Origin of the sequence: Mycobacterium alsense, from assembly GCF_002086635.1 — a bacterium.
Taxonomy (GTDB): Bacteria; Actinomycetota; Actinomycetes; order Mycobacteriales; family Mycobacteriaceae; genus Mycobacterium; species Mycobacterium alsense.
Genome location: NZ_MVHD01000039.1, coordinates 1 through 54,261 on the forward strand (window position 1 = coordinate 1; position 54,261 = coordinate 54,261).

The 54,261-nt window shown below is 68.0% G+C and carries 44 protein-coding genes, 2 tRNA genes and 1 pseudogene; 30 read left to right on the forward strand and 17 right to left on the reverse strand.

Annotation, left to right across the window (positions count from 1 at the left end):
- The first annotated feature begins 121 nt into the window (after positions 1-121).
- The gene (locus tag BST11_RS19195) at positions 122-421 is read left to right on the forward strand and encodes a PE family protein (protein WP_067317771.1); all 300 of its coding nucleotides are present in this window, start codon (positions 122-124) and stop codon (positions 419-421) included.
- A gap of 4 nt (positions 422-425) precedes the next feature.
- Complete coding sequence (locus tag BST11_RS19200) at positions 426-1,586, forward strand: PPE family protein (RefSeq protein WP_083139473.1); 1,161 nt, start codon at positions 426-428, stop codon at positions 1,584-1,586.
- Positions 1,587-1,609: 23 nt separating this feature from the next.
- Here the strand turns inward: BST11_RS19200 and BST11_RS19205 are convergent.
- From BST11_RS19205 to dnaA, 9 genes are all read right to left on the reverse strand, one after another.
- Positions 1,610-1,682, reverse strand: a tRNA-Ala gene (locus tag BST11_RS19205).
- 151 nt (positions 1,683-1,833) lie between these two features.
- Positions 1,834-1,907: transfer RNA gene (locus BST11_RS19210), tRNA-Ile, on the reverse strand.
- A 71-nt stretch (positions 1,908-1,978) separates the two neighbouring features.
- On the reverse strand, positions 1,979-2,827 hold the full coding sequence (locus tag BST11_RS19215; RefSeq protein WP_083139474.1) for a DUF3566 domain-containing protein: 849 nt from the start codon (positions 2,825-2,827) through the stop codon (positions 1,979-1,981).
- 126 nt (positions 2,828-2,953) lie between these two features.
- Positions 2,954-6,730, reverse strand: a complete 3,777-nt coding sequence (gene gyrA, locus BST11_RS19220) for an intein-containing DNA gyrase subunit A (protein ID WP_083139475.1) — start codon at positions 6,728-6,730, stop codon at positions 2,954-2,956.
- 17 nt (positions 6,731-6,747) lie between these two features.
- Positions 6,748-8,781: a DNA topoisomerase (ATP-hydrolyzing) subunit B gene (gyrB, locus tag BST11_RS19225; protein ID WP_083139476.1), complete on the reverse strand. Its 2,034-nt coding sequence runs from the start codon at positions 8,779-8,781 to the stop codon at positions 6,748-6,750.
- 254 nt (positions 8,782-9,035) lie between these two features.
- Positions 9,036-9,599 carry a DUF721 family protein gene (locus BST11_RS19230; protein ID WP_083139477.1) on the reverse strand — a complete coding sequence of 188 codons (564 nt, stop codon included), beginning with the start codon at positions 9,597-9,599 and terminating at the stop codon, positions 9,036-9,038.
- Complete coding sequence (gene recF / locus BST11_RS19235) at positions 9,596-10,750, reverse strand: DNA replication/repair protein RecF (protein WP_083139478.1); 1,155 nt, start codon at positions 10,748-10,750, stop codon at positions 9,596-9,598. The genes BST11_RS19230 and recF overlap by 4 nt, the downstream gene beginning before the upstream one ends.
- Positions 10,751-11,950 carry a DNA polymerase III subunit beta gene (dnaN, locus tag BST11_RS19240; protein ID WP_083139479.1) on the reverse strand — a complete coding sequence of 400 codons (1,200 nt, stop codon included), beginning with the start codon at positions 11,948-11,950 and terminating at the stop codon, positions 10,751-10,753.
- A 478-nt stretch (positions 11,951-12,428) separates the two neighbouring features.
- A complete protein-coding gene (gene dnaA / locus BST11_RS19245) occupies positions 12,429-13,982 on the reverse strand; it encodes a chromosomal replication initiator protein DnaA (protein ID WP_083139480.1) in 1,554 nt (517 codons plus the stop codon).
- Between the two features lie 590 nt (positions 13,983-14,572).
- On the opposite strand from dnaA, the gene rpmH reads away from it, so the two are divergent.
- The 9 genes from rpmH to BST11_RS19290 all read left to right on the forward strand — a co-directional run bounded on the left by rpmH (position 14,573) and on the right by BST11_RS19290 (position 20,992).
- A complete protein-coding gene (gene rpmH, locus BST11_RS19250; RefSeq protein WP_003919815.1) occupies positions 14,573-14,716 on the forward strand; it encodes a 50S ribosomal protein L34 in 144 nt (47 codons plus the stop codon).
- Between the two features lie 20 nt (positions 14,717-14,736).
- Positions 14,737-15,093 carry a ribonuclease P protein component gene (gene rnpA / locus BST11_RS19255; RefSeq protein WP_083139481.1) on the forward strand — a complete coding sequence of 119 codons (357 nt, stop codon included), beginning with the start codon at positions 14,737-14,739 and terminating at the stop codon, positions 15,091-15,093.
- Positions 15,090-15,440: a membrane protein insertion efficiency factor YidD gene (gene yidD, locus BST11_RS19260; protein ID WP_083139482.1), complete on the forward strand. Its 351-nt coding sequence runs from the start codon at positions 15,090-15,092 to the stop codon at positions 15,438-15,440. The genes rnpA and yidD overlap by 4 nt, the downstream gene beginning before the upstream one ends.
- Complete coding sequence (gene yidC, locus BST11_RS19265; RefSeq protein WP_142276441.1) at positions 15,421-16,527, forward strand: membrane protein insertase YidC; 1,107 nt, start codon at positions 15,421-15,423, stop codon at positions 16,525-16,527. The genes yidD and yidC overlap by 20 nt, the downstream gene beginning before the upstream one ends.
- A 73-nt stretch (positions 16,528-16,600) precedes the next feature.
- Positions 16,601-17,182 (forward strand): Jag family protein, encoded by a 582-nt coding sequence (locus BST11_RS19270; RefSeq protein WP_083139484.1) that lies wholly within the window; start codon positions 16,601-16,603, stop codon positions 17,180-17,182.
- A gap of 67 nt (positions 17,183-17,249) precedes the next feature.
- Positions 17,250-17,948 (forward strand): 16S rRNA (guanine(527)-N(7))-methyltransferase RsmG, encoded by a 699-nt coding sequence (rsmG, locus tag BST11_RS19275; RefSeq protein ID WP_083139510.1) that lies wholly within the window; start codon positions 17,250-17,252, stop codon positions 17,946-17,948.
- Positions 17,843-18,919: a ParA family protein gene (locus BST11_RS19280; RefSeq protein WP_244897710.1), complete on the forward strand. Its 1,077-nt coding sequence runs from the start codon at positions 17,843-17,845 to the stop codon at positions 18,917-18,919. Before rsmG ends, BST11_RS19280 begins: the two co-directional genes overlap by 106 nt.
- Before the next feature lie 29 nt (positions 18,920-18,948).
- Positions 18,949-19,941, forward strand: coding sequence for a ParB/RepB/Spo0J family partition protein (locus tag BST11_RS19285; RefSeq protein ID WP_083139485.1), 993 nt, complete (start codon positions 18,949-18,951; stop codon positions 19,939-19,941).
- A 274-nt stretch (positions 19,942-20,215) separates the two neighbouring features.
- A complete protein-coding gene (locus tag BST11_RS19290; RefSeq protein WP_083139486.1) occupies positions 20,216-20,992 on the forward strand; it encodes an acetyltransferase in 777 nt (258 codons plus the stop codon).
- Here the strand turns inward: BST11_RS19290 and BST11_RS19295 are convergent.
- From BST11_RS19295 to BST11_RS19330, 8 genes are all read right to left on the reverse strand, one after another.
- Positions 20,989-22,209, reverse strand: coding sequence for an N-acetylmuramoyl-L-alanine amidase (locus BST11_RS19295; protein ID WP_067317747.1), 1,221 nt, complete (start codon positions 22,207-22,209; stop codon positions 20,989-20,991). The genes BST11_RS19290 and BST11_RS19295 overlap by 4 nt on opposite strands.
- 124 nt (positions 22,210-22,333) lie before the next feature.
- The gene (trxA, locus tag BST11_RS19300; RefSeq protein ID WP_083139487.1) at positions 22,334-22,687 is read right to left on the reverse strand and encodes a thioredoxin; all 354 of its coding nucleotides are present in this window, start codon (positions 22,685-22,687) and stop codon (positions 22,334-22,336) included.
- Positions 22,684-23,715 carry a thioredoxin-disulfide reductase gene (gene trxB, locus BST11_RS19305; RefSeq protein WP_083139488.1) on the reverse strand — a complete coding sequence of 344 codons (1,032 nt, stop codon included), beginning with the start codon at positions 23,713-23,715 and terminating at the stop codon, positions 22,684-22,686. The genes trxA and trxB overlap by 4 nt, the downstream gene beginning before the upstream one ends.
- Before the next feature lie 218 nt (positions 23,716-23,933).
- Positions 23,934-24,680 carry an anti-sigma factor gene (locus tag BST11_RS19310; RefSeq protein ID WP_083139489.1) on the reverse strand — a complete coding sequence of 249 codons (747 nt, stop codon included), beginning with the start codon at positions 24,678-24,680 and terminating at the stop codon, positions 23,934-23,936.
- Positions 24,673-25,266 carry an RNA polymerase sigma factor SigM gene (gene sigM / locus BST11_RS19315; RefSeq protein WP_083139490.1) on the reverse strand — a complete coding sequence of 198 codons (594 nt, stop codon included), beginning with the start codon at positions 25,264-25,266 and terminating at the stop codon, positions 24,673-24,675. Before sigM ends, BST11_RS19310 begins: the two co-directional genes overlap by 8 nt.
- A gap of 70 nt (positions 25,267-25,336) precedes the next feature.
- Positions 25,337-28,960: a murein biosynthesis integral membrane protein MurJ gene (gene murJ, locus BST11_RS19320; RefSeq protein WP_083139491.1), complete on the reverse strand. Its 3,624-nt coding sequence runs from the start codon at positions 28,958-28,960 to the stop codon at positions 25,337-25,339.
- Positions 28,957-31,350, reverse strand: a complete 2,394-nt coding sequence (locus BST11_RS19325) for a DUF6049 family protein (RefSeq protein ID WP_083139492.1) — start codon at positions 31,348-31,350, stop codon at positions 28,957-28,959. Before BST11_RS19325 ends, murJ begins: the two co-directional genes overlap by 4 nt.
- A complete protein-coding gene (locus tag BST11_RS19330) occupies positions 31,347-32,081 on the reverse strand; it encodes an NUDIX hydrolase (RefSeq protein ID WP_083139493.1) in 735 nt (244 codons plus the stop codon). Before BST11_RS19330 ends, BST11_RS19325 begins: the two co-directional genes overlap by 4 nt.
- Positions 32,082-32,195: 114 nt before the next feature.
- Here BST11_RS19330 and BST11_RS19335 point away from each other — a divergent pair, with 114 nt between their 5' ends.
- From BST11_RS19335 to BST11_RS19420, 19 genes and pseudogenes are all read left to right on the forward strand, one after another.
- Complete coding sequence (locus tag BST11_RS19335; protein WP_083139494.1) at positions 32,196-33,635, forward strand: CCA tRNA nucleotidyltransferase; 1,440 nt, start codon at positions 32,196-32,198, stop codon at positions 33,633-33,635.
- A gap of 24 nt (positions 33,636-33,659) precedes the next feature.
- On the forward strand, positions 33,660-34,169 hold the full coding sequence (locus tag BST11_RS19340) for a pullulanase (RefSeq protein WP_083139495.1): 510 nt from the start codon (positions 33,660-33,662) through the stop codon (positions 34,167-34,169).
- Between the two features lie 69 nt (positions 34,170-34,238).
- Positions 34,239-34,568 (forward strand): DUF2563 family protein, encoded by a 330-nt coding sequence (locus BST11_RS19345; RefSeq protein WP_067317868.1) that lies wholly within the window; start codon positions 34,239-34,241, stop codon positions 34,566-34,568.
- Complete coding sequence (locus tag BST11_RS19350) at positions 34,535-36,397, forward strand: putative alpha/beta hydrolase (RefSeq protein WP_083139496.1); 1,863 nt, start codon at positions 34,535-34,537, stop codon at positions 36,395-36,397. Before BST11_RS19345 ends, BST11_RS19350 begins: the two co-directional genes overlap by 34 nt.
- 57 nt (positions 36,398-36,454) lie before the next feature.
- Positions 36,455-36,985 carry a hypothetical protein gene (locus BST11_RS27210; RefSeq protein ID WP_142276442.1) on the forward strand — a complete coding sequence of 177 codons (531 nt, stop codon included), beginning with the start codon at positions 36,455-36,457 and terminating at the stop codon, positions 36,983-36,985.
- Between the two features lie 97 nt (positions 36,986-37,082).
- A complete protein-coding gene (locus BST11_RS27635) occupies positions 37,083-39,200 on the forward strand; it encodes a DUF5632 domain-containing protein (protein WP_158086804.1) in 2,118 nt (705 codons plus the stop codon).
- 128 nt (positions 39,201-39,328) lie between these two features.
- The gene (locus BST11_RS19360; RefSeq protein WP_083139498.1) at positions 39,329-40,252 is read left to right on the forward strand and encodes a hypothetical protein; all 924 of its coding nucleotides are present in this window, start codon (positions 39,329-39,331) and stop codon (positions 40,250-40,252) included.
- A 288-nt stretch (positions 40,253-40,540) separates the two neighbouring features.
- Positions 40,541-40,936, forward strand: a complete 396-nt coding sequence (locus BST11_RS19365; protein ID WP_372509594.1) for a DUF2710 family protein — start codon at positions 40,541-40,543, stop codon at positions 40,934-40,936.
- 10 nt (positions 40,937-40,946) lie between these two features.
- Positions 40,947-41,810, forward strand: coding sequence for a transglycosylase (locus BST11_RS19370; RefSeq protein WP_083139501.1), 864 nt, complete (start codon positions 40,947-40,949; stop codon positions 41,808-41,810).
- Positions 41,811-41,813: 3 nt separating this feature from the next.
- On the forward strand, positions 41,814-43,298 hold the full coding sequence (gene eccB, locus BST11_RS19375; RefSeq protein ID WP_083139502.1) for a type VII secretion protein EccB: 1,485 nt from the start codon (positions 41,814-41,816) through the stop codon (positions 43,296-43,298).
- Between the two features lie 3 nt (positions 43,299-43,301).
- The gene (eccCa, locus tag BST11_RS19380) at positions 43,302-47,522 is read left to right on the forward strand and encodes a type VII secretion protein EccCa (protein ID WP_083139504.1); all 4,221 of its coding nucleotides are present in this window, start codon (positions 43,302-43,304) and stop codon (positions 47,520-47,522) included.
- A gap of 312 nt (positions 47,523-47,834) precedes the next feature.
- Positions 47,835-48,134, forward strand: a complete 300-nt coding sequence (locus BST11_RS19385; RefSeq protein ID WP_083139505.1) for a PE domain-containing protein — start codon at positions 47,835-47,837, stop codon at positions 48,132-48,134.
- A 7-nt stretch (positions 48,135-48,141) separates the two neighbouring features.
- Positions 48,142-49,338, forward strand: coding sequence for a PPE family protein (locus BST11_RS19390; protein ID WP_083139507.1), 1,197 nt, complete (start codon positions 48,142-48,144; stop codon positions 49,336-49,338).
- 129 nt (positions 49,339-49,467) lie between these two features.
- Complete coding sequence (locus BST11_RS19395; protein WP_082958222.1) at positions 49,468-49,791, forward strand: WXG100 family type VII secretion target; 324 nt, start codon at positions 49,468-49,470, stop codon at positions 49,789-49,791.
- Between the two features lie 35 nt (positions 49,792-49,826).
- Complete coding sequence (locus tag BST11_RS19400; RefSeq protein ID WP_067317710.1) at positions 49,827-50,114, forward strand: WXG100 family type VII secretion target; 288 nt, start codon at positions 49,827-49,829, stop codon at positions 50,112-50,114.
- A gap of 93 nt (positions 50,115-50,207) precedes the next feature.
- Entirely contained in the window at positions 50,208-51,038 is an 831-nt protein-coding gene (locus tag BST11_RS19405; RefSeq protein ID WP_083139508.1) for an ESX secretion-associated protein EspG, read from the forward strand.
- 146 nt (positions 51,039-51,184) lie between these two features.
- Positions 51,185-52,213, forward strand: a complete 1,029-nt coding sequence (locus BST11_RS19410; protein WP_120313489.1) for a MinD/ParA family ATP-binding protein — start codon at positions 51,185-51,187, stop codon at positions 52,211-52,213.
- Positions 52,210-53,748, forward strand: coding sequence for a type VII secretion integral membrane protein EccD (gene eccD, locus BST11_RS19415; protein WP_142276444.1), 1,539 nt, complete (start codon positions 52,210-52,212; stop codon positions 53,746-53,748). The genes BST11_RS19410 and eccD overlap by 4 nt, the downstream gene beginning before the upstream one ends.
- Positions 53,745-54,261, forward strand: a pseudogene (locus tag BST11_RS19420) (type VII secretion-associated serine protease); the annotation flags it as partial. The gene eccD and the pseudogene BST11_RS19420, both read left to right, overlap by 4 nt.

Below are 54,261 nucleotides of genomic sequence, written 5' to 3' on the forward strand. Positions count from 1 at the left end.
CCCGCTACCCGACGACCTCCGCACCGCTCTGCTCAAAATCCGCGCCTGTGATGCGCACTAATTTGAGCCAAGTCGGGTTATATCGTCCGGTGGCGACGCCCAAAATTTGAAAGGGACCCCGATGTCTTTCGTAAACGCGTATCCGGAGAAGCTCGCGGCAGCCGCCGCGAATCTTCAGTCGATCGCCGACACATTGAACGCCGGCATCGCGGCCGCGGCCGCGCCGACCCAAAGTGTGGTTCCCGCCGCGGCGGACGAGGTGTCCGCGCTGACCGCGGCCCAGTTCGCCGTGCACGCCCAGCGGTACCAGGCGCTGGGCGCTCAGGCGGCGGTGATCCAGCAATTGTTGGTGGCCACGCTGTCGGCGGGTGCGGCTTCCTACGCGGCGACCGAAGCCGCCAACGCGGCGTCGGCGGGCTGAGCGAATGGACTATGGGCTGTTGCCCCCGGAAATCAACTCCGGGCGCATGTACACCGGTCCGGGCGCGGGCTCGTTGGTCGCCGCCGCGGCGGGCTGGGGCGAGCTCGCCGCCGACCTGCACTCGGCGGCGGCGGGCTTTCAGTCGGTGATCTCCGCACTCACGAGTGGCCCGTGGTTGGGTCCGGCGTCGGCATCGCTGGTGGCGGCCGCGACGCCGTATGTGGCGTGGTTGCAAAGCAGCGCAACGGATTCCGAGCTTGCCGCCTCCCAGGCGGCCGCCGCAGCGGCCGCGCACGAGACGGCGTTCGCGATGACGGTTCCCCCTCCGGTCATCGCGGCCAACCGCGCGCTGTTGGCGGAGTTGCTCGCGACGAATTTCCTGGGACAAAACGCGCCCGCGATCGCGGCCACGGAAGGCGAGTACTTCGAGTTTTGGGCCCAGGACGCGGCGGCGATGTACGCCTACTCGAGTTCGTCCGCGGCAGCGTCGCAGTTGACCGAGTTCTCCGAACCGCCGCCGGTGGCCGATCCATCCGGGCTGGCACGGCAGGCCGCCGCGGTCTCGGCAGCCGTGGGTAATTCCTCGGCGATCGATGTGCAAAGCGCGTTGCCGAATCTGAACTCGATCACCGAGGCTTTGAAGATTATGGCGGCGCCGTTCTCCAGCAAAACGATCGACGACTTCATCACGAGCAACACCTCGGTCGACGACTTCATCACCCTGTACACCAAGTACATCAGCGGCTTCATGCCCACGGCCACGTCAACGGCGCAGAGCACCAACGCGATCGTGGCCCTGACATCGTTCATGAAGGGTCTGGCCCCGGCGGCCGCGTCGGCGGCCAAGGCAGCCCCGGCGGCCGCGGCGGGCGCCACCAATGCCGCCGCGAACGCCGGCGCCAACGCCGCGGGCGTCGCGGGAGGTCTCGGGAGGGCGCTTCCGCTGGGCGCGTTGTCGGTGCCGCCGAGCTGGGCGCCGGTGAGCGCGGTGACCAACCCGGGCGTCGCGGCGCTCAACGCCGGCGTTGCCCCCGCCGCGGCCGAAGGAATGAATGCCCTGCCGATGGCTCCGTTCGGGGCGATGGGTGGAAACCGTTACGGGCGAATGCTTCCGACCTACGGCTTCAAGCCGGCGGTGATGGCGAAACCACCGGCGGCCGGGTAGTGCGGACAATCAGCGGAAGTCTGTGGAGCCTAGGGGAATCGAACCCCTGACACCTGCCTTGCAAAGGCAGTGCTCTACCAACTGAGCTAAGGCCCCTCGTCGTGGCTCGGTGGGTGATCGGCTGGATCGCCCACCGCCACGTGCCAGACCTCGACCGCGCGTCGTGACCGGGCCACCGCCGCCGCCACGGCGACCAGGGCCAGTGGCAGTGCAAGCCTCACGCAGCGTCTGGACGGGCACATGGTTGTGGGCCTAGGAGGACTCGAACCTCCGACCTCTTCGTTATCAGCGAAGCGCTCTAACCGCCTGAGCTATAGGCCCATTGCTCGCGTATGGCCGAGCGACGAGATTACCGCAATCGCCACCCCACCCCCAAAAGCGCATGATCCAGGCTAGTCGCGGTCGGCCAGCGTGACTTCGATGCCGCCGATCAGATCGGTGGTCAGGTTGTAGACGAACGCGGCGATGGTGGCCATCGCCGTCAGCAGGACGATGTTGACCAGCCCGATCAGCACGGCGCCGCCGAAGATGGTGCTGCTGGACACCAGCTCGCCGCTGCTGCCGCTGGTGTTGTTCAGCAGGTCGCCGACGTTGCTGTTCAGCTTGGCCCACACGCCCATGCCGCCGAGCACGAGGTAGAGGAACGCCACCGCGATCATCCACACGAAGAACAGCGCCACCGACAGCAGCAGGGAAACTTTGAGCGTGCTCCAGGGGTCGATCCGGCGGATCTGCATGCTGGCCCGAACGGGGCCGCGGGTCCGCCTGGAAACCTGGACGCGGCTTTCGCGGCCCTCGCCGGACTCCCGGCTTTCCCGGCTTTCCCGGCCCTCGGCGGTCGCGGTCCGGTTTGGGCCCTCGGCGCCGCGGGCCGGGACGGGCTTGCGCTGCGCGGGCCGCGGAATCGGCCCGGACAGATCGGGCAGCTCGCTGGCGTAGGCCTCCGCGGGCGCGCCCGCCGAGTCGCGCGACGGCGCGGCGCCGCCGGAGATGAAGCGGTTCAGCCGGGCATCGGCCCCGGTGGGCGGGCCCGACGGTCGCGGCTCGGGGCGCGGTTCGGGTTCGCGCTGGCCCGCGTGGGACGCTCGGGTGGCGCCGCGCTGGCGGGACGGCGCGTCGACGGCATCCTGAACGCGGTTCGTCTGCGTCGGGGCGCGGTGTGCCCCGGCACGCTCGGCCAAGCCATCCCCATTGATGCCGTCGCCCTGTTTGGGGGCGCCCTGCTCGTTCGGTGACGTCACCCCGACTCCTTAGGTCTCCTGCGTTGGCCGCCTGCGCGGTGGCAGTCCGCGCTTGGTCCGCACGGCCATCGCGCCGAGTCTAGTTGCCCGGGCGTCCCGCCGGGCCGCCGCGTGCCCGCATCCCCGCTAGCCTTCCGAATCCGCTTCGCCGTCTGCGTCCCCGACCACCTCGTCGGCCGCCTCCTCGGCGTTGCGCGCGATGGCCAACAGCGTGTTGTCCTCGCCCAGGTTCATCAAGCGCACACCCTTGGTCTGCCGGCCCGCCTTGCGGACCTGGCGCGCCGCGGTGCGGATCACGCCGCCGCCGGAGGTGATCGCGTAGAGCTCGCTCTCGTCGTCGACGATTAGCGCACCCACCAACTTGCCGCGCCGACGGTCGTATTGGACGGTCAACACGCCCTTGCCCCCGCGCCCCTGCACCGGGTACTCCTCGATCGCCGTGCGCTTGGCGTAACCCCCCGACGTGGCGACCAGCAGGTAGGTGCCTTCGCGAACCACGTTGAGCGACAACAGGTAATCGTCGGTGTTGAAGCGCATGCCCTGCACCCCCGAAGTGGCCCGGCCCATCGGGCGCAGCGCCTCGTCGGTCGCCGAGAACCGGATGGACTGTCCGTTGGCCGAGACCAGCAGCAGGTCGTCGTCGGACGAGCACAACACCGCGCCGACCAGCTCGTCGCCGTCCCTGAGGTTGATCGCCACGATCCCGCCCGAGCGGTTGGAGTCGAAGTCGGTCAGCTTGGTCTTCTTCACCAGGCCCTTGCGGGTGGCCAGCACCAGGTACGGGGCGTCCTCGTAGCTGCGGATCTGGATGACCTGCGCGATGCGCTCCTCGGGCTGGAACGCCAGCAGGTTGGCGACGTGCTGCCCGCGCGCCGTGCGCGACGCCTCCGGCAGCTCGTAGGCCTTGGCCCGGTAGACCCGGCCCTGCGTGGTGAAGAACAGGATCCAGTCGTGGGTCGAGGACACGAAGAAATGCTTGACGATGTCGTCCTGCTTGAGCCCGGCGCCCTGCACGCCCTTTCCGCCGCGCTTCTGGCTGCGGTACAGATCGGTCTTGGTGCGCTTGGCGTATCCGGTCTCGGTGATGGTGACGACGACGTCCTCGCGGGCGATCAGGTCCTCGTCGCTGACCTCGCCGTCGGCGGCGACGATGCGGGTGCGACGGTCGTCGCCGTGCTTCTCGACGATCTCGCTCAGTTCGTCGCGCACGATGCCGCGTTGGCGCTCCGGTTTGGCCAGGATGTCTTCCAGGTCGGCGATCTCGGCCTCGATCTTGGCCAGGTCGTCGATGATGCGCTGGCGCTCCAGGGCCGCCAGGCGCCGCAGCTGCATGTCCAGGATCGCCTGCGCCTGGATCTCGTCGATGTCGAGCAGCTCCATCAGGCCGGCGCGGGCGATGTCGACGGTCTCCGACGCGCGGATCAACGCGATCACCTCGTCCAGCGCGTCGAGCGCCTTGACCAGGCCGCGCAGGATGTGGGCCCGCTCGTTGGCCTTGCGTAGCCGGTAGGTGGTGCGGCGGACGATGACGTCGAGTTGGTGGTCGACGTAGTGACGGATCATCTGATCGAGCCGCAGGGTGCGCGGCACCCCGTCGACGATCGCGAGCATGTTCGCGCCGAAGCTGGTCTGCAGCTGGGTGTGCTTATAGAGGTTGTTGAGCACCACCTTGGCCACCGCGTCGCGCTTGAGCTCGACGACGATGCGCAGGCCCACCCGGTCGCTGGACTGGTCTTCGATGTTGGCGATCCCGGCCAGCTTGCCGTCGCGGACCTGTTCGGCGATCGAGGTGATGAAGTTGTCGTGGTTGACCTGATACGGCAACTCGGTGATCACCAAAGACGTTCGGCCCCTGGCCTCTTCGACCTCGACCACGCCGCGCATCCGGATGGAGCCGCGGCCGGTCTTGTAGGCGTCGCCGATGCCCTGCGAGCCGACGATCAGCCCGTGGGTGGGAAAGTCCGGGCCCTTGACCCGCTCCATCACCGCGGCCAGGGTGGCTTCCTCGTCGGCCTCGTGGTTTTGCAGGCACCAGAACACCGCCTCGGCCAACTCGCGCAGGTTGTGCGGCGGGATGTTGGTCGCCATGCCGACCGCGATCCCGCCCGACCCGTTGGCCAGCAGGTTGGGGAACCGGCTGGGCAGCACCGTGGGTTCCTGCACCCGGCCGTCGTAGTTGGGAATGAAATCGACTGTCTCCTCGTCGATTTCGCGCAGCATCTCCATCGCTAGCGGGGTCAGCCGCGCCTCTGTGTTGTGGCTGACGAAGCCGTTGGTCAGGAAGGCGTGGTCGTCGGTGTCGACGCGCAGGCTGTAGACGGGTTGCACGCCGGCATTGGTGATCGAAGCCACGCGCGCGTAGTAGAAGCGGCCGTCGGTCAGCTCGGTGGCGATGGCGCGGACGTCCGGATCGGCGATATGGGAGAGGATTTCTTCACCGCCGGTCCGCCAACGTTGGATGCGGTCAACGTTGTGGCGATTGAGCCAGTCCTTGTCGACCCAACGACTGCCACAGTGTTTACGGATGAACCGCGCGAGGCCGGGAACGTGGTCGGTGTCCATGCCGGCGCACGGGGGGAATGCTTCCAGGATGTCGCGCAGCTTCTCCTGCTTGGCCCCTCCGAATCCGATTTGCGTGGCGAAGAGTTCGGCTTGGGCGCGGTTTGTGATCACGACCTTGTATTCGCCGACGGCGTGGCGGTAGCGACGTGAGATGACGCCGAACTCGAGCAGCATCTGCTGCACGTCGGCGGCCAGTTGCTTGCTGCGGGTTGAGTAAGAAATCTGAATGGTGTTGCGCGGCAGCGCCGAGCATGAGCCGTCGCCCTCAAATAGCGCCTGCAGGAACACCCTTTTAACCGCGGCGGGGGAGTGCCACAGCCACTCGGGCACAGCCTTGTTGGCGGACCGCTGTCCCACCATCTCCCAGAGGCGGCTCTGTTTCAGCGCAGTCATGTCGTAGACGTGGAGTTTTTGCATCAGAAAGCCCGATGCGTTCGTTGTCTGGTAAATGCAGCGTTTGCCGCCGATGACGGCGTCGTACGCACCGGCGACCATCGCGAAGTAGTCGCGATCACAATTGGCGAACCCAGCGTGAGTCTCCGAAACGTAGCCCTCACTAATGACGGCGCCCAACAGCAGTGCTTCCATCACGTCATGCCAGGCGGCCGGCCCCAACTCCATTGGGAGGGTGCGCTGCAAGACAACGCAATCATCTGGGTGGATCTCTTCGATCAACTTCCACAGCAGCGTCGGCACACCGCCGACATCGACCAGGCACAGCAGCGGGTGGTTCGCCGTGCCGGTGACCTCGTAGCCTTCGCCCGTGCGCACCGTGTACGTCTGGTGGTCGCCCGAATGGAATAGACGGTCGGCCAGCACCGGGTTTCCGTGCCGATCCGAAACCTTCAACTCGATCGCGTTGTCCGAGTTGGGCGCTGCTCCGGCAACGACGTCGCCAATCCGCACCGACTGCCCGAACGGCAAGCGCACCAAGGCATCTCCAGAGGCACAATAGCGCATCGCCGCCGGAGGATCGTTGCCCGGCGAGCCGAAGTTGCCCTGCCCGTCGACGAGCGGATAGCGCAGCGACCACGGCTGCGCCATGCGCACCAGGGTGTCGTAGATCGACGCGTCGCCGTGCGGGTGGTAGTTGCCCATCGTCTCGGCCACCGACCGCGCCGACTTGGCATGGCTGCGGTCGGGGCGGAAGCCGGAGTCGTACATCGCGTACAGCACGCGGCGGTGCACCGGCTTGAGGCCGTCGCGCACCTCCGGCAGCGCGCGGCCCACGATCACGCTCATCGCGTAGTCGATGTAGCTGCGCTGCATCTCCTGCTGGATGTCAACCGGTTCGATGCGGTCGCCGGCCTCGTCGCCGGGTGGCAGCGTGGTGTCAGTCATCTATGTCCCTGTAGGTCTTAGACGTCCAGGAAGCGAACGTCTTTGGCGTTGCGGGTGATGAAGCTGCGGCGCGCATCGACGTCCTCGCCCATCAGGATCGAGAACAGCTCGTCGGCGGCGGCGGCGTCGTCGAGGGTGACCTGGCGCAGCACCCGCACCGATGGGTCCATGGTGGTTTCCCACAACTCCTTGGCGTCCATCTCGCCCAAACCCTTGTAGCGCTGGATGCCGTCTTCCTTGTTGATCTTCTTCCCGGCCTTCAGGCCCGCCTCCAACAGGCCGTCGCGCTCCCGGTCGGAGTAGGCGAACTCGGGATCGCTGCGCTGCCACTTCAGCTTGTACAGCGGCGGCTGGGCCAGGAAGACGTGCCCGTTTTCGATCAGTGGCCGCATGAACCGGAACAACAGCGTCAGCAGCAGCGTCGAGATGTGTTGGCCGTCGACGTCGGCGTCGGCCATCAGCACGATCTTGTGGTAGCGCAGCTTGGTGATGTCGAACTCGTCGTGAATCCCGGTGCCCAGCGCGGTGATGATCGCCTGGACCTCGGTGTTCTTCAGGACCCGGTCGATGCGCGCCTTCTCGACGTTGATGATCTTGCCGCGCAGCGGCAGAATTGCCTGGAACATCGAGTCGCGGCCGCTCTTGGCCGAGCCGCCGGCCGAATCGCCTTCCACCACATACAGTTCGGACCTGCGTGGATCGGTGGAGCGGCAGTCGGCGAGTTTGCCCGGTAGCCCGCCGAGGTCGGTGGCGCTCTTGCGGCGCACCAGCTCTCGCGCCTTGCGCGCCGCGATCCGGGCCTGTGCGGACGAGACCGCCTTGTTTACGACGGTTTTCGCCTCCGAGGGGTTCGACTCGAACCAGTGCGTCAGCTGCTCGTTGCAGACCTTCTGCACGAACGATTTGACCTCGGTGTTGCCCAGCTTGGTCTTGGTCTGACCCTCGAACTGCGGTTCGCTGACCTTCACCGAGATGACCGCGGCCAGGCCCTCCCGGATGTCGTCGCCGGTGAGGTTGGGGTCCTTGTCTTTCAACAGCTTCTTGTCTTTGGCGTACTTGTTCACCACCGACGTCAACGCGCTGCGAAATCCCTCTTCGTGGGTGCCGCCCTCGTGGGTGTTGATGGTGTTGGCGAAGGTGTGCACCGACTCCGAATAGCCGCCGTTCCACTGCATTGCGATTTCGACCTCGTGGCCGGCGCCCTTGCCGCCGAAGTCGATGACGCTCTGCTGGATCGGGTTCTTGGTGCGGTTGATGTGCTTGACGAAGTCGACCAGCCCGCCGGGGTAGTGGAAGGTGCGGTGCTTGACCTTGTGCGGCGCGGTCGATTCGGCCGCCTTTTCCTCGGCGGTCTTGGGTGCGTCGGCGGTATCGCTGACCACCTCGTCGACGACCTCTTCCTGGGTCACCCGCTCGTCGGTGAGCTCGATCGTCAGGCCCTTGTTCAGGAAAGCCATTTCCTGCAGCCGGCGCGCGACGGTCTCGAAGTCGTATTCGGTGGTTTCGAATATGTCCGGGTCCGCCCAAAACCGGATGGTGGTTCCGGTCCTCTTGGTGGCCTCACCCTGCTTGAGGGTGCCGGGCACGGCGTGGTCGTAGTATTGCGACCATTCGTGGCCGTCGCGAGCGATGTCCACCTCGAGCCGAGTCGACAAAGCGTTGACGACCGAAACGCCGACGCCGTGCAGGCCGCCGCTGACGTTGTAGCCACTGTTCTCGCCGCCGAACTTGCCGCCCGCGTGCAGCTGGGTCATCACCACGTCGACGGTCGGGGCGCCGGTGGCGTGCATCGCCACGGGGATACCGCGGCCGTTGTCTGTCACCTCGACGCCGCCGTCGTCCAACAGCCGGACGTCCACCCGGTTGGCAAAACCGGCCATCGCCTCGTCCACCGAGTTGTCGACCACCTCCCAGATGAGGTGGTGCAGACCGCGCTCGCCGGTGGAGCCGATATACATGCCCGGGCGTTTGCGGACGGCCTCCAGACCTTCCAGAACTGTGATTTGTTCGGCGCCGTATCCGGCTTGAGGCTTCTTCTTCTGGGCAGCCACGGTCGGAATGCTCTCCTTGGGGTTTCATGCGGGCGGTCCGGTCACCGCAGCGGTCGCATGCCACCACTCTACCGTGATCGAGGCCCCGGACCCTTCCTCCGGGCGCGTTTCTACCCAGCTAACTGCGCCGTGCGCGCGATTTCTTCCTCATAGGCGCGTCCTGACGTGCGATCTGCGAGTACGCGTCGTCCTGGCGGCTCTGAGCCGCCTGTGGAAAGACCCGTAACTGGGGATCGTGTGGAGCCTGCAACGGGTCAACCGTAGGTGTCGCGGGGCCCCCGGCCGGCGATGTGCCGCGGACCCTTGCGCCACGACGGTGCGGCCGGCCCGGTGATCTTCAGCGACGTCACCACACCGTTGCCAACCGCCGCGGCGATCTTGGCCAGCAGTTGCGCCTGAATCATCCGCAGCTGGGTAGCCCAGGCCGTCGATTCGGCCGCCACGCTCAGCACGCCCTCGTTGAGCGCGGTCGGGGTCGCGTGGTCGGCGATCTGCTGCCCGACCACCGCTGACCAGTGGCCCAGCACGGTGCCCTCGGCGACGTGCGCCGACCAGCCGCGCTTTTTGGCCAGTTCACGCGCCAACCTGCCCAGCGGCTGCGGATCCCGAACATCCGGACCCGGTGCCGACCAGCTTCGTCGCTGTCCGGCCACGCGGCGCGCACCCGGCGGGATCGCCCGTCCCCGACCGGCGTCCTTGCCCTGCGCGCGCGCCGCGGCGCGGGCCTCCTCGAGGGTGCGCCGCACCAGGTCCATTCCCGTCAATCCACCAAGGCGGTCAACACTTTCCGTGTTTTCCGTGTCGCCGTCGCCCGTCACGGAACCACCGCCGAAACCCGCCCCGAGTCATCGTCGCGCAACTCGATGTGCACCCGCCTAGCGTCCCAGTCCGCCGGAATGTCTTCCAGCACCGCCGCGGTCACCACAACCTGTTCGGCGGATTCGGCCACGGACGCCAACGCCCGGCGCCGGGTGGCGTCGAGTTCGGCGAACACGTCGTCGAGCAACAACACGGGGTCGCTGCCGTCCTCCCGGAGCAATTCGTACGCCGCGAGCCGCAGGCCCACCGCGAAAGACCACGATTCGCCATGGCTGGCAAAGCCTTTCGCGGGTTCGTCACCCAGGCGCAGTTCCAGGTCGTCGCGGTGCGGACCGACCAGGCACACGCCGCGCTCCAGCTCCGCATCGCGGCGGGCCGACAGGGCGGCCAGCAAGGCGGCCTCCAGGAACTCCCGGTCGGTGGGGTCGCTGCCGACCTGGGGGTCGCCCAGGCTCGAGCGGTAGCTGATCGTCGCGGGCCGCGATCCCGGCGCGAGCAACTGATAGGCCTTCTCCACCTCCGGCGCCAACTGATTGACCAGATCGATCCGCGCCGCCATCAATGCGGCGCCGTGCTCGGCCAGCCGGTTATCCCACACGTCGAGGGTGTCCAGGGCGCCCCGGTCGCCGCGGTAACGCGCCCCGGACAACGACTTCAACAGGGCGGTGCGTTGCCGCAAAACCTTGTCGTAATCGGCGCGCACGCCGGCGACCGCGGGCCGACGTACCGTGGCCAAATCGTCGAGGTAGCGGCGCCGATCCGACGGGTCTCCGCGCACCAGGGCCAGGTCTTCGGGCGCGAACAGCACCGCCCGCAGCACCCCGACCACCTCGCGCGTGCTGCGCACCGGGGACCGGTTCAGCCGGGCCTTGTTGGCGCGCCCGGCCGCGATCTCGAGGTCAATGGCGCATTCCCGGCCATCGTTGACGACGATCGTCGAGACCACCGCGCGGTCCGCGCCGGCCCGAATCAACGGGGCGTCGGTGCCAACCCGGTGTGAACCCAAGGTGGTCGAATACCACAGGGCTTCAACCAAATTCGTCTTCCCGAACCCATTGGGGCCGACGAATACGGTACGGCCCGCCGGCAATTCGAGGTCGACGTGTGCCCAGGACCGGAAATCGCGCAGGCCCAAGTGTCGGACGTACACTTACCCGGGCAACCGGACGGGCATCAACAAATACACGTAATCGGTCGGCAGCGCGGCGAACGGCCCGGTGCCGGTCGGCGAGCTGTCGTCATCGAGCGCTGGGCGCAACAGCGCCGGCTTGCCCGGCGTCGTGAAACCGAACGACACCCGCTCCGAGTGCACCGACGCCAGCCCGTCGGTCAGATACGTCGGGTTGAACGCGATCGTCAATGGCTCACCCACGAAATCGACCTGGAGGTCTTCCTCGGCGCGACCCACGTCGTCGGCGCCCGCGGACAGCCGCAGCGTGCCGTCGGAGAATTCCATCCGCACCTGAGCGCCACGGTCGGCGACCAGCGCGACCAGCTTGATGGCCTCGGTCAGCTCGGCGACGTCGATGGTGGCGACGGCCGTGTGCTCGGCCGGCAGCAGTTGCCGAAACTTCGGGAACTCCGCGTCGAGCAGACGCGTGGTGCTGCGCTTGCCATTGCCGCTGATGCCCAACAACCCGTCCTGCCCGACTCCGGCACCGGCGCCCAGCGACAACCGCACCTCGTCCCCGTCGGCGCCGGCTTTCGCGGCCTCGGCCAGCGTCTTGGCCGGCACCAACACCGCGGCTTCCACGTCGGGCGACAACGCCGACCAGGTCAACTCGCGCACCGCCAGGCGGAACCTGTCGGTCGCGGCCAGAACCACCCTGTCACCGGAAATCTCGACCCGAATCCCGGTCAGCATCGGCAGCGTGTCATCGCGGCCCGCGGCAACGGCCACCTGGCCGATCGCCTCGGCGAACAGCTCCGCCGGCAGCGTCCCCGTGCCTTCCGGCAGCGCGGGCAGGGTCGGATAATCCTCGACCGGCATGGTCGGCAACGAGAACCTGGCGCTTCCGCAGGTCAACGCGACCCGATTGCCGTCGACATAAACGTCGACGGGCTTGTTCGGCAATGCCCGGGTGATGTCTGACAGCAACCTCCCGGATACCAAAACGCTTCCCGGGGAAGCGATTTCGGCCGCGACCTGGGCTTCCGCGGAGACCTCGTAGTCGAATCCGGAGATCGTCAGCCCGTCGTTCGAGCCGGACAGCAGGACCCCCGAGAGCACGGGCACCGCCGGCCTGGTCGGCAGGTTCTTTGCCACCCACGACACCGCGTCGGCGAAAGACTCCCGCACCAGACGGAATTTCAGGTCGGTGAGGCCAGCTGTTGTCGTCGCCGCGTCCATAGCGTCCCTTCACCTGCCAAGTGTTCGAAACCTAGATGGCTAGCCGCCCGTCGCTAGCAGTCGAACCACAACCGTAGATCTTCTGCGGCCATCTTGAAAGCTAATCCAAAAGGCCGACAAGCCGGGCCAACGCGCGCTGCGCGTCGCGTGGGCAACGCATGTCCCCAACGCCGTTCTTCAAAGAAGAAACGACGAAGAGATCTCAGTACCAGTATTAAGGGCTGTGCATGCTGGGGACAGACGAGCTTCGGCGCAGCTAGGGAGTGGCCGGGGCTGTGGATGATTGCGCTGACAACTGTGTGCGGCCTGTTGGGTCGCTGGGGATGGACGCTGGATGTGCACCAAAACCCCGATTGTGCACCGGTGTTTGACGGGTTTTGCACAGCGCTGCACACAAGCGACCGCGTGTGACGGGTGTGACAGGGGTGCGGGAAGTTTTTCGGAAAAAACTTGTCGGGACGGCCCCTGGGCGCGCCAGTCAGCGCTTGGAGCGCTGCCGGATCCGCGTGGTGAGTTCTTTGACGTGGTCGAAGACCTCACGCCGTTCGGCCATCTCCGACAGAATCTTTCGTTGCGCGTACATGACCGTGGTGTGGTCGCGGCCGAATGCTTGACCGATCTTCGGCAACGACAGATCGGTGAGCTCGCGGCACAGGTACATCGCGATCTGGCGTGACTGCGCCAGCGCCCGGGTCTTGCCGGGGCCACGCAACTCCTCGACGGTGGTGTCGAAGTATTCGGCGGTGGCGGCCATGATGGTCGCCGCGCTGATCTGCATCGTGCTGGCGTCGGCGATCAGATCCCGAAGCACGATCTCCGCCAGCGCCTTGTCGATGGGAGTCTTGTTCAGCGAGGCGAACGCGGTAACCCGGATGAGAGCGCCTTCCAGCTCCCGGATGTTGCGTTCGATGCTGCTGGCGATCAACTCGAGGACGTCGTCGGGCACCGCCAGGCGCTCCATTTGAGCCTTCTTGCGCAGAATCGCGATGCGGGTCTCCAGTTCGGGGGGCTGGACGTCGGTGATCAGCCCCCATTCGAACCGGGTCCGCAGCCGGTCCTCGAGGGTGGCGAGCTGCTTCGGCGGCCGGTCAGACGAGATGACGATCTGCTTGTTGGCGTTGTGCAGGGTGTTGAAGGTGTGGAAGAACTCCTCCTGGATGCCTTCCTTGCCCTCGATGAACTGAATGTCATCCACCAGCAGCACGTCGACGTCGCGGTAGCTGCGTTTGAACGCCACCTTGCGGTCGTCGCGCAGCGAGTTGATGAAGTCGTTGGTGAATTCCTCGGTGGACACGTACTTCACCCGCATGCCGGGAAACAGCCGCTGTGCGTAGTTTCCGGCGGCGTGCAGCAGGTGGGTCTTGCCGAGGCCGGACTCACCCCAGATGAACAGCGGGTTGTAGGCGCGGGCCGGCGCTTCGGCGATGGCCAGGGCCGCCGCGTGGGCGAATCGGTTGGACGCGCCGATGACGAACGTGTCGAAGGTGTAGCGGCGGTTGAGGCTGGTTCCGCCGAGGACGGCCGGATCGGTGCTGAGGCGGCGGTCGGTGAAGTAGTTCGGCCAACTCTGTTCGGCGTCGCCAACGAGTTCGGCGTTCTCGTCGGCCTCGTCGGCGTCGAGCGGGGTATCGAGGTCGGTGTCGTCCGGCTGGGCCGAGTTCGGGACTTCCGCGGCTTGGGGGAAGCCGTCGGGCTGTGCGAAGGGCGTGTCGCCGCCGTCCTCGGGTGGGGCGATGCGCACGCCGAGTTGAATCTGCTGCCCGAGCCGGCGGCTCAGGGCGTCGGTGATCGGGGCGCGCAAGTGACGCTCGATTTCGTTTTGCACGAAGCTGCTCGGCACGGACAGCAGAGCAAAACCCTCGACGATGGTCAGGGGCTGCACCAGATTGAGCCACGCCCTTTGCTGAGGGGTCAGCGGGGTGGCGAGGGCGGTGCGATTGGCGGACATGCCGTCGGAGGCGGGCTCGCCGTTGAGCTCGGAGACGACTGCGCTCCACACTGTCGTGAATCCTGAACCCGGGTCATCGGTCAACGACGTAATCTCCCTGGTTCTCGCAGATCCCGGGTCGAGGAGCAGCCACGCTTGGCGAAGAAGCAACTGTCCACATAGTTATGCACAGGTGTGGACAGGATGAGCATAAACGAGCCGCAGCCTACCGGCGACGGCCCGCGATCTCCGTGCTGGTGACGGCCCGTGCAGGCCGTCTAAACAGCTAGTCGATCCGCCATCCTCGCTTCGTCGTCGAGCGCCGTTCCACGCTGAAACGGCATTGCCCGAAGCTAACAGTTTTCCGTGCGGCTGCCAACCGTTGTGCTGCATTCCAATCGGCTTCTCTGGGGTTCTTCGGCGGTGCAAGTTGGTCGTTCACCTATGGTGCCGCAGAGGCGTCGCCGAGAACTTCTGTTTTCGCGGATGTGTGAGTTTGGCTCGTTGCGGCAGAGCAAGTTTGACCCAGCGCAGGCTCATCAGTACCCTCGAACAGTCGCCCGAAAGTTGGCGATACGGCTGCGACCCGGTACTTCGCCCGGGGACCGCGCCGGCCAGCAGCAAGACCCACCCCCGACCGACTCACGGATGGACGCAGTCGAGCGGCCGGATGGTTCGAATACGAGGAGAACGCCGTGGCCAAGGGCAAGCGGACCTTCCAGCCGAATAACCGGCGCCGAGCCCGCGTGCACGGCTTCCGGTTGCGGATGCGCACGCGTGCCGGGCGGGCGATCGTTTCCAACCGGCGCCGCAAAGGCCGCCGCGCGCTAACTGCCTGATCGCAACCAGGTTTTCGGCGGTGCTTCCCGCACGCAACCGGATGCGGCGGTCAAAAGAGTTTGACGCCGCGGTGAAATTTGGCGCGCGCTCCGCGCAGGCCGATATCGTCGTCCACCTTCGCCGGGCGCCCGAAGACGACACCGGCCCACGCGTCGGCTTGATCATCGCGAAGCCCGTGGGCTCGGCGGTGGAACGCCATCGCGTAGCGCGCCGGCTACGACATGTCGCGCGGACGATGTTGGGCGACCTTCACAAATCCGACCAGGTGGTGATCCGAGCGTTGCCAAGCAGTCGCCAGGCGTCCTCGGCGCGGCTGGAACAGCAACTGCGGCGCGGGCTGTCTCGCGTCCGCGACTCGGCCGGAGCCGACCGGTGAGCCCGGCGGCGCGGGCTCGCGGTGCCGCCAACGGGGCGAGCGGTGCCGCCGTGCGGTGCCTACTTTTCCTCATCCGGCTGTACCGGCATACGGTGTCGCCGCTGCGGCTGCCGACATGCCGCTTCGTGCCAACCTGTAGCCAGTACGCCGTCGACGCCCTCACCGAGTACGGCTTGATCCGGGGGAGTTGGCTGTCCGCGGTCAGGCTCGCCAAATGCGGACCGTGGCATCGGGGAGGATGGGATCCGATACCCGAGCGAAGCGGCCGCCGAGCCGGCTTCGACGACGCCAGCACTGCCGGGGAACCCCCAGCGAAGCACGGGAAGAGTGAGTCTTTTGTCCTTTGATTTTGTCAGCCTCGACTTCGTCTACTACCCGGTGTCGTGGATCATGTGGGTCTGGTACAAGTTGTTCGCGGCCGTCCTGGGCCCGTCGAACTTCTTCGCGTGGGCCCTGTCGGTGATGTTCCTGGTGTTCACCCTGCGGGCGTTGCTCTACAAGCCGGTCGTGAACCAGATCCGCTTCACCCGCCAGATGCAGGAACTGCAGCCGCAGCTCAAGGCGCTGCAGAAGAAGTACGCCAAGGACCGCCAACGGCTGGCGCTCGAAATGCAGAAACTGCAGCGCGAGCACGGCTTTAATCCGCTCTTGGGCTGCCTGCCGGCGTTCGCGCAGATCCCGGTGTTCCTCGGGCTGTATCACGTCCTGCGATCGTTCAACCGCACGACCGGCGGCTTCGGCCAGACGCAGCTGTCGGTGGCCCAAAACCGGATGACCGGAAACTATTTCTTCAGCCCCGCCGACGTCGGCCACTTCCTGGACGCCAACCTGTTCGGCGCCCCGATCGGCGCCTTCATGACGCAGCATGCCGGGTTGGATGCGTTCACGGTCTTTAGCCGGCCCGCGGTGATCGCCGTGGGCGCGCCCGTGATGATCCTGGCCGGCATAGCGACCTACTTCAACGGTCGTGCGTCGGTGGCGCGGCAGAGTCCCGAGGCGGCCGCCAACCCGCAGACCGCGATGATGAACAAGCTCATGCTGTACGTGTTTCCGCTGGGGATCATCGTCAGCGGTCCGTTCCTTCCGCTCGCGATCATCCTGTACTGGTTCGCCAACAACATCTGGACGTTCGGACAGCAGCACTACGTGTTCGGGATGATCGAGAAGGAAGAGGAGGCCAAGCGGCAAGAGGCCGTCAAGCGCCGCGCCGCGAACGCGCCGGCACCGGGGGCCAAGCCCAAGCGCAACCCCAAGACGGCAGCGCCATCGGCCGAACCTGCGTCGAACCCGGATACCGATGGATACGGTGACGACGCCACGGGCGCGAACGCGACGACGGCGCAACCGGAGAAGCCGAACGGCGAGGGCCGCGTCGACGGTCCGACGAACCGCACCCCGCGCCCCGGAGCGCGCCCGAAGAAGCGGAAACGCTGACGAGAAGCCACCGGCCCCTTGGACCAGTGACCCGACTGGAACGGGGAGCCACGGATGAGGGAGAGATAACGACATGACGGACGCCGAAACCACCGAGCGCGACCTCGACGCGGATGCCACGGAAGCCGACGCGCAAGCGTCGGTCGACGAGGATGCGGCGGCGCCGGAGGAAGCAGACCAACCCGACGACGTGGAGGAGCGACTGGTCGCCGAGGGGGAGATCGCCGGCGACTATCTGGAAGAGCTGTTGGACCTGCTGGACTTCGACGGCGACATCGATCTCGACGTCGAGGGCGACCGCGCGGTCGTGAGCATCGACGGCAGCGACGACCTCAACAAGTTGGTGGGCCGTGGGGGCGAGGTGCTCGACGCGCTGCAGGAGCTCACCCGGCTGGCGGTGCATCAGAAGACCGGTGTGCGCAGCCGCCTGATGCTCGACATCGCGAGCTGGCGGCGCCGCCGGCGCGAGGAGCTGGCCGCGCTGGGCGATAAGGTGGCCCGGCGGGTGTTGAGCTCAGGGGAACGCGAGGAGCTGTCGCCGATGACGCCGTTCGAGCGCAAGATCGTCCACGACGCCGTCGCGGCGGTGCCGGGCGTTCACAGCGAGAGCGAGGGCCAGGAGCCGTCGCGGCGGGTTGTGGTTCTGCTCGACTGACCGAGTCACAGCCGTGTAATTCGCCCACCAGGGATCGGGGATGTTTCACGTGAAACAAGGAAACGAGATGTTTCACGTGAAACATGCCGTGCCGGACGGGTTGAGCGACGCGGCGTCGGCGGTCTTCGGGCAGGGGATCGACACCGCGCGGCGGTACGCCGAAACGCTCGCCGCAGCCGGCGTGGAGCGCGGGCTCCTCGGTCCGCGGGAGGCGGACCGCCTGTGGGAGCGGCACCTATTGAATAGCGCCGCGGTGGGCGAGCTGCTGGGGCCGGGGGAGCGGGTGGTCGACATCGGTAGCGGCGCGGGCCTGCCGGGAATCCCTTTGGCGATCGCAAGGCCCGACCTCGAGATCGTGTTGCTCGAACCGCTACTGCGGCGCAGCGAGTTTCTCAGCGAGGTCGTCGGCGAACTAGGGTTGGCCGTCGAGGTCGTTCGTGGCCGTGCGGAGGAACCCTGGGTGCGCGACCGGTTCGGGGGCCGCGACGCCGCGGTGTCGCGAGCGGTTGCCGCGCTGGACAAGTTGACGAAGTGGAGTATGCCGTTGCTACGGCCCGGTGGGCGGATGGTGGCGATCAAAGGGGAGCGCGCTCCCGAGGAACTGAAAGCGCACCGGCGTGTGATGGCGGCGGTGGGCGCTGTGGATGCCAGGGTGGTGACATGTGGCGCGAATTACTTGTGTCCGCCCGCAACCGTAGTGTTAGCGCGGCGCGGAAAGCGGTCGCGCCCGATGCCGGCATCAACGGCGGACAGGCGGACATCGTGACCTCTCCCCACGACCATCCGACGGTAGGCGGGCCGGCACCCAGCCTCACGGAGGCGCAACCGCAGCCGGAGCCCACAGACTCCGCAATCGGCCATGTTTCACGTGAAACATCGAACGAGTACGACACGCCGATCGCCGCCGCGGCGGAGCGCGCGATGCGGGTCCTCCACACCACCTACCCGCCGCTCCGCCGACCCCGCCGCCGCCGCGTCTTCACCATTGCGAACCAAAAGGGCGGCGTCGGCAAGACGACCACCGCGGTCAACCTCGCCGCCGCCCTGGCCGTGCAGGGACTCAAGACGCTCGTCATCGACCTCGATCCCCAGGGCAACGCGAGCACGGCACTCGGTATCCACGAGCGGCAGGCGGGGACCCCGTCGTCGTACGAGGTGCTCATCGGCGAGGTTGCGTTGGGCGATGCGCTCCGGCCCAGCCCGCACAGCCCGCGGCTCTTCTGCGTGCCGGCGACGATCGACTTGGCCGGCGCGGAGATCGAATTGGTGAGCATGGTCGCCCGCGAGAACCGGCTGCGCACCGCGCTGGCCGAGCTCGAGCGGTTCGACTTCGACTACGTGTTCGTCGACTGCCCGCCGTCGCTGGGACTGCTGACGATCAATGCGCTCGTGGCCGCCCCGGAGGTCATGATCCCGATCCAGTGCGAGTACTACGCGCTCGAGGGGGTGTCACAGCTGATGCGCAATATCGAAATGGTGAAGGCTCACCTCAACCCCCAGCTGGAGGTGACCACGGTGATCCTGACGATGTACGACGGGCGGACCAAGCTGGCCGACCAGGTCGCCGAAGAGGTGCGCAACTATTTCGGCGCCAAGGTGTTGCGCACGGTGATCCCGCGCAGCGTCAAAGTCTCGGAGGCGCCCGGCTACAGCATGACGATCATCGACTACGACCCCGGTTCGCGCGGGGCGATGAGCTACCTGGACGCGAGTCGCGAACTCGCCGAACGGGATTGACCCACACCACCATCCGCGAAGGGACGACCATGACGCAGCCGTTACGCAAGAAGGGCGGCCTCGGCCGGGGACTGGCTTCGCTGATCCCCACCGGTCCCGCGGAAGGCGATTCCGGCCCGGCGACACTGGGCCCGCGGATGGGCGATGCGGCCGCCGACGTGCTGATCGGCGGACCGGGTGCCTCCGCGGCCGATGCCGCCGCCGTGGGCGCGGTCTACCGTGAGATCGCGCCGGCCGACATCGAGCGCAACCCCCGGCAGCCCCGGCAGGTGTTCGACGAGGAGGCGCTGGCGGAGCTGGTCCACTCCATTCGCGAGTTCGGGCTGCTGCAGCCGATCGTGGTGCGGGAGGTGGCGGGAACTCCGGGCGGCGCGCGGTATCAGATCGTGATGGGGGAGCGGCGATGGCGCGCCGCCCAGGAAGCGGGCCTGGCCACCATCCCGGCCATCGTGCGCGAGACCGGCGACGACGACCTGTTGCGCGACGCATTGCTCGAGAACATCCATCGGGTACAGCTCAACCCGCTCGAAGAGGCGGCGGCATACCAGCAGCTGCTGGAGGAGTTCGACGTCACCCACGACGAACTGGCGTCGCGCATCGGCCGGTCGCGTCCCCTGATCACGAACATGATCCGCCTGCTCAAACTGCCCATCGCGGTGCAGCGGCGGGTCGCGGCGGGCGTCCTGTCGGCCGGGCACGCCCGCGCCCTGCTGTCGCTGGAGGCCGGCCCCGAGGCGCAGGAGGAGCTGGCCGGCCGAATCGTCGCCGAGGGCCTGTCGGTGCGGGCCACCGAAGAGGCGGTGACCCTGGCCAACCGCGGTGACACCGCCCCGCCGGCGCCCCAGCGCCGCAAGCCGATCCAGATGCCCGGCCTGCAAGACGTTGCTGAGCGGCTGTCGAACACCTTCGACACGCGGGTGACGGTCAGCCTGGGCAAACGCAAGGGGCGGATCGTGGTCGAGTTCGCGTCGGTCGAAGATCTGCAGCGCATCGTCGACGTGATGACCCCGCCCAAGGCTTAACCCTCCATCCGCTGTAATTACGTCACTGTGACACTACCGCGGTTTCGGACCCCAAACGTTCGTCGCGGGCGCCGCAGCGCGACGAGTTCGCCTGTGCGCCAAGCAAATTCGGGTTTCGACCGGACGACACCGGGTGCGCGGGCCCCCTAACTGCGCCGGGCCACGTGGCGGGTCAAACACTGGTCCGATGTGGGCAAACTCTCCTATCCTGGAGAGGTTGCCGGTGGTCTCGTAATCAGAAGACCCCCAATACCGCACGGAAGCCAGGAGGCTAGTGTCCGCTCGAATCACGCCGCTGCGACTCGAGGCTTTCGAGCACCTCCCCAAGCACGCGCGCCGATGCGTCTTCTGGGAGGTTGACCCGGCGACCCTTGGTAACCAGGACCACCTCGCCGACCCCGAATTCGAAAAAGAGGCGTGGCTGTCGATGGTGATGCTGGAATGGGGCTCGTGTGGACAGGTAGCGATCGCGGTTCCCGACGACGAGCGCAGCCACACCGAGCCGCCGTGCCTGGGCTATGTGCTCTACGCGCCGCCCCGGGCGGTGCCGCGGGCGCAGCGGTTTCCCACCGCGCCGGTGTCCGCCGACGCGATCCTGTTGACATCGATGAACATCGAGCCGGGTCCGGACGCCGACGACCTGCCGCACGGGCTCATCGCGCGAGTGATCGACGAGCTGGTCCGGCGCGGGGTCCGGGCACTGGAAGCGTTCGGCCGAACGGCGGCGGCCTCCGAGCTGCAGGGTCCGGACACGGCCGATCCCGACGTCCGGCCGGTGTTAGAGGCTTTGGGGGACTGCTCAGTCGACCACTGCATGATCGATGCCGAGTTCCTGAAAGACGTGGGATTCGTTGTGGTGGCGCCGCATACGTATTTTCCGCGGCTGCGGCTGGAGCTGGACAAGGGCCTGGGGTGGAAGGCCGAAGTTGAGGCGGCGCTGGAACGCCTGCTGGCCAACGCTCAGTTGGAGCAGCCGGTGGGGGCGGGTTCGTCGAGTTCGTCGAGTTCGTTAATGACGGGCAATACGCTGCGGATCACCGACGGCGGCTAGGAGCCGCCGAGCCGGGACGCCCGCTCGACCGACAATTCATGAGCCAACAGCTCGGCGAAAGTGAATGTGCCGGTGGGGCGGTCGTTCTTGCCCAAAAGGTAGAGGCGCTTGACCGCGGCGAGGATGCCTTCGGCGATGGCGTCGCGGGTCTGCGTGGAGACCAGCATCGCGCGATCGCGCGGGTTGGTGATGTAACCGACATCGACCTGAACGGTGGGCATCCGCGTCAGGCGCAGCAGGTCCCAGGTCCGGCCGTGCGTCCGGCAATCCCGTAAACCGGTGCGGGCCACCACTTCTCGCTGAATGAAGTCGGCGAGGTTGCGTCCGATGGTGGAGACCGACCCGTGCGAGTTGCCGAAGTGGAAGGAGGCGACGCCGTTGGCCGCAGGGCTGGCCTGTGATTCGCACCGCAGGCTGATCATCAGGTCCGCGCCGACGTTGTTGGCCGTGGCGGCGCGTTCGGCGTCCGACGGGCTGCGGTTGGTGGGCCGTGACAGGAACGTCTCCATGCCGATGGCCGTCATCCGCCCCTCGAGCCGACTGGCCAAGTCCCACAACACATCCGCTTCACTGACCGGTCCCGCGGCGCCCTGGATGATCATGCCATGGTCGGCGCCACCGCGGCCCGGGTCGATGATGATGCGCTTGCCCGAAAGCTTCGGGCCGGATCGACGGACCAGCTCTTCCTCGCGGATGGCGTGCGGGGAGCCGCCGCTGACGCGCGAACTCAAAAAGTACAAGGAGCGCAGGGTTTCCGGGCCGCAGATGCCATCGGCGGCCAGTCCGTACTCACGCTGATACGACATCAGGGCGTTGTGGGTCTGCAGGCCGAAGTGGCCGTCGACCAGCCCGGTGTAAAAACCGAGGTCCTGCAGCCGCGCCTGCAGCGTGGCGACATCGTCGCCGTACAAAGGGGCCCCGAACTGGTGATATAGGGTGCGCGCGCCGAGCCGGTACGACGCCTCCTTCAATGCGCGGTAGGTCGCTTCGCCGACGATGCCGTCGACCAGCAGACCGCGATTCTGCTGGAAAGCGCGCACGGCCTGGTCGAGTTCGGCGTCGAAGACGTCGGGGGCCACGTGTCGCCCGGTGGTCATGTCTTCGTCGGAGTTTTCCAGCAGCCCCAGCGAGGCCAGCGTCGCCCGAATTTCGGTCACAGCTGCGCTGCGGTCACCACAGCGCAGCGCGTCGCCACCTTCGCGGCGCGGACTCGACATACAAGGGTCCTCCGGGGCAAGGCCGAACACGACTAACAGCTACCCGGTATTGTCGCAGACGCTTCTCCGTTTTCGGAAAACCCCAGGCTATGCGCGGGGCGCGGCGCGGCGGGTCGGACGACCCTCAGGTGAGGTTGGGAACCGCGTCGGAAAGCTCGCGCAGCAACGCCGCCTTGCCTTTGGCGCCGACGATCCGCTTCACCGGCTGGCCGTCCTTGAACAGGATCAGAGTGGGGATCGAAACCACCTGGAAGTCGCGCGCCGTCTCAGGGTTGGCGTCCACGTCGAGCTTGGCGACGGTGAGCTGGCCGGCCCGCTCGCTGGCGATTTCCTCGAGAACCGGCGCGACCATCTTGCACGGCCCGCACCATGTCGCCCAAAAGTCAACCAGCACAGGCTTATTGCTGGCCAACACGTCCGCTGAAAAAGACGCGTCGGAGACTTGTATTGTGGTGCCGCCCTTTTCGGCGTCGGTCATCGCGGTGCTCCAATCAATGTGTCGGTACCTTCGGAGTTTCCGGCTGCTGCGCCGCCGTCGGGCGCGCCCGACTCGTGCTCGGCCAGCCAACGCTCCGCGTCGATGGCGGCGGAACAGCCACTGCCCGCCGCGGTGACCGCCTGCCGGTAGGTGCGGTCGACCAGGTCGCCGGCGGCGAACACGCCCTCCAGCGAGGTGCTGGTGGTGCGCCCCTTCACAAGCACGTAGCCGTCGGGATCGACGTCGATGGCGTCGCGCACCAGCTCCGACCGTGGGTCGTGACCGATCGCCACGAAAACACCGGTGACCGCGAGGGTTGACTCGGCGCCGGTGAGGGTGTCGCGCAACCGCAGTCCGGTCACGGTCGTGTCACCCTCGACCGCCTCCACGACGGCGTTGGTGACGAACTTGATCTTGTCGTTGTTGCGGGCCCGGTTGAGCATGATCTTGGATGCCCGGAACTCGTCGCGTCGGTGCACCAGCGTCACGCTGCTGGCGAATCGGGTCAGGAAGAGCGCTTCCTCCATGGCCGAGTCGCCACCGCCGACGACGGCGATGTCCTGGTCGCGGAAGAAGAAGCCGTCGCAGGTGGCGCACGAGCTCACCCCCCGCCCCAACAGCTCCTGTTCGCCCGGGACCTGTAGGTAGCGCGCGGCCGCGCCCATGGCCAAGATGACGGCCCGCGCGCGGTGGGTTTCCCCCTCGGCGGTGACGACCGACTTGACCGGGCCGTCCAGCGAGACCGATTCGACGTCTTCCATCCGCAGGTCGGCGCCGAAGCGCAGCGCCTGCTCGCGCATCTCGTCCATCAGCTCCGGGCCGGTGATGCCGTCGCGGAAGCCGGGATAGTTCTCCACCTCGGTGGTGGTCATCAACGCGCCCCCGAACGACGTGCCCTCGAAAACCAGCGGGGCCAGTTGCGCGCGGGCGGTGTAGAGCGCGGCTGTGTACCCGGCGGGACCGGAACCGATGATGATGACGTCGTGGACGGTGTCGTGACCGTCACGTGGGGAAGTGTCGGCAGTCATTCGGGCCTTTCAGGTGCGGAAGCTACGTCTTCGAACGCCAGCGTAGGCGCGGGTGTTCCCGGGGTGCCGGGCACCACACTAGATCGCCGCCGGCCCGGTGGCGGCGATCACCGCTCGTTTCTTTGGCAGTGACCCGCGTCGCCCGGCTGCGCCGTGCTTGCGATCACCGCTGGGTTTTTGGCGGTGACCCGCGTCGCCCGGCTGCGCCGTGCTTGCGATCACCGCTGGGTTCGTGAGACCTGCGTGTTGGCCAGCAGCCCGGTATCGGCGGCGCTGCAATTCGTCGCCACCGCAAACACCGCCAGGTTGTCGGGTGTGTCCCCAGGCAACACCAGCAGCACCCCGGGGCGGGCGTTGATGTCGATGGGTCGCGCGCCCAGCACCTGGGTGGACGCCGGGTAGCCGAGGCCGTTGAGGCAGGACGCGCGGCGCGGGGGGTCGCCGAGCGGGCCGTACTCGGGCGCGCGGCCGAGCAGATCGAGGATCTCCGCCGGCGAGAGCGGGATCGTCATCGGGGGCGTCGACACCGTGATGTGCTCGGCAGTGACCGGGGCGCTGGGTGTGGGCTCGGGCGCGTTGAGCAGCGCCGCGGTGCCGACCCCGATCGCCGCGAGCACCGCGCCCACGCCCGCGACACCGGCGACCGCCCGCGCGGGGCGGCCGCGTGGCCGGGCCGAGTGCGCGACATCGCCGCGGTGCTGATGGGCCGCCCGTAACGCCGCCGAGATCCGCGCGGTGACGTCCGGCGGCACGGCATGCGCCGACGAGGCCTCGTCCGCGCCCAGCGCGGCGACATCGCGGCGCACCCGGTTGAGGGCGCGCAGCAGCCCCCGCGCCTCGGGGTCGTCGCGCACCCGTCGGCGCACGTGGGCCGCGGCATCGTCGTCCAGCAGCCCGGCCTGCAGGTCGGCCAGCAGCTCGACCGTTAGAGGCGGCTCCGCGGTTTCGTCGTCGGGTTCACCCATCCGCCCCAGTGTCCGTCATGCAGGGACCGGCGGGACGATCGGCACGGATGTATCCGAGTAGCTCGGCCAGCCGGACCCTGCCGCGGGAACAGCGGCTCTTGACGGTGCCCTCGGCGACGCCCAAGAGCGCTGCGGTGTCGGCGACCGAGTAGCCCTGCATGTCGACGGCCACCACCGCCGCCCGTTGCTCGAGGGGCAGGCGCATCAGGGCGCGCTGCACCACGATCGCGGTTTCGACCTGCGCCGTGCGATCGGCGACCTGATAGACATCCTCCAGCGGGGCGGTCGGGTGGGCCTTGGCGCGCCGCAGCCGGTCCAGGCAGGCGTTGACCACGATCCGGTGCAGCCAGCTGCCAACCGCGGCGTCATGCCGGAACGAACCCGCGCAGCGGTGCGCCGAAAGCATCGCATCCTGCAGTGCGTCCTCGGCGTCCTCGGGTGTGCGGGTGGTCAGCCTGGCGAGCCGGTGCAGTTGCCGTCGGTGCCGGTGGAACAACTCGCCGAAGGCGTAACGGTCGCCGGCGACGTGGGCCGCCAGCAGTTCGGCGTCGCTGCGCTTCCCGTCGCCGGTTCCCCCGAGACCCACGGCCGGACAGTAACCAATCGTGGGTCGCGCGGCACTTCACCGGCGCCGGGGTCTGTGAGCCCGCAGGCGGTCAGGAAGCCGCCTTGACCGTGATCTCCGAAATGCTGGCCTGGCTCTTGCCGTCGGTGGTCCCCAACGTGGAGATCCATACCAGCACATTCGATGTCGCCGAGCCGCCCCGGACCGGTATTACGTTGTGGCCGGGCTTGAGCGCGAACGCCGGCGCCAGCACGGTGGTGTCCTCCAGCTTCGACGGCGAGGCCGTGGACGCCGAACGGATCTCGACCTTGGTGCCGCTGCCCGCGATGTCGATGGTGACCTGGCCGATGACGGTGGGGCTCGGCAGTTGCAACATCAGCCCTTCGCCCTGCTTGAACGTCGGGAATGGGACCGCGTCGGTGTAGACCTCGGTTGACCAGGAGGTCGAGGGGTCGCCGTCGATGGCCTGCCCGGCCTGGCTCGGGTTGTCGGTCTCGTTGTCGGGGGAGTAGACGGAGGCCTTCGTGGGTTTGACGACGCTGCCCGCGGCCGCGGAACTCGTGGTGGACGACGTCGCGGACGACGGGCCGTTGAGCCCGAGCTCGTCCTTGTTCAGGCCGCCGCCGACGTCGCCGAAGATGCTGCTCACCACCGACGCCAGCACCAGCAGTGCCACCACGATGACCGCGACCGCGGCTCCGACACCGATCAGCACGTTGCGCCGTCGGCGGGCCATGGTCGCGTAGTCGCGGCCGCTGGTTGGCCGGGTGGTGGGTGGCAGTGCCGGCGAATCGTCGATCGGGCCGAGGATCTCGGTTCGGTCGGCCACCGCCGTCGCCTGCTGCAGCAGGTTCAAAAGTGTTGAGGCACTGCGTATTCCACCGTCCTCTTGAACCGCGCGGACGGCGACCGCGGAAATCTGGAACGGGATGTCGCGGTCGATGACCATGGGCTCGACCGGGTTGCCCGCGGAGTCCCGCTCGGCCGGCGCCAGGCCGCTGCGCACCCCGGACTGCGGCAGCGGCCACCGATTGACCAGCAGGGCATACAGCGTGGCGCCGATGCCGCGGATGTCGTCTTGCGGGTTGGCGTCGGGCATGGTGGCGGGATAGGCGAGCACCACGTCACCGTCGATGCTGACGCGCACCCGGTTGGGGTGGTCGATCGACAGGGCAACGCCGGCGCGGTGGGCGGCGTCGGCGGCGGCGGCCAACGACTGCATGGCGCGGACGGCGCCGATGGCCGACGGTGAGGTGTCGGCGACCTCCTGCAATGAACCGCCGCGGATCCACTCCGAGACGACCAGGCCGCCGGACCCGGTGCGGACCACGTCGAGGACCCGGGCGATGCCGGGCTTGTCGATCCTGCTCAGCCGCAGGGTGCGGGACAGGACATCCTGCAGCACCTCGTCGGGCAGTGCTCCGTCCGGATCGACGAAAGTCAGCGCGACCTGCCGGTCCAGCGCGGTGTCCATCGCCTGCCAGAACTGCAGGGGCGGTGCGCCGCCGTGGAAGACCAGCAGCCGGTACCGGCCGCTGGCGATGCGGGCGCCGGGAACCAGGTGCACCGCCTCCGCGGCCGCGGGATCGCCGGCGCGTTCGCGGGGCGCGTCGAATGGTCTTGGGCCGCGGCCGTTTTCGGCTGAGGGACCGCCGTTTTGCCGGTCGGGCGGACGCGGTGCCGGCTCGCGCGGGATGTCGGGCTGAAAGTCGTCGGCGACGGGTCTCTGGAGATCGGAGGGTAGCTCGGCGCCCGACCCCAAGCCGGATCCAGCGCCGGCTGCGCTATCCACTGGGCGCTCGGTCACCTCCGGTCCTTTCGCTATGCGGGCGTTGACGCCCCGCTCCGGAGGCCTGCGCCGGATCGGCTCCTGGACCGCACCTACCCCCGGCGGGGACGAATTCCTCTGCTCAGGGTACGTGACGCGGGCGTGTCGGGACGATCCGTCTTGCGCAGGGGCCGGGGCGCCGCGAGGAATGCGGCGCCTGACGGCGCCCAGCGCCGCGTGCGCCTCGGGCACGCGCGCGCGGAGCAGGACGGTGGCCATGATCGGCACCATGATGGCCGCGAGCACCAACAGCCGCAGCAGAGAACCCACCCCGCCGTGCGCGGTCAGCCGACCCAGCCCCAGCAGCCGATCGGCCACGTGGGCGACCAGGCCGGCCAGCATCGACGCGACGATCGTCACCAGAATGGTGCGCAGCTCGTCGACGCCGATCAGTTGACCACCCTTGGGCAGCAGCGCGTGGCGCAACAGGTAGTAACCGACGATCGCGCCGGCCAGGAAGCCGATGCCGTTGGCCAGGCCCAGAAAGCCGGCCACCAGCTTCGGGTCGTCGGTGAGGTGCGGAGCCAGCACCGAGCCGACGATCTTGACGGCCGTGATGACGAGGATGATCACGATCGGCGTCCAGGGCTGCTCGCGCGCGTAGAACACGCGCAGCTGCAGGAGCACCAGCCCGTAGGGGATCAAGGTGAACGCCGACAACGCGATTGCGGCGCCGAGGTAGCCGGCGTCGACATCGCCGAAATGCCCGTAGGCGAATAGCGCGCTGCCGATAGCCGGGCCGCCGACGGTCATGAACGCCACGATCGGGATCAGGGTGATCAGGGTCAGCCGGGTAGCCAGCGACAGGTCGGCGAGCACTCCGCGGGTGTCGTCGTTGGCGGCATTGCGGCTCAGCCGCGGCATCACCACGGTCAGCACCGTCACCCCGATCATGCCGAACGGGAGCATCAGGACCAGCCAGGTGTAGTTGTAGATCGCGGGGCCGGAAGCCTCCGCGGTGCTGGCGATCTGGTTGCCGATCACCAGGCCGAGCTGGCTGATCAGCACGTAGAGCACCATTGCCGCGGCCATCGCCCCGAAACGCTTGAGGCGCTGGTCGATTCCCCACAGCGGGCGCAGGCTCACGCGCTGGCGCTTCAGCGCCACCAGCAGCACGGCGGTCTGCGCGAACACGCCAAGGGTGGTGCCGATCCCGAGCACCAGCAGCTTGGCGTTGCCCATCCGGACCGGATCGACCGACAGCTCGCCGGGGACGGCCACGTACACGCCGAGGGTGACGAGGGCGACGACGTTGTTGACGACCGGCGCCCACGCCGTAGGGCCGAACACGTTGCGGGTGTTCAGGATTGCCATGAACACCGACGTCAGCCCGTAGGCCAGCACCTGCGGGAGCAGCAGGTAGGCGAAGGCGGTGGTCAGGGGCTCGTTGACCTGCGGGACGCGGCCCAGCATCAGCCGTACCAACACCGGCGCGGCCAGCACCGACAGCGCCGTCGCGACCACCAGCAGCGCGGTGGTCAACGTGACCAGGCGCCGCACGAACGCCGCGCCCCCGTCGGGATCGCTTTGCTCGGCGCGGGCCAGCACCGGCACGAAGATTGCGGTGAACGTCGCTTCGAGCACCAGCGCGGCGACCAGGTTGGGCAACTGATTGGCCACCGAGAAGGCGCTGGACAGCGCCGCCCCCAGGATGGCGGCCAGCACGACGATGCGCGCGAAGCCGGTCAGGCGGCTGACGAGGGTCGCGAACGCCATCGCCCACGACCGGGAGACCAGCGCGGCGTCGGACAACTCGGGTCGGCGGCGCGCCAACTCCGGCACCGGCGGAAGGGGACCCGTTGGCGGGCCCGGACGTCTGCGGTGTGCGGCCGGCGGCTGGCGCAGCGGCTGGGGCGGCGCCTGGGTACGCCGAAACGCGGGGTTCATACTTGCTCGTGGTCGACGGGTTTGTCGATCTGGTCGTGCGCCTCGACGGGTGTGGAGTGGGGTGGATCGGGGCGATCCAGGTCGGCGCGGTCGGGCTGCCCGCGGAAGCGGTGCCACAGCCGCCGGCCGGCGAGCAGCACCAGTACCGCCGCGGCGCTGAGGGTGATCGCGAACAGCACCTTGCCGTAGGCGTTGGAATGCACCGACAACCGCACCGGCTCGCCCAGCCGCATGCCATCCGCGGTGCGCAACGTCACGTCGACGGCGACGCGCTGGGTGAAGTTCACTTCGATCGGCACGAGCAGCGGCAGGTATCCCGGCGGCAACTCGATCTGGCCGACGTCGGTGACCGTCATCCCGGGGGGCGCGTCGACCTGCAGCCGCACCCGGATCGGCACGGCGAGGCCATTGTGCAGCGCCAGCGGCAGCGGGCTGTGCTCGGTGGCCAGGGTGTAGGAGCCGCCCGGGTTGACGATTGTGACGGCGCCGAACAGGTCGTGGATCGTCTTGTCGACCACCGCCAGGCGCTGCTGGGCCAGCCCGTTGCGGGTGTCGGCCGGTTCGGACTGGCTCAACGCGCGCAGCATGTCCTCGCGCAGCGGCGCCGTGTACTGGACCCCGGTCAACCCGGTGCGTTCGTCGGTGCTCAGTGCCGACGTCAACCCCCAGAGCCGCCCGACCTGGCCGGAGATGGTGGCGGTCACGTCGTCGCCGAAGCGGCCACGCGCGGGCGGCGGTCTTTCCAGTCCGGCGGCCTGATGCGGCAGGTCGGTGCGCGCGGAGGCCTCCGCGATCACCGCCGGCAGGGGCCGCGGCACGGCCAAGCCCGAACGGATCGCGGTCACCAACGCGGTCAGCATTACCTGCGCGTCGTCGGGTTGCAGGTTCCATGTCGCCGGTGGGACCAGGAGCTGGGTGCGCGGCGCGGCGTCACGCTGCAGGGCGTGCCAGAACATGGAGCCCAACGCGTCCTGGCGCCGGGCGGCGTTCGAGTCGTGCGAGAGCCGGACATTCAGCGAGGGGTCCAGGTAGGTGGGAGCGACGGGATTGTTGCCCACGCCCGCCAGCGCCGCGCCGACGGCGGGGTCGAACGGGGCGACCACGACCTGCGGGGACAGCCGCTGGGGCGCGGTGTCCACGCCGGAGGGGCTGCCGCCGGCCGAATCCTGAGCGGACAACTCGCCCGCGGCGATCGCGACGGTGCCGGGGTCGCCGCTGAGCAGGTTGACCGCGCCGACGGTCAGCGGCCCGTCGGGCAGCAGCGTCGCCCCGCGGGCGGAGGACACGTCCAGGATGCGGTCGACGATCCCGCCGACGTTGTTGGTCGCGGTCGCGCTCAGGCCCGGGTCGCCGACGCGCTGCAGGGCGTCGAGATCGGCTTGGGCATAGGGCAGGGGCGCCACGCAGGTGCGGCGGGCCAGCGCGCGCAGCCGGTTGAGCCATCCGGTCGCGGCGGCCTGGCCGGTGCCCGGGTGCGTGGGGGTGCCGGGCAGCTGAGCGGGACCGTCGGGCGAATCGGACACCACGTAGCCGCCGGTCATCGCGTTGACGGTGACGAGCAGGTCGGGGTCGACGGCCAGGCACAGCGCGCGGCCGACCGCCCCGTCGGGGTCGACGTCGTGGCCGGTGACGGCCTCGGCCGCGGACAGCAGGATGTCCAGCCGGCCGCCGCTGGCGAGCGAGGCGGACAGGTCGTCGTCGACGAGCCGGACGGGAATTGCGCCGCCGGGTGCGCCGGGGGCCAGCCGCGGCCGATCGGCCAGCGGCCACAGCATGGTGATCCACACCGGTTTGGTGGTGTCCGGTGCGACGGCTGAGCCCAGGTCATCGGCATTGTCGGGCGGAACACCGATCACGGGCAGCAGAAACCGCGCGTTATCCAGCCGGGCCGGGGCGCCGTAATCGGGCGTCCCGTTGGCGTTGACGAGGACGGGGTAGATCCCGGGCTGCTCGATCCCCAGCGAGGCCTTGGTCACCGACCTCAGGGGCGCCGAAAGCGTGAAGCCGGCGCTTTGGCCGCGCTGCAGCTCGGGAGCGATGGTGAGGAAGTCCTCGGCCGACTGGTATTGGTCGGTGCCGCCGTCCAAGGAGGTGCGCAGCGAGGCCGACGCGGTGACCGCCGGGGCGTGCTCGAGCCGGACCATGACGTCGCGCACCGGGCGGTCGCCGATGTTGGTCACGGTCCCGCTGACGGTGACGACGGGCGGGCTCGTCGTGGTGACGACGTCCGGCGTCACCTGATCGATGCGGACCCGGACAAAAGGTGTGGTTCCGGGTTCGCCCGCGTTCGCGCGCGGGGCGGGTCCGGCGAGGACCGCAAAACCGGCCACGATGCCCACCACTGTGGCAAGGCGCAAGACGCCGGCCCAGCAGAGTCGCGGCGCGGTCACGGCCCTGGCCCGTGACCGTTCTTCCGGCCCGCGACGGGCTTGTCGGAATGCCGGGTGCGCGAATGGGTCTGTGGGCGGCGCCGGGGCGCGCTGGGCGGCAGCGGCGGAAGCGCGCCCGGCCCGTCGCTCTGCAGCTTGTCGATCAGTTCGTCGGCGACCTGAGCCAGCCGGCGCTCGTCGGCGTAGGCCAGCCGGGACGGCAGCTCCCGGATCGGCACCCACGCCACCTCGGCGACCTCGAGGTCCTCGTCGGAGAGCTCCCCGCCCGAGAAGCGCATCAGATAATGGTGCACCGTCTTGTGCACGCGGCGGCCGTCGGTGACGAACCAGTAGTCGATGCGGCCGAGCGCGGCCAGGACGCTGCCGCGGATGCCGGTCTCCTCGGCGACCTCACGGATGGCGGTCTGTTCGGCCGTCTCACCCATCTCGATGTGCCCCTTGGGCAGCGACCACAACATTCGCCCGCGCCGATCGACGCGACCGATCAGCGCGGCGACCTGTTCGTCGCGGGGCCCGTCGATGCCGTCGATGACCAGACCGCCCGCGGAGGTTTCGTGCACGGTTCGGAGCCGATCGGGCCGGCGGCGAGGCGAGCGGGACCGGCGGGATTTGGACGCCGTCGAGTCGCCGTTCGTCTGCGGGTCGGTGGGGTTCTCGGTCGCGGCGCCAGTACCACGACGCCGGCGCCGCCCCCGGCGTCGACGTGGTCTAGCTTGTTCGGCGTCCGACACCCAAGCGATAGTAGCTGGCAGGGGTCGGTCTTCCCGAGACGCTCACCGCTGCCCGGGTGGGCGACCGGGCCAGGGGGCGCTGTCGGCCGCGTCACCCGACTACGCTCATCGAACGTGCCTGACGCCCAGGATGCCGAGCTGCTGACCGCCGCCGCGGTCGCCCTCAACAAGCACGCGCCCGTGCTGCGCGAGCTGGGCGCCGCGTTCGACGCCGCGGGCCACGAACTGTATCTGGTCGGCGGTTCGGTGCGCGACGCCCTGCTGGGCAGGCTCAGTCCCGACTTGGATTTCACCACCGACGCCCGCCCCGAGCAGGTCCAGGAAATCGTGCGGCGGTGGGCCGACGCGGTGTGGGAGACCGGGATCCAGTTCGGCACCGTCGGCGTCGGCAAGGGCGACTATCGCCTGGAGATCACCACGTTCCGCGCCGACGCCTACGACCAGGTGTCGCGCAAGCCCGAGGTGCGTTTCGGCGAGCGCCTCGAGGACGATCTGGTGCGCCGCGATTTCACGGCCAACGCGATGGCGGTCCGCGTCACGCCGACGGGGCCGGGCGAGTTCCTCGATCCGCTGGGCGGTTTGGCCGCGCTGCGCGCCCTGGCGCTGGACACCCCGGCCGCGCCGGAGGTGTCATTCGGAGACGACCCGCTGCGGATGCTGCGCGCCGCGCGGTTCGTGTCGCAACTAGGCTTCACCGTCGCCCCGCGGGTGCGGGCGGCGATCGAGGCCATGGCCCCGCAGCTGGAGCGGATCAGCGCCGAGCGGGTGGCCGCCGAGCTGGACAAGATGCTGCTGGGCGCGGACCCGGTGGCCGGCATCGACCTGCTGGTGGAATCCGGGATGGGCGAGGTGGTGCTGCCCGAGGTCGGGGGCATGCGGATGGCCATCGACGAACACCACCAGCACAAGGACGTCTACCAGCATTCGCTGACGGTGCTGCGTCAGGCCATCGCGCTGGAGGACGAGGGACCCGATCTGGTGCTGCGCTGGGCCGCGCTGCTGCACGACATCGGCAAGCCCGCCACCCGCCGGCACGAGCCCGACGGCGGGGTGAGCTTTCACCACCACGAGGTGGTCGGCGCCAAGATGGTCCGCAAGCGGCTGCGGGCGCTGAAGTACTCCAAGCAGATGGTCGACGACGTCTCGCAGCTGGTGTATCTGCACCTGCGGTTCCACGGCTACGGCGATGGCAAGTGGACCGATTCGGCGGTGCGCCGCTACGTCACCGACGCGGGACCGCTGCTGCCGCGGCTGCACAAGCTGGTGCGCGCCGACTGCACGACCCGCAACAAGCGCCGGGCGGCCCGCCTGCAGGCCAGCTACGACCGGTTGGAGGCGCGCATCGCCGAACTGGCCGCCCAGGAGGACCTGGCGCGGGTGCGCCCGGACCTGGACGGCAACCAGATCATGCAGCTGCTGGGGATCCCGGCGGGCCCGCAGGTTGGCGAGGCGTGGCGCTATCTCAAGGAACTGCGGCTGGAACGCGGGCCGCTGACAACCGAGGAGGCCAGCGCCGAGCTGCTGGCGTGGTGGCGCTCGCGCGGGAACGGGTAGCGGCGCCGGCGCGTCCGAGAAGGCATGGATTACTGCCTCGCGCACGACGGCGGCGCCGCGGCCATCTGGCACGGCCAGCCGACCCTCGACCTGGACGGCGACGGCCGGCTCGATGCGATCGCACTGGATCTCGACGGCGACGGCATGCAGGACGACGCGCTGGCGGATCTCGACGGCGACGGGACGGCCGACCACGCCGTCCTCGACCTCGACAACGACGGCGCCCCGGAGGCGTACTTCACCGACGACGGATCGGGGACGTGGGGGGTGGCCGTCGACCGCGGAGGGCAACTGCGGTGGTACGGGCTTGACGGGGTCGAGCACACGGGCGGCCCGCTCGTCGACTTCGACGGTCACGGGCAGGCCGACGACCGGCTGCTAGACACCGATGGCGACGGGGTGGCCGACCGCGTGCTGTGCGCGGGCGAGGGCGGCGCGACCGGATACGTCGACACCGACGGCGACGGCAAGTGGAACGTCAGGCTCACCGACACCGATGGCGACGGCCTTGCCGACGGGGCGAGCAGCCTGTAAAGGCGGACTGAATTGACCGGCAACCGGGCGGTTATTAGCTTTACCCCCAGCTCACGCGGAGGGATGGCGATGTTCGTCGACACTGACTTACTGCACTCGGGGGGCAACGACTCGCATCGCGCGGGTGGGCACGCCCAGGCCGGGGCCGACCGGCTGTCGCAGGGTTCGCTGGCGCCGGGCATGTTCGGCGGCTTTCCCGCCGCCGAGACCTTCCACGGCGCGGTGACTGCCGCGCACGGGCAGCACGTCAAGAACTTGCAGGGCCACCAGGAGACGCTGACTGGCCTGGGGCACAAGGCGCATTACGCCGCCAACGGGTTCACCGACATGGACGAGCGCAACGCCGCAGAAGAGCGGGCGGTGCGATGGACTTCCGATACATCAGCACTCCCCACCTGATAGCCGAAGCCGGCGGTGACCCGTGGGCGATCAACGACAGCCTGCAATCCGGTCGCCCGGCGCAGATTTCCGTTCTGGCGCAGGCGTTTCACGCCGCCGGACGATGCACCGCCGAATCGGCGGCCGCCTTCGAGGACGCGCGGCGACGCTTCGCGGCCTCCTGGAATCGGGTGAACGGCGAGCACCCCATCAACGACTCGGCGGAAGTGCGGCGCGCGATCGACTCGCTCGGCCTGCAGTCGTTGCAGTTACCCGCGATCGCGGTGGAGTTGGAGAACGTCGCGGCCGCCCTGGCCGAGGCGCAAAAAACTGGCGCGCTGCTGATTTCGACGCTCGAGGCCCAGCTGCGGGAGATCGACGACCTCCTGGGCCAAGCGCTGGATCTCGAGAAGGACGGCGGACTCAGCGCGGGCGATCGGTCCGCGGTGGATGCGCTGATCCGGGTCCTCGAGCAGCAAGCCATTGACGACACCGCCGCGGCCGTGGCCGGGCTCGAGGCGGAGCGCAGCGACTACTCGCGCTCGTTGGGCCGGTCGCTGACCACGTTGCGCACCGACGGGTACGACCCGTCGGTCCTGCACGCGGTGGATGCTTCCGGATCCACGAATTCCCAAGAGCCGCTGCGGGTTCCGCCGCCGGCGACGAGCGCCGAGGGGGTCAACCGATGGTGGAAGACGCTCAGCCCCGAGCAGCAGAGCCGGCTGATCGCCGACCGTCCGCCGGCGCTGGGAAACCTCAACGGCGTTCCCGTGGTCGCCCGCAGCCGGGTCAACAACGCGGTGCTGTATGACGACCTGCGTCGCGTCGAGGACGCCGCCGCGCAGAGCGGGGTATCGATCAACGCCGTGCTGGCCGACCCCGGCAAGTACGGGCTGACGCCCGCGGCTGTCACCCGCTACACCAATGCGTGCCGCACCGAACAGGGCCTGAGCGAGGCGCGCTCGGGTGGCGCGGATGCCTTCCTCGTGAAGTACCAGCCCGAGGCTTTCGGTGGCGAGGGTGCCGCCGCCGTCTCCGTGGGCAACCCCGACACGGCGGACAACACCGCGGTGTTGGTGAAGGGGGCGGGCACGTGCGTGCGCGACGGCACGCTGGCCCAAGCCGAGGGCGTCAACCTCTATAGGGAGTCGGCTCGCGCGGAGTGGGGCAAGCGGACGGCGGTGGTGACGTGGCTCGGCTACGACGCCCCCGATGGCTGGTACGACCCGGGCCTGCGGGAGCCGGACATGGCCCGCGCCGGCGCGCGGGTGCTGGCCGCCGACGTGAACGCTTTCGCGGTGACCCACGAGGGCGCACCGGCACACACGACCGTGATTGGTCATTCCTACGGGTCGACCGTCGTTGCGGATGCGGCGACGGCATACGGGATGCGTGCCAACGACGTGGTGCTGGTCGGCTCTCCGGGCACCGACATGGCGCATTCGGCGGCCGACTTCCACCTGCCGGCCGGCGGCCACCTGTACGTCGGCGCGGCCTCTGGCGACGCGGTCACCTGGTCGCCGGCCCGCGTGACGGGGCCCGGCCTGATCGGCCTGAGCTTCGGCGGGCTGGGCGACGATCCCGCTGAGGACGGCTACGGCTCCACCCGATTCAAGGCTGAGGCGCCGGGCATTTCGATGAATCCGGTCTATGACCACGTGCGCTACTTCGATGACGGGTCGGAATCGCTGTTCAGCATCGCCGATGTGGCCTCCGGTCACGGCGATGCACTGCAGCACGACGGCATGACCGCGCGGCACCGCGGCGAGTACGGCCTGGGCGGCTGGGTCGAACCAGAGATCGCGCGGACGGCGACCGGTGGGCATCGGCATCAGGCGCCGATGAGCTAAGTAGTCCGCTTCGATATCTGAAGTGACATCGTCGAGCTGACTATTAGCCTTAACTACGTGACGGTTCCCAACCCGCCTGCAGCCCGGTGGTTACCACCCACCGCACCGACTCACCAGGGGTTGAAGGGGCGCACAGCTGTTGTCGTCGCTACTGCTGGCGTCTTGCTTGCAGTCGTCGCACTCACCGTTTCGATTATCAGCATCATGCGGCCTATGGCGGGCGCTTCAGGCAAGTCTTCGGTGGGCACGACTACTTCTCCGACTATCGCCCCCGACCAGGTCGCAGCCGCGAAGAAGGAGCTGTGTTCGGCTTATCACCTTGCCGCCCACTCAGTGAATGTGGACACGCATTCTTCTGATACGGCCCTGGCGCGGATTTCCTTAGCAAATGGGGCAGGGATGCTCGATGCGGCAGCGGCCAATCCAGCTCTCGACTCGAATGATCGCGATGCCGCACGTGCGCTGGCTTCCGCCTATCGCAACTCCAATGCTGTAAGTAGTGATACGGATCTGTCGTCACCGCTGTACCAGGCAACAATTGACGAAATCACTCGGACCAATGCAGCAATGGCAAAGATCTGTCCATAGCCGGTCTCCAACGCATCTCGCCGAAGCACAATTTTGCGACTAGGGCATCCGCGACGATTTGTGGAAAGATGGGACCGGGTTTTAAGGAGGGGTGCTTGTGGCGGGGGATCTGCCGGCGGGCAAGTACACAGCGGCCCTCATAGGTTCGTGGTGGCCACAGCCAGCATCAACCCTTCGCGCCGGCGCTCAGCACTGGCTTGCTCTTGCAGAGCAACAGGAACGGTACGCGCAAAGCCTACGTAATCAGTGGACGCAGTTCGCATCGCGCAATCAGGGCCATACTGCCGACGATCTCGTCTACCGCTACCAAAAGGGCGAGAAATTTCATCTCGACTTAGCGGAGAAATATAGTGTGAAATCCGCCGCGCTTGAAAAGGCGGGAGACGCGATCGATAATCTGCGTGAGGGATTGCGAGGCATCGCTGACGAATACAACCAACGGATCTCGGCTATCGAAAACTCAAAAGAGCCCGCAGTAACGAAAATTGCGGAAATCCAGAGATTAATTGCCGAAGCCAATGGATTCGCCGCGCACAAGTCTGGTGCCGCAGTAGCCGCGATTATGGATGGCACCGAGAAGATCCTCACCACGGAGGGGGTGGGGATGTCGGCGCAGGAATTCCTTGCGAGTCAGGGATTGACTACCGACGGTCCGGTTAAGCCGGCAACAGGTGACGATGGCGCTCCGGGAAAGCACGGTGTTGGCGTCGGAAGCCATGGGGGCAGCGCTAACACTGGCGACGGTGGTCCGCCAGGTGTGCATGGCCACGGCGAAACACATGTAGCCACCAGTTACGTAGGGGATGGTGGGCCAGCAGGTGGGCGAGGCGCTGGCGTTGGCAGCAGTGGGCCAAATGCGCCTGGCGGCGCTGGTAGTAGCCCGCCGGTTGGTGCCCCGATCGGCGCCGGGCACATGCCGGGCGCTGTTGGAGTTGGTTCGCAGCTAGCAGGCGGCGGTCTTTCACCGGCAGCTGCTTTGGGTGGGCTCTCGCCCAACCAGCTGGGCCACTCATTCGCCCAAGGAGTAATTGCAGGCCAGCCAGCAGGGTCCGGCGCGAACCAGTTGTCGCAGGGTCTGATGAGCGCGACCGGCGCGGGTTCCGCGCCACCGCCGCAACCCCCCGTTGTCCCGCCGGTATCGGCTCCGACCATTGTTGGGGCCGGGGTCGACGTCGCTGCGGTGGATCATGGTTCGGGCGCACCGGCTTCCACAGCGTCCAGTGCGCCGGTGATGTCGACGGGTGGTGCGGTTCCCGTCGCCGCAGCGATGCCGCTCTCAACGCCGATGACTCCGGTGACCGGCGGCCCGGCGGCGACCCCTGCCGGGCCGTTGCCCGTCTACGGCTCGGATCTGCGTCCGCCGGTTGTTGCCCCACCGGCGGTTCCGGCTCCTACAGCCCCGGTGTCCGGCGCCCCCGTTGCGCCATCGCCATCGACGTTGCCTCCGACGTCACCCTCGGCGGGTAGCGCGCTGATGTCCACGGTCCAGCGCGGCGCCGCCGAGCAGGCTGGAGCAAGCGCGGCGAGTCCGGCGGGAGCATCCGCGTTGTCCGCCGCTGCGGGCGCCGCGGCAGGCGACGTTTCGAGCCGGGCCGCTGAGCAACAGAGGCTTCAACGCCTTGTCGATGCGGTGGCTCGCCAGGCCCCGGGGCTGTCGTGGGCGGCCGGCCTGCGCGACGACGGCACAACGCTTCTGGTCAGCAACGTCGCGGGCGGCTGGATCCCGCCGAACGTGAAGATCCCCGTCGGCGTGAATCGACTGCTGGAACCGGGCCACCGACGATCCGATGCCAACGTGGTTGATCTGCTGGGCGCGGTCACGACTGCCGCCGTGCACAAACCCCACGGGTTCATCGCCAAGCCGGAACCCGACGATCCCGCACTGACCGCTGACCGCTTGGCGCGCACCGGACCCGAAGTGGACGAGCTGGGTCCGGCGCTGGTCGAGGCCGTTCGACGCCGCGACGGCTTGCCGCGCATCGCGCAGACGCTGGCGCAAGCCGCGACGCGCGGAACGGGAGTTACCGAGAACGAGGTCGAGGTGTTGCAAGGCGAGCAGCAAGCCGCCTACCAGAAAGCGCTGGAGGGTCCGCACGACCTGTCCCCCGCCGCGGATTGGATGTTGCTGGCAGCTATCGACGCCTTGATTGCCGGCCACGAATCCGTTGCCAACTACCACATGGCGTGGTACGTCGCGATCTCGGCAAAGCTTTGATGACTACCTTTTGACCGGCAACCCCTCTACCATGCGACTCACTAGGACGCGGCTCGCGTCGCGACGGCCAACGGGGGTGTCGAGGCCAGCGAGCGTCTTGAAAGCCCTGAGGGGAGGGTTGAGAAATCATGACGGGTGGTCGAGATATCATCTCGTTCCCCGAGGACTATGGGTTGCTGGGTAGCAACCCGCTGGCGCCGCCCGGTGTAGTGCCAAATGGCCTTCCACCGGGAGGCCTAACACCCGCCGATCAGGCTGCCGCAGGAGTAGCAGCGGCAAGCAATATCGGCGTGCCTGGGGATCAGGCAGCCAGCGCCGAGGGCGAGGCCGACCGGCGAGCGCACGCGCTCGATGCGGCTCAGAAGTTTCCGGCCAACGAAGCCGACTCCGCACAGCAGTTCCAGCAACTGACGCAGATGTTCCCGCAAATGGTGTCGGGTTTCATGGGCGCGCTCACCGGTGCGCTCGGCGGGTTCATGGGGCCGCTCACCCAGATTCCGCAGCAGGCAATGCAGGCCGCAGAGAGTGCTGTCCAGCCGCTGATGGGGGCGGCGAAGGGCGGCGGTGCGGCCGAGGCGGCATTGACGGATATGTCGGGCGAACCGGCCGCATTCGACAGCGCTGGCCTTGGTGGGGGTGGCGCCGGCGGCGGTGGCGGCATCGGCGCCGGGGACACGACCCCAACCGGCTATATGGGACCGCCGCCTGTGCCCTCGTCTTCCCCGCCCACGACGCCGGCCGCGGCGTCGATCAAGCCGGCGGCAATGGTGCCGACCGGCGGGGTGCCGCCCCCGGCGGGGCCGATGGGCATGACCGGTATGCCGCTGATGCCCGGCGCCATGGGCGCGGGCGGTGAAGGTGGTACCAAGGACAAGCCCGCCGAAAAGCGGGTCACCGTCCCGGGCATCCCCAACGGCCAGCCGGTCAAGGGCCGCCTGACGGTGCCGCCGAGCGTGCCCGTCACGAAATCCGAGGGCAAACCGCCCGTGGTGGCCAAGCCCAACCGGCGGATCGTGATCGTGCCGGCGGACGAAGATCCGCCGGCACAATAAGCACGGTTGCAAGCAAACGGGTGAGGCCGCCCACTGAGAATGGACATTTCGTCGAATTGCATTTCCGAACTAAACACTGCTAATAGCCCTTTCGCAGGTGAGTGGTCCGCAGGTGGTTAAAGGCAGTAATGTCTTGACGCGTGGCCATTATCGAAACAGCTGCCGAGTTTGGATTTGGTGAGGCCGCCGTGGGCTACACACACGCTTCTGAAAACCCTTGCGGCGCAAGGATTGTTACAGGGCTAGCGAACGTGCTGGGGGTAGACGTGCGCGCCGACGGCTTGCTTGGTGCATCCTTTTGGTGCCGCCATAGCGACGACGCTCGACGCGCCAGAAGTTATTGGAGTTGCAGCTGAGGTGTCCGGTACGGATGCGGTGCGCCCCGACGCGGCGGCGGATAAAGCATTGGTCGACCAGGTACTGGCCGATCTGAAGGCGAATTTCGAGAAGTGGGAGGCGGTACTGGCCGCCCAGGAAGCGGTGACTTTCACCGCCGATGTGGGGGACATCTATGCGGTGTGCAATTCCGACGGGCGCCTCACCGGGCTGTCATTGGCCCCGCACGTGACGACGTCGTATACGTGTCGCGAGCTCGTGGATCGACTGAATATGGTTTTCGACGCATTGCGGCAAGAAGCGCAGGCCGATTTCGATCGGAATTACGGTGGGGGAATCGTTGAATGATCCACTGGTGATGCGGGCGTTGGCCGCCCTGTCCCGCGGTCACGGCTTGTTCGTCGGCGGCGAGGCGGTTCACGGCGTCGGAGACGCCCCCGCGCAGGTAGAGGTGCGCGCCGACGGGATACGGCACGCGACGCATGCCGCCTTCAGGCCCGGACGCACCGCGGCCCGGTCGGCGTTGTCGGCGGAAAGACTGCGCCGGCTGGCCGAGGCGGACGGGAAGCTGGACGCCGCCCTGGCGAGAGCGCGGGCCGAACGGGCCGATGCCCGCACCGCGACCCGACTGAACCTCGACGCGGCGGTTGTCGACGCGATGCCTGCGGCCGATACGCCGCTGGGCCGGCGTGAGGCGATGGCCCGGATGGCCGTGCGATTGCGCAGTCAGCACGGCCACATCGTGCGGTCGCGAGCGCGCGCACACCGGCTGGCGCTGCGACTGCGGCGGCTGCGATACCCGCGCGCACACCGGACGCGACGTGGCCACGTCGGTGGCGGTAGCGGACGGGCCGCCGTTGTGGCGGCAATCCGTAAAGCGCTGGACCTCAAGGGCATTCACGACCCCGCGGCCCGGGCGCGATGGGCGCGCGGCATGGACCTCGTGGCTCGCCGCGAGTCAAACTACGATGCCTACGCCGAAAACGACTGGGACTTCAACGCGGTCAGGGGTACCCCGGCCAGGGGCGCCTTTCAATTCATCGAACCGACATTCGCCGCGTACCACGAGCCGGGGACGTCCGCGAGCATCCATGATCTCGTGGCGCAAGCGTGTGCGTTCATCAACTATGCGCAACGGCGCTACGGCGTCGCCGCCGATGCGTCGAACCTGGCCGCCCGGATCCAGCAGGCCGATCCCCGCCGCGCACCGAGGGGCTACTGACCAATGCCGCTGAGTTTGTCGAACCGCGACCAGAATTCGGGCCACCTGTTCTACAACCGGCGCCTCCGGGCGGCGACGACGCGATTCTCGGTGCGCATGAAACACGACGACCGCAAGCAGACCGCGGCTCTGGCGCTGTCGGTGGTCCTGGTGGCCATCGCCGCGGGTTGGATGGTGCTTCTGAACGTGCTCAAACCCAGTGGCGTGGTGGGTGATTCGAACATCATCGGCGACCGCGAATCGGGAGCGATCTATGCCCGCATCGACGGGCGGCTGTATCCCGCGCTGAACCTGACTTCGGCGCGGCTGGCGACGGGCAGCCCGGGGCAGCCGACGTGGGTGAAGCCGGCGGAGGTCGCGAAATATCCGACGGGTCCGCTGGTGGGTATCCCGGGCGCGCCGGCGGCGATGCCGGTGAACCGGGGCGCGGCGTCGGCGTGGGCGGTGTGCGACACCGCGGGCCGGCCCCGCACCTCGGACAAGCCCGTGGTGACCTCCATCGCGGGCCAGCTCTTCCCCGGACGCGCGGCACCGATGGCCAAGGACGCGGCACTGTTGGCGTCCTTTCAGGGTTCCGCCTATGTGATCTGGGACGGCAAGCGCTCCCAGGTCGATCCTGCCGATCGGGCGGTGACCTTGAGTCTCGGACTCGACCCCGGAGTCACTGTGCCCGTGGAGATCTCGCGAGCTCTTTTCGACGGGATGCCCGCGACGGAGCCGCTGCGGGTGCCCAAGGTCCCCGAGGCCGGTGCCCCGTCGAAGTTCCTGCCGGGTTCGCAGGTCGGTGCCGTGCTGCAGTCCCAAACGGCCGGCGGGGGCAGCCAGTTCTACGTGTTGCTGGCCGACGGTGTGCAAAAGGTCGGCGGCTTCGTGGCCGACCTGATGCGCAGCGCGAACTCCTACGGCTCGACGACGCCGCGAACCGTGAGCCCCGACGTGCTGGTGAACATTCCCCAGGTCAATTCGCTGGACGTGGACTACTACCCGACCGGGCGACTGAACTTCATCGACTCCGCCGCGAATCCGACGACCTGCGTGGCGTGGGAGAAGGCATCGACCGATCCGCAGGCACGGGTCGCCATCTACAACGGCAGAGGGCTACCTGTGCTCCCCTCGATGGACAGCCGAATCGTGCGACTGGTCCGTGACGACCGCGACCCGGCCTCGGTGGTGGCCAACCAGGTGCTGGTACTGCCCGGCGCTGCCAACTTCGTGACGTCGACGAGCGGTGTCATTACGAGTGATTCGCGGGAATCGCTGTTCTGGGTCGCCGACAACGGAGTGCGGTTCGGCATCGCCTCCGACGAATCGACGCTGCGTGCGCTGGGCCTGGATCCGGCGATGGCGGTGCAGGCGCCGTGGCCGTTGTTGCGGACATTCGCCGCGGGACCGGCGCTGTCGCAGCAGGCGGCGCTGGTGGCGCGTGACACCGTGCCCGCGCTCGGGCAGGCGGTCGTGGTGACGACATCGGCGAAGGCGGGAGGCTAGAAGATGTCCAAGCGAGCGTTTCCGATCAGTCGCGTCAAGATCCAGCCGCCGAAACCCGTTCGCGTGGCACCGAATGCGCCGATCGCCCTGCCGGAGCGCGAGCCGCGCAACATCTGGGTGATGATCGGCGTCCCGGCACTGATCGTCGCGCTGATCGGCACCATCGTCATGCTCTACGTCTCAGGCGTGCGCAGCCTGTCGACCGGCTTCTTCCCGCTCATGGGGATTGGCGCGTTCAGTATGCTGGCGTTTTCCGGACGGTTCGGGCGGGCCCGCAAAATCACCTGGGGCGAAATGGAAAAGGGCCGCCGCCGCTATCTCCGCGACCTCGATAGCAACCGCGACGAGATCCAAAACGCGGTCTGTGCCCAGCGCAAGTGGCAGGAGTCGGTGCATTCCGATCCGCGCGGCCTGGGCGCCATCATCGGCGGTCCGCGGATGTGGGAACGCGGCCGCGGCGACGTCGACTTCCTAGAAGTCCGGCTCGGTACCGGCGTGCAGCACGCCCCGGATTCGGTGCTGTCGGTAACCTGGCCCGACATCGCCTCTGATGAAGAGTTGGAGCCCGTCACCGGCCAGGCTTTGCGCGATTTTATCTTGGAGCAACGCAAGATTCGCGACATCGCCAAGGTGGTGAACTTGCGCTCGGCGCCCGGATTCAGCTTCGTCGGCGACGACCTGAACCGGGTGCGGTCACTGATGCGCTCGGTGCTGTGTTCGCTGGCGGTGTTCCACAACCCGCGCGATGTCAAGTTGATGGTGGTGACCCGCAACCCCGAGCTGTGGTCCTGGATGGTGTGGCTGCCGCACAACCTGCACGACGAGCTGTTCGACGCGTGCGGGTGGCGACGGCTGATCTTCACCACACCCGAAGAGCTCGAAGCGACGCTGGGCTCCGAGCTGCACATGAAGGGCAGGCGCGGCCAGTGGACGCCGCTGGCCGCGGCAGCCCCGACGACAACCGGCTCGGCCCTGGAGACGGCCCAACCCGATACCGGTGCCGAGCTGGGTCCGCACTGGGTCATCGTTGACGACAACACCGGCAGCCCCGAAGCCTGGGAAAGTGTGGTCGGCCAGGTCGGCAAGGCGGGCATCACGGTGTTGCGCATAGCTTCTCGTCCCGGCATTGGCGTCGGGTTCGACAAGGACCAGCTTTACGAGATGAGCGAACGGCACACCGTGCCGGCCGGCGCCGCCAACGGCTCCGTCAAGGCGCGGCGCAACGGTGAGGTCGCGGAGGACGACGACGGCCGCCCGGCGCCGCTGCTTCGCGCAGGCGGAAAGTTCTTCGCCCACGCCGACCAGCTGTCGATTCCGCGGGCCTACCGGTACGCGCGTGCGATGGCACGCTGGTCGCCGACAAGCAGCGCCGAGATCGCCGACTCCACCAGCGGCGCGGCCGAGCTGCTGCGCGCGCTGGGGATCGGCGATCCGCGCGACCTGGATGTCGATCGGCTGTGGGCCGAGCGCCGTGGTCGGGGGGACGAGCGGTGGTGCGAGATCCCGGTGGGCGCCAAGCCGAACGGCGAGCTGCAGAACGTCATCATCCGCGCAAAGGACTTCGGCGGCTTCGGGTTTCACTCCGTGGTCATCGGCACCAGCGGCTCGGGTAAGTCGGAGTTCTTCCTGTCGCTGGTCTACGGCATCGCGCTGACGCATTCACCGGAGACGTTCAACGTCATCTTCGTCGACATGAAGTTCGAGTCAGCGGCCCAGGACATCCTGGGCATCCCCCATGTGGTGGCGGCGCTGTCGAACCTGGGCAAGGACGAGCGGCACCTGGCCGAGCGGATGCGCAGGGTCATCGACGGCGAAATCAAGCAGCGCTACGAACTTTTCACGTCGGTGGGCGCGCGTGACGCCAACGACTACGAGGAGATCCGGCTCGCCGGGCGCGACCTCCCACCGGTGCCGGTGTTGCTGGTCATCGTCGACGAATACCTTGAGTTGTTCGCCAACCACGACAAGTGGATCGACCTCATCATCCACATCGGCCAGGAAGGCCGCGGCGCCAACGTCTTCTTCATGCTGGGCGGCCAGCGCCTCGACCTGTCGTCGCTGCAGAAAGTCAAGTCCAACATCGCGTTTCGCATCGCGCTGCGCGCCGAGTCCGGCGACGACAGCCGCGAGGTGATCGGCACCGACGCCGCGTATCACCTGCCGTCGAAGGAAAACGGCTTCGCCCTGCTCAAGGTGGGGCCGCGCGACCTCGAGCCGTTCCGTTGCTTCTACCTGTCCGCGCCGTTTGTCGTGCCCAAGAGGGCGGAAGTGGTCAGGACCGTCGACATGACCCTGACGCAACCGCGGCTGTACAACTGGCAGTACCAGCCGTTGGACGAAGCCGATGCCGCGGCGTTGCAGGCCGCCTCGGCCGCGGACGAGGAACCCGACGAATTCCTTTTGCACGACGATGGTTTCAAGAAAAAGAAGATCGTCGACGTGTTGCGGGAGTCGCTGCATACCGTGCCCCACCGGGCGCCGCGGCGGCCGTGGCTCGAGCCGCTGGAAAACCCCGAGCCCGTCGACGTCGTGGTGGCTGGGTGGCGGGGCAAGCCGTGGCACGTCGACTACGGCCGCAACCCGGGACTGGTGTTCCCGGTGGGGGTCATGGACATCCCGGAGGAATCCACGCAGGTCGTGCACGCCATCGACGCATTGCGCAGCAACATCATCGTGGTGGGGGCAAAGCAGCGCGGCAAGACGACCACGCTGATGACGCTGATGTGCTCGGCGGCGATGATGTACACCCCGTCAAGGGTGACGTTCTTCTGCGTCGGCGGCGCGACCATGGCCCAGGTCGGCTCGTTGCCGCACATCGCCGACATCGTGTCCCCGAAGGACACCGAGGGCATCGAGCGGATTTTGAGCAGCATGGACGCGTTGATCGATGCCCGCGAGGACGCGTTCCGCCGCGCCAACATCGACCTCGACGGGTTCCGTGAGCGACGGTTCGGACCCGGCAGCGACGGCCTGGGCGGGACGGACCCGAATGACCCGTTCGGCGATGTCTTCGTGGTGGTCGACGACTACGACGACCTATACGGCAAGGACATGGTGCTCGGCGACCGCATCATCTCGCTGAGCAGCCGCGGACCCGAGTACGGGGTGCACGTGATGTGCAGCGCGGGCGGCTGGATTCACGGGCAGCGGCAGAAGCTGCTGCAGAACGCCACCGCGCGCATCCAGTTGCGGCTGGCCGAGCCGGGGGAGAGCCAGATGGGCCAGTCGGCGATCGAGTCGCGCGAGGCGGCGCGACGAACCTTGAACCGACCGGGATTTGGTCTGACCGACTCGTTGCACGAATTGCTCGTCGGACTTCCTGTGGCCGTCGACCCGGCGACCCGCACGCGGGTGGACACCCCCGACGTCGGCGCCCGGATCGCCGAGGTGGCCGGGGTCACCAAACACGCTGTCCTGCAACGGCTGCCGGACCGCGTGGCGCTGGAGCCGATTCTGCAGGCCCACGCCGCCACGCGGCCCCCGGACGAGTTGTCGATCGCGTTCGCGATCGGCGAGCGACACCAGCTCGGGCCGGTGCCACTGCGGCTGTCCGACACCCCGGGCCTGATGATCTTGGGCCGCCAGGGTTGCGGCAAGAGCCTGTCGCTGGTGGCCATCGGTGAGGCGGTGATGAGCCGATTCAGCCCGGAAGAGGCCCAACTGACGCTGATCGACCCCAAAGCCGCCCCGCACGGGTTGCGGGATTTGCACGCCCCGGGCTATGTGCGCGCCTACGCCTACGACCAGGACGAGATCGACCGGGTCATCACCGAACTGGCCCAGCAGGTCCTGCTGCCCCGGTTGCCCCCCAAGGGCCTGAGCCAGGAGGAGCTGCGCGCGCTGAAGCCGTGGGAGGGGACGCGGCACTTCGTGCTCATCGACGACGTGCAGGACCTGCGGCCGGCGCAGTCGCAGAGCTATCCGGCGACGCCGCCGGTCGGGGCCGCGCTGTGGATGCTGATGGAACGCGCCCGGCAGATCGGGCTGCACGTGTTCACGACGCGCAACAGCACCAACTGGGCGACGTTGCAGATGGACCCGTGGATGAGGTATCAAACGTCGGCAAAAGTCGCGCAGCTTTATATGGACAACGATCCGCAAAACAAGATCAACCGGCTTGTTCGCGCCCAAATGTTGCCGCCGGGACGCGGATTGTTGGTGAGCGACGAATCCGACGTCGAGGGCATTTTGGTGGGCCTGCCATCGATCGTTGCCGGCCAATAACGGACGCAAATTTCACTGCATTAAGGAATGGAATGCGCGGGCCGGACCACCTGCGGATCCTCTTGTGAAAACGCCGCTTTCACACCAGGGTCCGGCCGTGCGCGACCAGTGACAGGCGTTGCAGGTGTGGCAATAGCGGCCGCTGCGGTCCAAGTGGCATTAATTCAACGTAAGTACAATTATCGCCCAACATGATTGATTTTCGCACCCGTGGATCGCCGGATAAATATTGGGAATACGCGATCGGCGCGCAGGCACTACACTGTCCAATCATTCGCAGCGGTGGGACTGCGAGAAGGTTCGGAGGGAAATATGTCGTTTACCGTCCAGCCCGAGGCTGTCTTGGGCTCAGCCGGAGCGGAATCGGCGATCAGCGCGGAAGTCGAGTCGTCTGCGGCGGCGGCCGCGCCGGCCTTGCTCGGCGCCATGCCCATGGGCAACGACCCTGACTCGGCCCTGTTCGCCACGGCGCTGAACGCGTGCGGGGGTGCCTACCTCGGCGTGGTCCAGGAGCACGCGGTGCAGCGCGGGCTCTTCGCCGGAACGCAGAGCATCGCGGCGTGCGTCTACACCGCCACCGAGGCGGCGCGCAGTCTGACACTCGGGGTGTAAGCGGCTCATGCCTGACCCAGGGTGGGCGGCGCGCCCACCCGAAGACAACGACCTCCTCCTCAAGACGGGGACCGGGGTGGCCACGATGTTGGCCAACCAAACCGCCTGGACGGCCGTCGGCGCGAGCCATCACGCTTCGGCCAGCGCGTCGATGATCAACACGGCAGTGACCTCGGCGAGTTGGCTGGGGGCAGGGTCGCTGGGTTCGGCCGCGAGCGTCACCGCGCTCAACGCCTCGCTGCACGGATTGGCCGGCTGGGTGGACGTCAAGCCCGGGGTGGTCGCGGCGGCGATCACCGCCTACGAGACGGCCAACGCCGCCATGCGCCCGGCGCCGGAGTGCACCGCCAACCGGGTCGAAGAGGCGGCCGACAACATCGCCAATCCGAGCGTGTTTTGGACCCTGACCCCCCGCATCATCTCGCTGGACACGGAGTACTTCGGCGTGATGTGGCCCAACAATTCGTTGGTCGGCTCCAGCTACGGCGCCACGCTTGCCATGCTGGCCGAAAGTCTGGCAATTCCCCCGCCGCTGGCGACCATGGGCGCCTCGCCGGCCGCCCCCGCCGAGGCCGCCGCCGCGATCGGCCAGGCCGCGGGCGACGCCGCGGCCGGCGATGGAATGCGCGCCGCCTTTCAGGGGGCGCAGACGGGCACGTCGGGCGCCGGTCAGGCGGCCTCGGGCGGACAAGGCATGGGCGGCCTGAACACCTTCATGGAGCCGGTGCAGTCGGTGATGGGCGCGATCCCGCAGGCTCTGCAGGCCCCCGTGCAGCTGATGCAGGCGCCGATGAGCGGCGCGATGCAGCCGCTGCAGTCGGTGATGGGCATGTTCGCCGGGCCCGGCGCCGGGCTGGCGGGCGCCGGGACACCGGCCACGGCGGTCAGCGCCGTTTCGGCCGCGCCGAGCGCGTTAAGCGGCGCCGGTGGCGGCGGGGCGTCGCTCGGCGGGGGCGTTCCCGCGACCACGTTCACCCGTCCGGTCAGCGCGTTCGAGCCCGGCAGCGGCGGACGCCCGGTGGGGCTGCGACCCGGTGGCGCGCTGGGTGTCGCGGAATCGCTGCGGTCCCCTACCACGACGGCGACGCCAGCCGGCGCGCCCGTCGGCGGCATGCCGGTGGGAACCGCAGTCGGCGCGCACGGCGGGTCCGACAAGAAAACCGAGCAGCCCGCCATGGTGCGCGTCGTCGACGAAAGAGTCTGAAACGGGCTGCGCAAAGGGTGAACTGACACATCTGAATAGCCGCCATACACTTCGACCCAACCCCCGAGAAACCACCGGGAAGAACAAATCAAAAGGGAAAACGCCTAACCGCAGAAGGAGAAGCCCACCGTGTCAATTGTCGTAGACGCCAACGTATTACGGAGCATGAGCGACGCGATCCAGGCGCACATGGAACACGCGATCGCGATCGGCCAGGGCTACCTGGCGAACCAGGAAAACGTCATGAACCCCGCGACCTGGTCGGGTGACGCCGTCGTCGCCTCGCACATGACGGCTTCCGAAGTTACGAACGACCTGAACAAGGTCTTGACGGGTGGCACCCGTCTGGCCGAGGGCCTCAAGCAGGCCGCGGCGCTGATGGAAGGCCACGAGGCCGACTCCCAGCACGCGTTCCGCGCCCTGTTCGGCGGCACCGCGCACAACATCACCTAACCGCCAGCCCAATTCGCTTCAGGAAGGAAGTCACCATGTCAAACCCCATCGCTTACAACCCCGGTCCCGTCGCCGACTTCGCGGCCGATGTCGGATCCCGCGCCGGTCAGCTCGACGCCATCCACGCCGACGTGGCCAACAAGACCAACGCGCTGCAGGAATTCTTCGCCGGGCACGGCGCCATGGGTTTCTTCGACGCGCAGTACCAGATGCTGTCGGGGCTGCAGGGCCTCATCGACACGGTGCGCCAGCACGGCACGACGACCGGCCACGTGCTCGACGGCGCGATCGCGACCGACAACCACATCCGCGGCCTGTTCTGAAATCGCCCGGCACAGGCGACAAGGGTGGGGCGCCGACGCTGTCCGCGTCGCCCCACCTTTGCCATGTGGCGAGCTGGCTGAGGTGAATCTTCCGTGCTGACAACAACGATCGACGGCCTGTGGGTGCTGCAGGCGGTCACCGGCGTGGAGCAGCTGTGCCCCGAGCTGGGCCTGCGGCCGTTGGTGCCGCGGCTGGAGACACCGGAGCTGGCGCTGCGCCATCCGGTGGTCGCCGAACTCAAAGCCTGCGGTGCCCTCGACGAGGCCGGAAACGCCGACCCGATGATCCGGGAGTGGCTGACCGTGCTGTTTCGGCGCGACCTCGGATTGCTGCTCCACATCAGCGTGCCGGGCCGCGACCGGACCCGCGCGGCCATCTGTCGGTTCGCCAACTGGTGGGTGGTCCTGGAACGCCACGGCGACATGGTTCGTCTCTATCCGGCGGGCACCGCCAGCGAGTCGGGCACGGCCACCGAACTCGTGGTGGGCCAAGTCGAGCGGCTGTGCGGGGTCGCGGAAGCGGCGCCGCTGCGGCCGGTCACCGTCGACACCGCCGAGCTGCAGGCGTCGGTCCATGACGCCACCAGCCTGAAATCGTTTCTGCTCCAACAGCATTTGGATGTCGACCAACTCCACATTCTCACCATGGCCGCCGATCCGACGCGGTCGGCGTACGCGGCCATCGTGGCGCTGCAGGCCGGTGTCGGCCCGGAAGTGACGGCCAGGCTCGCAATCGGGGAGTCGACGGTGGCCATCGTCGATACCTCCGCCGGCCGGCTCTGCGTGGAAGGCGTGATCTCGGGTGGCCGCCGCTACCAAGTCCTGTCCCCGGGATCGCGCACCGACATCGGCGCGGCGGTGCGCCGACTCATCCAAAGCCTGCCCGCCGGCGAGGAGTGGTACTCCTACCGGCGCGTGGTCTAAGTGAGCGCGCCAAAGTCGGCAAGCGAAGCCGTTACGACCAATCTTGCTAAAAAGCAAACCCGAACGCGCCGCTAATGCGCTTCGAGGGTTTCATACGGGTTTGATGCGTAAACGGAGTATCACGAATCGTGTTAGCATCGACGGTCGTGACGACCTCTTGGAATGACCCCAATATGTTCGACGAAGAGAGGCTTGGGCGGGGGGATCCGCCAGCGGTGCGCCACCGGGATTCGGTATCGGATACCATGCGTATTACCGATTTAGCCGCTCCCCGAAAAATCCCGCCGGGTTCGGGCTGGCGAAAATTCATTTACAACATTTCGTTCCGCAAGATAAATCTCGGCGAATCGCCGGGGGAACGCCATTATCGCGAATTAAAAGAACGCATCCGCCGGCATATCCGCCGACAATTTGTGATCACCCTGGTCTCGGGCAAGGGCGGCGTCGGGGTATCCACGATGGCCGCGTGCATCGGTGGTGTCTTCCGCGAATGCCGACCGACGAACGTGATCGCCATCGACGCCGTCCCGGGCTTCGGGACGCTGGCCGACCGGATCGACGAGTCGCCGCCCGGCGACTACACGGCCATCATCAACGACACCGACGTGCAGGGCTACGCCGACATCAGGGAGCACCTGGGCCAGAACGTGGTGGGGCTCGACGTGTTGGCCGGCAATCGGACCTCCGACCAGCCCAGGCCACTGGTGCCGGCGATGTTCGCCGGGGTGCTGGCCCGGTTGCGGCGAACCCACAACGTCATGGTCGTCGACACCGCCCCCGACCTCGAGCACCCCGTCATGAAGACCGTCCTGGACAACACCGACACCTTGGTGTTCGTCTCGGGGATCACCGCCGACAGGTCCCGGCCGGTGCTGCGCGCCATCGACTTCCTCAGTGCGCAGGGCTACCACGAGCTGGTCTCGCACAGCACGGTGATCATCAACCACTCCGACAGCGCCGTGGACAAGGACGCCCTGGCCTATCTGACCGAGCGGTTCACCAAGGTCGGTGCGACCGTGGAAGTGATGCCGTTCGACCCGCACCTGGCAAAGGGCGGCATCATCGACACCGTCCACGAATTGAAGAAGAAGTCGCGGCTACGACTGTTCGAGATCACCGCGGGGCTCGCCGACAAGTACGTGCCCGAGGCAGGCGCTGAGAGGGCGCAGCAGTGACCGAGCGGTTACAGCCGCACAAGGTAGCTTTTCCAGCGCGGTGTGCAGTCAACATCTCCTACGACAAACACCTGTGCTCCCAGGTGTTTCCGGCGGGGACGCCGGTGGAGGGTTTCTTCGAAGGCATGGTCGAGCTGCTCAGCGACGACCTGAAGCGTAAGGGCTTTGACGGCGTCGCCCTGCCGCCGGGCAGCTACGAGTTGCACAAGGTCAACGGGGTACGCCTCGACATCAACAAGAGCCTCGACGAACTCGGCGTCCAAGACGGCGACACGCTGGTGCTGGTGCCCCGCGTCGACGGGGAATCATTTGAGCCGCAATACGAATCGCTGTCGACCGCACTGGCGGCCATGGGCAAGTGGCTCAGCCGCGAAGGCGGCGATCGGATGTTCGCGCCGGTGTCGGCGCTGACGGCCGCCCACACCGCGATCGCGATCGCGGCCATGGCGGTCAGCGTGGTGGTGGGGCTGACCCTGCGGGAACGCGCTTATGCCGACAGCTTGATCCCGGCGGCGGTTGCCGGCGGGGTGGGTCTGCTACTCGCCATCGCGACGGTCGTGGTCTTTCGGGGATGGCCCCATCGTCGCGACATGTTCAGCGGATTCGCTTGGCTCACGGTGCTTTTGATCGCCGTCGCGGGCGCCTGCGCTCCGCCCGGTCGGCTTGGCGCGCCGCACGCGCTGATCGGCCTCGTGGTGGTGATCCTGGGGGCGGTCGCGATCAGCGCGGCGACGCGCAAGCGGTGGCAGACCGCCGCGGCGACCGCGGTGGTGACGGTGTGCGCCGTCGTGGCCGCCGTGGCCACGGCCCGGATGTTCAGTCCGGTCTCGGCGCAGGTGCTGTCGGACTGCGTGCTGGTCGGCCTGCTGGTGCTGGTGCGGATGGCACCGACGATCGCGCTGTGGGTGGCGCGCGTGCGGCCTCCACACTTCGGATCCATCACGGGGCGCGACCTTTTCGCGCGTCGTGAGGGCATGCCCGTGGACACGGTATCGCCGGTCACCGCCAAGGAGACCGAGGACGAGGACGACGAACTCACCGACATCACCGCCCGCGGTGCCGCGATCGCCGCGTCGGCGCGGTTGGTCAACGCCATTCAGATGGGCCTCTGCCTCGGGGCGTCGATCGTGCTCCCCGTCGCGGTGTGGGGGGTGTTGGCACCCGGTCACCGCTGGGCGTGGTTGGCGTTGCTGGTGGCAGGCCTGGTGGTGGGCATCTTCATCACGCAGGGACGTGGGTTCGCCGCCAAGTACCAGGCGGTGGCGCTGGTGTGCGGGGCCTGCGCGGCGGTGTGCGCAGGCATCGTTAAGTACGCGCTGGCCGGCCCGAGGAACCTTGAGACCGGTCTGATCTGGCCGGTCGCGCTGGTGGTGGCCTTCGCCGCATTCGGTTTGACCGCGGCGCTTTTGGTGCCCGCGACGCGATTCCGGCCGTTGATCAGGTTGACCGTGGAATGGCTCGAGGTGTTCGCCATGATCGTGTTGCTGCCGGCCGCCGCGGCGCTGGGAGGGCTGTTCACGTGGCTGCGCCACTGAGACTGAAACCGCTGTGTCGCCGGGCCGCGTCGATCCTCGCGGCGCTGACCCTGGTCGCCTTCGCGGGCAATATCCCGGCCGCGCAAGCCATTTCACCGCCCAAGGTGGATCCGGGAATGGTTCCCCCGGACGGGCCGCCACGCTCGGACCAACCGATGCGGCGCGCGAACAGCTGCTCGGTGCCGATCACCGTGAAGACCCCCGACGTGTCGCAGCTGGCGCCCGGCTTCGACCTGCTCAACATCGGCCGGGCTTGGCAGTACAGCACCGGCAACGGGGTGGCCGTGGCGGTCATCGACACCGGGATCACCCCGAACCCGCGGCTGCCCGTCGTGCCCGGCGGCGACTACATCATGGGCGAGGACGGACTGTCGGACTGCGACGCGCACGGTACCGTCGTCGGCGCGATCATTGGAGCCGCGCCGCAGGGACTGGTGCCGATGCCGCGGCCGCTCCCGGCCACGCCCGCGTTCCCCCTTCCGGCCGGCCCGCCGCCGGCGGCCGGGGCGCCCC

Bases quoted from the DNA above. Each gene is read 5' to 3' on its own strand.
- BST11_RS19195 (WP_067317771.1), top strand. From the start codon at position 122: ATGTCTTTCGTAAACGCGTATCCGGAGAAGCTCGCGGCAGCCGCCGCG.
- BST11_RS19200 (WP_083139473.1), top strand. From the start codon at position 426: ATGGACTATGGGCTGTTGCCCCCGGAAATCAACTCCGGGCGCATGTAC.
- gyrA (WP_083139475.1), bottom strand. From the start codon at position 6,730: ATGACTGACACCACGCTGCCACCCGGCGACGAGGCCGGCGACCGCATC.
- dnaN (WP_083139479.1), bottom strand. From the start codon at position 11,950: ATGGACGCGGCGACGACAACAGCTGGCCTCACCGACCTGAAATTCCGT.
- BST11_RS19270 (WP_083139484.1), top strand. From the start codon at position 16,601: ATGACGGACGCCGAAACCACCGAGCGCGACCTCGACGCGGATGCCACG.
- rsmG (WP_083139510.1), top strand. From the start codon at position 17,250: ATGTTTCACGTGAAACATGCCGTGCCGGACGGGTTGAGCGACGCGGCG.
- BST11_RS19280 (WP_244897710.1), top strand. From the start codon at position 17,843: ATGTGGCGCGAATTACTTGTGTCCGCCCGCAACCGTAGTGTTAGCGCG.
- BST11_RS19285 (WP_083139485.1), top strand. From the start codon at position 18,949: ATGACGCAGCCGTTACGCAAGAAGGGCGGCCTCGGCCGGGGACTGGCT.
- BST11_RS19295 (WP_067317747.1), bottom strand. From the start codon at position 22,209: ATGTCGAGTCCGCGCCGCGAAGGTGGCGACGCGCTGCGCTGTGGTGAC.
- trxA (WP_083139487.1), bottom strand. From the start codon at position 22,687: ATGACCGACGCCGAAAAGGGCGGCACCACAATACAAGTCTCCGACGCG.
- trxB (WP_083139488.1), bottom strand. From the start codon at position 23,715: ATGACTGCCGACACTTCCCCACGTGACGGTCACGACACCGTCCACGAC.
- BST11_RS19310 (WP_083139489.1), bottom strand. From the start codon at position 24,680: ATGGGTGAACCCGACGACGAAACCGCGGAGCCGCCTCTAACGGTCGAG.
- murJ (WP_083139491.1), bottom strand. From the start codon at position 28,960: ATGAACCCCGCGTTTCGGCGTACCCAGGCGCCGCCCCAGCCGCTGCGC.
- BST11_RS19340 (WP_083139495.1), top strand. From the start codon at position 33,660: ATGGATTACTGCCTCGCGCACGACGGCGGCGCCGCGGCCATCTGGCAC.
- BST11_RS19345 (WP_067317868.1), top strand. From the start codon at position 34,239: ATGTTCGTCGACACTGACTTACTGCACTCGGGGGGCAACGACTCGCAT.
- BST11_RS19350 (WP_083139496.1), top strand. From the start codon at position 34,535: ATGGACTTCCGATACATCAGCACTCCCCACCTGATAGCCGAAGCCGGC.
- BST11_RS19360 (WP_083139498.1), top strand. From the start codon at position 39,329: ATGACGGGTGGTCGAGATATCATCTCGTTCCCCGAGGACTATGGGTTG.
- BST11_RS19370 (WP_083139501.1), top strand. From the start codon at position 40,947: ATGCGGGCGTTGGCCGCCCTGTCCCGCGGTCACGGCTTGTTCGTCGGC.
- eccB (WP_083139502.1), top strand. From the start codon at position 41,814: ATGCCGCTGAGTTTGTCGAACCGCGACCAGAATTCGGGCCACCTGTTC.
- eccCa (WP_083139504.1), top strand. From the start codon at position 43,302: ATGTCCAAGCGAGCGTTTCCGATCAGTCGCGTCAAGATCCAGCCGCCG.
- BST11_RS19385 (WP_083139505.1), top strand. From the start codon at position 47,835: ATGTCGTTTACCGTCCAGCCCGAGGCTGTCTTGGGCTCAGCCGGAGCG.
- BST11_RS19390 (WP_083139507.1), top strand. From the start codon at position 48,142: ATGCCTGACCCAGGGTGGGCGGCGCGCCCACCCGAAGACAACGACCTC.
- BST11_RS19400 (WP_067317710.1), top strand. From the start codon at position 49,827: ATGTCAAACCCCATCGCTTACAACCCCGGTCCCGTCGCCGACTTCGCG.